The sequence below is a fragment of the Rhodopirellula islandica genome, from assembly GCF_001027925.1.
Lineage (GTDB): Bacteria > Planctomycetota > Planctomycetia > Pirellulales > Pirellulaceae > Rhodopirellula > Rhodopirellula islandica.
Window position 1 is genome coordinate 57672 of sequence record NZ_LECT01000050.1, and the last position, 57671, is coordinate 115342.

Genomic DNA, 57671 nt, shown 5'->3' on the forward strand with positions numbered 1-57671 from the left:
CCGATCGCCCCATGACGAATCTTGTCGAGCCCACCCCCATCGAAATTGAACGCCCGATCCACTCGCCCCACCTTGGACACTTCCAGGTGACGAGCGCCTTCCAACCCAACTTCTTCCTGGATCAGGAACAGAATCACGGCCGGAGCCAACCGCAGATCCGGCTGCTTGGCCTGGCGAGCCAAGCGTTCGAAGATGGCACTGAGAATCACCGCGCAACCGCTCCGGTCATCAGCCCCCAGACCCGTCGGACCATCCGAGACCACGATCCGGCCCAGTTCTTCGTCATCGCGAACCACGGGATTGGATCCGACGCAGATCGGAACGGTGTCCATGTGAGCGGACAGTAAAGTCCGGGGCAACGATTCATCGCCCGGCAACGACACGATGAGATTCCCCGTGTTGCCACTCAAACGCGTCTTGGTGCCGGCATCGTCGGATTGAATCCAGGCCGGATCCACTCCCGCCTCCACCAACATTGCCTGGATCGAACTGGAAACCGCAGCTTCATCACCGCTCTTGCCACGGATTCGCGTCAGCTGAAGATAGCGATCCAGGGCAGCCGATTCGTCCAGGGCCGCCCACTGAGAGGCATCGGTTCGGTTCATATTCATTGCGAGAGCCCGCGTTCCTTGCGTGAGATTGGTTCATTGCCAGAGCGTTGGGCGACCTCGCCCCCCGCGAGACAAGCAGATCATCGCGTGCGACGGACGCGGCGAGCCGCTTCATCGTCCACGCGAATTGGCTGGGCAGCGGCGTTCGATTGCGACTGATTCAGTCGGCTGACGGCAAACCACCCGACCGCCAACAGCAGACCACTGGCAGCGAAGGAAGCCAACATCGGAACGACATGCGCCGGTTCGGTGGCGTAGTGAGCCACACCTTCCGTGCTGCCATGACCGGGATGCGCCGAAACGGGAACGGCAAAAACCAAGGCGGCAATCGAGCCAAACAGTGAACGCGACAAAATGAACTCACAAGATGCAAGAGAAAAGAGAAGAGCCAATCCACAGGCGGCAACCGCCATCGAACCAGCCCCATCCATCGACCGACCAGCAAAACAAACCACGCCTGGGGCGCGAAGCCGAATCAACCGGCTGATTATACGCCCTGGTCGAGCTGTTGTTGTCGCATCCGCCGACGTTTTCGCTGGTCTTCGGTCACCTCCGCCGCACAACGAGAACAAGCGACCCCACGCTCATAGTCGGGATGCTGCTGCATTTCGGCGGTCAAGGGCCAACCACAGCCATGACACAATTCGTACGCCCCGGCCCGCAATTGGTGATCGACCGCCACGCGATTGTCGAACACAAAACATTCGCCCTGCCAACGAGATTCTTCCTCGGGCATCTTCTCTAAATAATTCAAAATCCCGCCACGCAGGTGATAAACCTCTTCAAACCCGCGTTCCTTCAAATAAGCGGTCGACTTTTCGCACCGGATCCCCCCCGTGCAAAACATCGCCACCTTGGGGTGCTTTTCCGGATCCAAGTTCTCCTCCACAAACTGAGGAAACTCTCGAAAGGAATCCGTGCCAGGATTGACGGCTCCTTGAAATGTCCCAATTTCGATCTCGTAGTCGTTTCGTGTGTCGATCAACGTGACCTCGGGATCGTCCACCAACGCATTCCAGTCCTGCGGCTCAACGTAGGTGCCGACCGATCGCAGTGGATTGATGTCCTCCACCCCCATCGTCACGATTTCGCGTTTCAACCGGACCTTGGTTTTTCGAAATGGAACCTGCTCGCAGTACGACCATTTGACGTCCATCCCACGCAATGGCGTCGCCTGATCGTCCAGTTCCATCGACCGAAGCCAATCGATGAACTGTTCCATTAACTCTCGCGGGCCTGCAATCGTTCCATTGATGCCTTCACCGGCCAACAACAACGAACCACGGATGCCATCACCAGACATTCGTTGGCGCAGCGGTTCTCGCAGCGATTCAAACTGCGGCAATGGCGTGAAGCAGTACAAAGCCGCAACGGCCACCGGCAAATCGGCCGCAGCAGCTTGGTCAGCACAATCAGAGAGAGCAGAGGAAACGTTTGATTCGGTCATGGCCGAAAACTTACCCATTCATTGAACCCATTGCAGCCAAGCGTCCACGTAAGCAATCGGTGTCGTGTTCATGCCCGTCTGAAACGCTTGCGAAAACGGCTGGCCCGATTGCAGATTTCGCAACACGGCATCCAACCCTCTCCGATTTTGCCGCGACAACAAGGACTCGGCAATCGCAACTGCCATTCGGTCCGCTCGCTCAGGCGGCAACTTGCCGTTCAAAAAGTCTTTCCCCGACTTCAAACTGCCCACCGCGGTGACCAACTCCGCCTGCCTCCGCAGATTCTCATTCCGATCCCGTTTGGTCTCGCCGCCGGAAATCGCGGTCCCCAAACCTTCGGCAAACCATCGCGGCACCGCCTCCCCGCGACTGACCACCGCGAGACTGGCGACCGTTGCCTTCACGCGTTGGGCGATTTCCTCTTCGGTCGCACGCTCCGATGCCACGACCGCGACGTAGGCGCGGATTCCATCGTATTTCCAGTGTGACTGCCAATCGGCGGGGACGCTTCGGCCCTCGACCATCTTGGCGAACTCGCTGTAGTCGTATCGCTTGGTCAGCACATAAACCGAAGCCTTGCCGTGGAAAAAGTCCTCGGGCGTCCCATCGGCTGGGGGCAAAAACTTCTGAGCTTGCACGAGCGCGGCCTCAGCCGACTCCGCCACCGCCTCCAGCGTTGCTGGCGAAACATCGCCCCAAACGGCAAAGTGGTCGGTGACCTGCTTTTGCAACCTGCTCATGTCAGCACCCGCCAACCGGAAATCGGACTCCGCGATCTCGGCCCGCCGCTCACTGACCTCGGGAGACGCCGCCGCGGACAACCAAGCCTGAGCCGTGACCACCTTCATCGGCGTTTGCACCAAAGCCTCATCCACCTTGGCGCCTTCGCTGATCCAAGTCGAAATCAACTCGATGTCGCTGTCCGAAAGTGGCGGGCGACCGCCGGCGGGCATGCGATCACCAGCGCTGCCGCGGAGCTTCTGAACCAACAAACTGGCCTCCCCGTCGCCGGGCTGCATCACCGAACCACTGTCGCCACCGCGAAGCATCTGAGCCAACGTGTCCATTCGCAAACCACCACGGGTCTGCATCGCATCCAAGTGGCATCCGTTGCAATTCTCAACCAACAGTGGCGCCACATCCTTTGAAAACGAGACCGTTTCGTTTCCGGTTGGCTTGCCAACCATCGTTGGCTGATCGGGTTCCGGCGCGGCAGGCGTGTCAGCAGCTGCCCCCCCCCCCTTCAAACTGGTGAGCATCGCGGCCGGATCGGGACCATCAAACCTGGCACCCTGAATCACCCATTGCTTCAGCGTGTCCAACTGTTCCTTGCTGACTTTCCCGCCACCACGAGGCATGTCGCCTGTTTCAATCGTTTCGATCAAGCGACTGCCGATCACATCGCCGGGGAAAACCACGACCCCTTCGGAGGGACCTTCCATCAACTTGGCAAAGCTCTGCAAAGTGAACCCGCCCTTGTTGCCACGGATGTGACACCCGCCGCACTTGTCGACCAAGATCGGGGCGACTTCCGACACGAAACTGACGCCATCCGTTGCTGGCTCACTCGAGGCATCCGCTTCAGACATCGGATCCGCCGTCGCCTCCGGACGAGCAGGAAGCCGAAACGGTGGCAGCGTCACGCCTTCCAGTTCCAGCATCGCGCGAGCGTTGATGATTCGACGCATCGTCGGTAGCAACGCATCGTGCAGCCCGGGCGACGCCGCGTTTCCAGCCACATCAATTTGCCCGATCGCCTTTCGCAGAGCCTCCCCCGAGGTCTCGTAGTCGCCTTTGGAATACGCGGCCCCGGCACGCTTCACCTGCAACTCGACCGACTGAACAATGGTTCGTGATCTTGCATCGAGCGGTTTGGCGGCCCCTCGCGAATTGGTTTCTTGAGCGTCCGCCGTCGAAACCTGCCACGAACACGTCGCCAGCAGCGTCCCGGCGACCAACGTCACCGCGGCGAAAACGCGAAGCGCCGTCCGGCCAACGTTCCCATTCGAAACGATCTGAATCTCTTTCGAAACGACCTGAATCATCGTCACCAACATCATTGTTCGAGTATTTGCCAATCACTCCATCATAGACCACAAACGCAGTTCTTCCCGAAAAAGACTCACTCATCCCATGGCGTCTCATTCGCCTTCCCAGTCGGTCCGCCGGCACACAGTTCTCCCCTGGTGGGCCTCACCCGCCCTGCCCTGCCCCAATCTTCGTGTTCGAACACGCCGCCTGCCTCGCTTGGCCCTTCCCCGTTTCCCCCTTGCTCTTTTACACTGCCGCATTGGCCTTTCCCGCAATTTCCGGCAAGAACACGATGACCTCTTCTGCGAACACCACCTCGCCCGCCATCGCTGAAACGACTTGGCTCACCGAGCAACGCATCCTGGTACTCGATTTTGGATCGCAATACGCGCAACTGATCGCCCGCCGCGTTCGCGAACAAAACGTCTATTGCCAGATTGTTCGCCACGACATCTCCGCCGAACGAATCGCGGAACTGGCTCCCAAAGGCATCATCCTCTCGGGCGGCCCGAACAGTGTTTACGAAGAGGGCGCCCCGAAGTGCGACGAAGGGCTGTTCGACCTGGGCATCCCCGTCCTCGGCATTTGCTACGGAATGCAACTCGCCTGCCAAGCCCTCGGCGGCAAAGTCGACAACACACCCAGCCGCGAATACGGCCGAGCGATGTGCGACTTCGTCGATCGCGATTCGATCTTCCGGGGCATGCAAGAATCCGAACAAGTCTGGATGAGCCACGGTGACCAGGTGTCACAGATCGCCGATCAGTTCACCGCGATGGCCAAGACATCGACCTGCCCCTACGCCGCGATTCGCCACAACGAGCGTCCGGTGTTCGGAATGCAGTTCCACCCCGAAGTCACACACACGCCACACGGCGGCCAAATCCTTCGTAACTTTGTCATCGATGTCTGCGGCTGCGATGGCAGCTGGAAACTGGGTGACTTCGCCGACGCCGCGATTGAATCGATTCGCAAACAGGTGGGCGACAAACGCGTCATCTGCGGGCTGTCCGGTGGAGTGGATTCCTCTGTTGTCGCCGCGTTGCTCTACAAAGCCATCGGGCCTCAGCTCTCCTGCATCCTGGTCGACAACGGACTGCTTCGGAAGAACGAACAACAGATCGTGCTGGAAGAGTTCAGCAACCACTTCAAGACCGACCTGCACATCGTCGAAGCCGAAGACCGATTCCTGACCGATTTGGCTGGCATTGACGAACCACAAGAGAAACGCCGCCGCATCGGGCACGCCTTCATCGAGTGCTTCAAAGACGAAGCCGCTAAAATCGACGGCGCCCACTTCTTGGCACAAGGCACGCTGTACCCCGATGTGATTGAAAGCGGAGCCGACAAGGACGGCCCTGCCGCCACCATCAAGCTGCACCACAATGTCGGCGGACTTCCTGAAGAATTGGGGTTTGAATTGATCGAACCTCTGCGAGACTTGTTCAAAGACGAAGTGCGTCGACTCGGTTTGGAACTGGGCCTGCCCGAACAACTCGTCTGGCGTCACCCCTTCCCCGGCCCCGGATTGGCCGTGCGTTGCTTGGGTGAGATCACCCGAGACAAACTGGTCGTGCTGCGAGAAGCCGACGCGATCGTGGTCGAAGAAATCGAAAACGCAGGACTGTACCGAGAAACCAGCCAAGCGTTCGCCGTTTTGCTGCCAGTCCAAAGCGTCGGTGTGATGGGCGATGCCCGCACCTACGACAACGCCGTCGCAGTTCGCTGCGTCAACACAGACGACTTCATGACCGCGGACTGGAGTCACCTGCCGTACGAACTGCTGGCTCGCATCAGCACCCGAATCATCAACGAAGTCAAAGGCGTCAACCGAGTGTGTTACGACATCAGCAGCAAACCGCCCGCGACGATCGAATGGGAGTGATGCCCGCCACGGCATCCCACCACTAATTCTGTCACTTTGCAATTGAAACAACTGCAACCGTATTCTCCGCCTCCACCTTCAGCCCTCCAAGCGAAAACATGGCCGGTCAATTCATTTACCAAATCACCGACCTGACCAAAAAACACGGTCAACGGAAGATCCTCGAAAACGTCAACCTCGCCTTTTATCCGGGCGCCAAAATCGGTGTGCTCGGCCCCAACGGTGCCGGTAAATCCACCCTGCTGAAAATCATGGCAGGCATGGACACCGAATTCGAAGGCACCGCACGGTTGGGCAAAGGGTTCACGGTCGGTTACCTCGAACAAGAGCCACCCCTGGACCCAACCAAGACCGTTTTTGAAAACGTCCAGGAAGCCGTCGCTGAACGTCAGGCCATCGTCGATCGCTACAACGAGATCAGCGGTCTGCTCGGCGAAGTCACCGACGACGACGAGATGCAAAAACTCTGCGACGAAATGGCGACGTTGCAAGACATCATCGACGCCAACAATCTGTGGGAACTCGATCGCTTCGTCGAAATGTCGATGGCGGTGATGAACCTGCCACCCAAAGACGCCGAGATCACCAACCTGTCCGGTGGCGAAAAACGCCGCGTCGCACTCTGCCAGTTGCTCATTCGCCAACCCGACTTGCTGCTGCTCGACGAACCGACCAACCACTTGGACGCCGAATCCGTTTCCTGGTTGGAACAACACCTGGCCAACTACCAAGGCACCGTGGTGGCCGTCACCCACGATCGCTACTTCCTGGACAACGTTGCTCAGTGGATCCTCGAAGTGGACCGCGGTCGAGGCATGCCGTTCGAAGGCAACTACAGCGCATGGCTGGAAAATCGTGCCAAACGAATGGCCCTGGAAGAGCGTCAACAAAAGGCTCGCGAAAAGAACTTGGCGCGTGAACTGGAATGGATCCGCATGAGCCCCAAGGCTCGCCAAGCCAAGTCCAAAGCGCGGATCAAATCCTACGAGCAAATGTCCGCCGAACAGTTCGAAGATCGTCCCGACGATCTGGAAATCCAAATCCCTTCGGGCAAACACCTCGGATCACTGGTCATCGAAGCTCATCACGTCAACAAAGCGTTTGGCGAAAAGACCTTGATGACGGACATGAACTTTCGCTTGCCACCCGGCGGGATCGTCGGCATCATCGGCCCCAACGGGGTGGGCAAGACGACGCTGTTCAAGATGCTGACCGGAAGCGAACCCGTCGACGGCGGCGAAATCAAAATCGGTGAAACCGTCGACCTCGGCTACGTCGATCAATCTCGCGACAAACTGGATCCCAACAAAACGATCTTCCAAGAGATCAGTGGTGGGCACGATTCGTTTGAAATGGGTGGCCGCGTCATGCACGCTCGCACCTACGTTTCGCGATTCAACTTCAAAGGCCCCGACCAAGAAAAGAAAGTCGGTGTGCTCTCCGGTGGAGAACGCAACCGAGTTCACTTGGCATCGCTGCTTCGCAAAGGCTGCAACGTCTTGCTGCTGGACGAACCAACTAACGACCTCGACGTGGACACATTGCGTGCCCTCGAAGAAGCGATCGCGAACTTTGCGGGCTGCGTTGTCGTGACGTCGCACGACCGCTGGTTCCTCGATCGCCTTGCAACCCATATCCTTGCGTTTGAAGGCGACGGAAAAGTGGTTTGGTGCGAAGGCAACTTCGACACCTACGAACGCAATCGTCGTGAACGCATGGGCGAAGACGCCGACGATGACTCGCCCAAATCCCGATACAAAAGCATTCACGCGGGCTGATCCAGCTTCGCGATCGCAGCCTCCGCGACACTCGCGGAGGCACTCTCTTCATTCACCCATCTGTTTCCTTTCCACCTTTTCAAATTCATGACGATTCTGCGCACAGGCACCAACGAAAAGTACGCCGACGGCTATGCAGCCGCTTTCGGTGGCGGATCCTCCGCCTCGAAAAAAACCGCGAAGAAAGCGACCAAGAAGGCAACGAAAAAAGCCAAGACTCAGCCTGCTCTGTCGAAGAAAAAGGCCGCCAAAAAGTCCGTGAAGAAAGCGGCGAAAAAGAGCGTCAAAAAGGCAGTCAAAGCCAAAGCCGCCACCAAAAAGTCGGTCAAAAAATCAGTCAAGAAGTCTGTCAAAAAGGCAGCGAAGAAATCGGTCAAGAAGCCCGCTAAAAAGTCCGTCAAAAAATCGGCAAAGAAAGCGGTCAAGAAGACCAAGAAGAAGAGCTGAATGCACCCTGAAGAGCGGCCGGGAAAGCCAAGCGTTTTCCCGTGCCCCTCGACACAACAGGCACGTCCTCCACAATGATGTTGCCCCCGCCAAGCATCCCGCCTTCCAACTTCCTTCGGTTCCCTTGATGCCTGCCTCACCGTCCCGCGAACCCAATGGCAACCTGCCCGACCATCAATTGGCCGCCGCAGCCTGGTCGCCGCCCTCGCAGGATGTTCAAAAAGCACTCCAGGCTCTCGTCGGGTACCTGAACTTCTCGTCCGGCCCCGCTCCCACCGCGGCCTTCTTGGCTTGGAACCAAGTTCATGACGAAGCCTCCGGTGGGGACGTTCTGAACGGACCACCGCCCTTCTTGATCATCCGAGATTGGCTGGAAGAAACCGCTCTGTCGTTGAAAGCCAGCTCGCCCGCGTTCTCCAACGTCGATCGCGCTCTCGGCCTGACCAATTTGCTCTGGTCCGGACTGCTGCCCGCCTACCTGGACTTTCACCGTGACCTGCTGTTTCACCAACCGCCTGAACTGATCTTCAACGGTTTCTTCCTGGGACGCTGCGCCGAAGTCATGGTGCAGCAGATCCGCGAAGACGAAACCATCGGCAGCGTCCAAGACGAATCCGAGCGGCTGGGACAAATCATCAGCACGCTCAATGATTACGTCGGCTACCGCCCGGTCGCCGTGCTGGAAAACCGTGCCTGCCAACCCTACGCCCACGAGTTCGTTCGCCCGATCCCGCAAATGATCCAGGGCGCTGGCATCACCGCCGGCCCTTACCGCGAATTGATCGAACGAGCCGTGCTCGCGATCAACGAAGCCCCCGAGGACATCCTGCGTGCCGCCGCAATGGATCCCCAGCAACTGCGAGAGCTCTGCCTGGACCCGCGGGCTTATGATTTCGATCACCCCGTCAATCGTCGGCCCAATTATCACTTCGGCGGATGGGACGAACATGCGATCGATTCCGATGGACGCTACGATCGATTCATCCTTCGAAGCGTGACCCTCGATTCGCTCCTCGCACGGGTCAACGAAACGCCTGACTTGCCTCGCGAGGAACTGCTCGAAGAAGCCGCCTCGGTGCTGGCCGGAACGATGCTGATGGCATCCGGCATCTCCGGTTGGGGACCGGGTTGTTACAGCAGCGATGTGACCCTGCGATCACTGATGGTGCCGATCGCCAATTTCCGCGACGAATTCTACAACTGGCGAATCTCGAGGATTGGTGGCTCGCACGGTCAACGCTTGCTCGACGAAGTCAAAACCCGCCACCAAGCGTTCGGTGCCGCTCGCCAAAACTTGAACGCGGCTCTGGCACGCCGTCGCGCCATCCAGCTGCAACACGTCCAACTGGCTCGCATCTACGCCCGCTTGGGATACCCCGACTCCGCGACCAAACAAGCCGACGTGGTCCCCGCCACCTCCGCTCGTTTGATGTGCCGCATCGATTGCGGGATGACACTGGGACTGCGAGCCCTGCGAACCGATCACTTTCCCGATGCGGTGGAAGTCCCCGAACAAACCTTCGATCTCATCCGCCGCGCGATTGAATGCGGCGCCCTGATGGACCCCTGGGACATCCTGGGATTCACCGGCAACTTCAGTTTGTACCCCGGGATTGAAAACTCGATCCACGACAGCCGACTCGACGAGTTGCTGTACATCATCGAAAACCTGTTTGGTTACATCGCTCGTGTTTGGAGCGAAGCGGCCGCGCGGGACGACGAAGTCGCCTACGAGCGAATGGACCGTCAGTACCGCGAAGTCGCCCAGTGGTGGCGAACCTTCGCCGCACACACGGTCGAGTCCGTCGAAGCAACCGATCCCTGGGAATCGTACGAATCGGCTCGCCTGGTCGCACAAGCCCTGCGTTTGTGGCACCGCGGCGGCGCCCAACGAGGCGACATCGCATTCTGGGCCCCGCACGCCGACCTGTTCGATTCACCACGTGCCTACATGCTGGTGATCTCGGCTTTGCTGGAACGCAAGGACTTCATTCCCGCTCAAGCTCTGTTGATTCACTGGCTTTGCCAAGCCGACCGGGTTGGACTTCGCAGCGGCGCCAACTCGCTGCCTCGATTGGCCGAACGCTGGCTGCTGCAACTCCGCGACCACATGCGAGAGACCCCGCAAGAGCTATGGCCGCGAGTCAACAAATTCTTCGACTACCTCGAAGCCAACGCCGAATCCTTTTGGTCAGCACCATGCTTTGAAGTCGGTGACGAAGAACCTCGCGATCGACGCCGCGACAACTGGGAACAAGAATTGGCGAATGCCAATGACGACCCCACTGATTTGCCGGAAGACGACGAAGAATCGGGTCTGTTCGATGCGGCGTACGAAAACGTCAGCTATCGCGACACAACCGATGATGGCAACGAAGGCTCCATCTTTGATACCAGCAGCGACAGCAGCAGTGTCGATGAACTGGAAGCCGAAGTGAAACGCCTGGCCAGCCGACTCGATTTCTTGCAGTCGCTCGCTCGCATGTGGGCTGTCGGTGCGGACGTCGCTCTGACCGAGATCCACTCCGCGACCGAAGCGGGCACCCAAGTCGAACCAGCGGACTCCTCGGATCCCGTTCGTCGTCAACAACAGATCGAAGCGTTGTCTGCATGGGCACGCCGCGCGGTTGCCAACCGCATCGGCCTGCTCGAACTGCTGAGCGATGTTCGTGCTTACAAGATCAAACCTGCCGGCACCGACAAAGATTCAATGCGAATCTATGATCGCCGCCGCGTTCTCCGCGACAGCCTCATGGAACGGGTCATCACCACCGCGGTGGAAATGGCCGATGCCAGACGCTTGATCGCCAGTGCTTTAGGTGCCCTCCAAGGCAAACTTCCCGAGGACGTCGGGGAAGAGTTTGCCGAGGATGACGCCGGTGCCATTGAGCTGTTCTCGGCACTGATCGCGGGCGATTCGGAACGAGCGCGTGAGCGGTTCCCTGTCTTCATCGAAGCGATCCTCCACCGCAGTCTGCTGTACATCCCGCTGTCCCGCGGCGGCGACCCAGTCAAAATCTATGTGACCCGGCTGAGAGAACGCGTGCTCCGGCACTTGCTGCACTGGCTCCCGCGACGCGGCCTGTTTGCAGAAACCTGTCGCCTGATCGAAACCGCTCGCCAAATGGAACAACGGCATCCAATCGGTGCCGGGGCCGTGACGGAATTTGATGGCTTGTATCGTGCCGGGTACCGATCACTGGTCTGCTCCATCGCCGAAGCCGTGCTGCACGCCACCGCTGGCGAACCGCCCTCCCCTGCCCCCACCGAATCACCATCCGCCTCGCGCGAACTCAGCGTCACCGACCAAGACGCGATCGCCGATCGCTTGATTCCCCTGCTGGAACGGTTGACCGAAACGATGCTGGGCAGCTGGCTGGCCCACAGCCAAACGCTTCGCCTGTCACCACTCGAAGCCGTCAGCGACCCGGCGAAATGGGAACGCTTGATCGAGTTCATTCAGCGTTACGGCGACCCAATCTTCACACAAGGTTTTCTACAACTCAGCAACGTCCGTGCGGTGCTGCACCAAGATGTCTCATCCTGGTTGGAACGAGCCGTGACCGATGGAGACGACTTGCTGGAAGACACGCAGCTCTTCCGAGATCTCGAGCTCGGCAAGATCAAGATCAACGAAGCCTCTCGCTGGATCACGCTGGTGTTCGAATCGTTGCTCGATCACCACGCTGAATACCAAGACTACAACAGCACAACGACCCAAAGCGATCGTGGCGAACTGATCTACACATTCCTCGACTTCTTGCGACTTCGCACGCGTTACGAACGCGTTGCCTGGAACTTGAAACCGATCATGTGGACCCACGAAGTCCTCGTCCGGATGGGACTCGACCAAGCGTCGCTGGGTTGGCGAGAAAGCCTGAACGAACGCATCGCCGCCGAAGCCGAACTGTACGTTCAAAAACTGCGAGAATTGCAACGGCGGCATTCCATGCGCATGCCCACCATCGCCGACCGCATCGAAGAACGCTTCGTTCAACCCATGACCATCGACCGCATGCGATCGTTGGTCGAACCCGCCATGAATGATGCCGAAGCGGACCGCCACAGCGCCGCATTCGAACAACTCGAAGCGGAAGCCAACGAACTTTCACGGACTCCCGTCGGCGTCGGCCTGGATCTTCCGCCGTGGCTGAGCGCTCTGGAAGACGAAGTGGAAAAAATTGGCAAGCGAAACCTGATCAGCGAAATCGACCCGCAAGAACTGATGACGATCCCGGTCAGCCCGCTTTCGCTGGACGAATTGCAAACGCAACTCTCGACCGCCCAAACGCAAGGCCGACGATTGCCTCACATCCGTCGCCGAAAGTCATGATCCGGCCGCCGGCTCAGGCAATTTCGCCCAGCCGATCGAACTAGCCCAGCCGATCGAATCAGCCCAGCCCATCGAATCAGCTCAGCCGATCAGCTGCTTCCGCGTGCGAGCCACCCCGTGCACAGGCCACACCAGTGCACAGGCCATTCAGTGCACAGGCCATTCAGTGCGCCACTTCCCAATGCGACCGCGGAAAGCTTCCGCTGGTCCGCTTCCAGTTGAAATCACGAAGGTTTTCGAAACCGCTTGAAAGTGACGGGCAACTCAAAGGAATCTCAAAAAGTCGAAATTTTTTTGATTCACGGTTCACGCAAAATGAAGCCCCTAAGCCTCCCAGTCAGCGGCCGACACCAAAGACATTGAGAGAAAACAGGGGAGTGATCCGCCCCTCTACCTCGACCAAAACCTCCCATCTTTCCTTTTTCGCCTATCCGCAACAGGTCAGAGGGGGCACTCAAGTGAAGCGGACGGGGTGCCGATCAAGATTGGCTCTCCTTTATCGCACCGATATACTCCCGGCTTCTAGTCTCATCCTTGAAACGTTGAAAATCGATGTCCAATACGCTTTCCGCTCCGCCGAATGCTTCTCCGACCGACACCTCGTTTCCACATCTTGAGCTTTCATCGGAACTAGCGCGTCACTTGACGATCACGCTGGGACACGATTTCACTGGCGACTCAACTGACAAACAAAACAGCGAGTACCTGTACCAGGCATTGGCGATCACCGTCCGAGATCGCCTGGTACCGATCTGGCTGGAAACATGGAAGAAAACTTGCCTGAGTGAGGACCGCAAGGTTTATTACCTGTCGCTGGAATTCTTGATCGGCCGCTCCCTCACCAACGCAGTTGAAAACCTCGACCTGGACGAAGACGTTCGCAAAGCCCTGCGAGCCTACAGTGTCGGAATGGAAGAAGTCGCCGACAAAGAACTCGACGCCGGTTTGGGCAACGGTGGCCTCGGCCGTCTGGCCGCTTGCTTCCTGGACAGCTGCGCCAACCTGCAACTGCCCGTGGTGGGTTACGGCATCCGCTACGAATACGGCATGTTCCATCAACACATCGAAGATGGACGCCAAGTCGAAGACCCCGATCGTTGGCTGCGAGACGGCAACCCTTGGGAAATCAAACGCCCCGAAGACACCCGTCGCGTTCGTTTCTACGGTCGCACCGAAAACTACTACGACGAACACGGGACCCTGCGTCCTCGTTTGGTCGATTCTCACGATGTCTTGGCCGTCCCCTTCGACATGCCTGTCCCAGGCTATCGCAACGACACCGTCAACACCCTGCGATTGTGGAAAGCGTCGACGACCGACGTCTTCAACCTCAGCGAATTCAACGCGGGCTCGTACCCCGAAGCCGTCGCAGCAAAGAACGATGCTGAACAAATCTCGATGGTGTTGTATCCCAATGACGCCAGCGAAAACGGCAAGGAACTGCGTCTGAAGCAGCAGTACTTCCTCGTCTCAGCTTCACTGCAAGACGTGATCGCCCGTTGGGTCGAACAGCACGGCGAAGACTTCAGCGATTTTGGACGCAAAAACTGCTTCCAGCTCAATGACACTCACCCCGCCTGTGCCGTCCCTGAGCTAATGCGGTTGCTGATGGACGAACACGGCTTGGAATGGGACGACGCCTGGGACGTGGTCGCACGTTGCATGGCGTACACCAACCACACACTGCTTCCTGAAGCCTTGGAACGCTGGTCGGTGGCACTGTTCAGTCGCCTGCTGCCACGCCTGCTCGACATCATCTACGAGATCAACGCTCGGTTCCTGAAATTGGTCGACCAGCAATGGCCGGGCGATGTTGCCATGCGTCGCGAAATGTCGTTGATCGAAGAGGGTGACAACCCGCACATCCGCATGGCTTACCTCGCCATCGTCGGCAGTTTCTCTGTCAACGGAGTTGCCGGACTGCACACGCAGTTGTTGGAATCAGGACTGTTCAAACACTTCAACACACTGTGGCCTCGCAAGTTCAACAACAAAACCAACGGCGTGACCCAGCGTCGATGGTTGTCGCACTGCAACCCAGGCCTGCGGGATCTTCTCAACGAAACCATTGGGGAAGGTTGGCAAAAAGACCTGACCAAGATCAAAGAGTTGGCTCCGTTTGCGACCGACGCCGAGTTCCGCAAAAAATGGATCGACGTCAAGCAACAAAACAAAGCTCGCTTGTCCGATTTGGTGGTTGCCGAAACCGGGGTTCGCTTTGACACGTCCTTCATGTTCGACGTTCAAGTCAAACGGATTCACGAATACAAACGTCAACTGCTCAACGTCCTGCACATCGTGCACCTGTACGATCGTATCCTGCGAGGCGAAACAGCCGGCATGGTGCCGCGTTGCGTGTTGATCGGTGGCAAAGCGGCACCCGGCTATCACGTTGCCAAGCTGATTGTGAAGCTGATCAACGATGTTGCGAAAAAAGTCAACAACCACCCCGCTGCCAACGACTTGTTGAAAGTGGTCTTCTTCCCGAACTACCGGGTCTCTTCGATGGAAGTGATCTGCCCGGCAACGGAGTTGTCCGAGCAAATTTCAACCGCGGGCAAAGAAGCCTCCGGCACGGGCAACATGAAATTCATGATGAACGGCGCGCTGACGATCGGAACGCTGGACGGTGCCAACATCGAAATTCGCGAGAACGCGGGTGCGGAAAACTTCTTCCTGTTCGGATTGGATGCTTCCGAAGTGACCGAACTGAAGAAGGACTATCGTCCCAACGACATCATCTCCTCCGATGATGACATCGCCCGGGTGATGAATCTGCTGGAAAGCGGGCACTTCAACCCTGACAACCCAGGTTTGTTCGATCTGTTGACCAGTGGCTTGCGAAGCCCGCAAGACCCTTGGGTGACGATCGCTGACCTGCGGGCTTACTTCGACTCCCAAGCCGAAGTTGGCAAGGCGTACCAGAACGTCGATCACTGGAACGAAATGAGTATCCTGAACACGGCCGGCAGCGGGTGGTTCAGCAGTGACCGAACGATCCAGCAGTACGCTGACGACATCTGGGACGTGCGTCCGCTAAGCTAACCCTGGACTGCGAAATGTTTGAGATTGCAGGTCGCGAACACGGTGCGACTTTTGTCACCTCTCCCTCAGCTTTGCTGGGGGAGAGGTCGAACAGGCCGATGGAGGCCCTGTTCGGGTGAGGGGGCGATTCACAGCAAACCGGCTTTTGGGCCTCGTTTCACATCGCGTGCCCCCTCACCCGGATCTCGCTGAACGCTCGCTCCGACCTCTCCCCCAACTTCGTCGGGGGAGAGGTAACAGCCAAGAAACTGTCCACGAAAACGCTGTGTCAACACCCACTTTTGAACAGCCCAGGCTAGTCCCAATCGCGAACACGGTGGCCTTCTCAGGCTGTTGAGAATGATTTCAGCGGCCGCTTCGCAACGTTTGAACAAGACAAACAAGCGGCCCACGAGAGGCCAGGCCTCCCGGGTTGCGAACGTTACGCCGCGCCGAGCCCCATCGCTCGTCGCCACGCGCTGAATTGGCCCATGTGCATCATCATGTGGCCGCCCAGATAAAAGGCGTGCATTGCACCGATCGTCCCGAACTTGGCTCTCATTCTTTCGTTCGGATTTTCAGGGGCAAACGCGGAATCATCCGCTGTCAGCAGCGTTTCAATCGCGGCTGCGTGCCCCGCGGCAAACTTGGAAAGAATCTCGTCCATCGCCGGGTACAGCTTCCCGTCGGGATCGTCCAAGCATGTCGCCTGAGGCGAAAACAATGCCTCGTACTTCTCCGTTGGAGCAATCGCGGTGGCATCGCACCCCAATTCGCTGACAACCCGCGAAGGGTACAAACTCAAGTGCCCCAGGATAAATGCTGGGTGATTCGATTCGATTGTCTGCCCGCCCACAGTGGCAAAGCGAGCGAATTGTTCGGGGGAAACCCCTGCCATCATCCGATCCGCATAGCCGACGCAAAGCTGAGCGGAATCGGCAATCATTTGACCAATCATGTCTGTTTCTCTAGAAGGAACGAGTCGTTGCTGCTGTTGTAGCCGCCCGCCGATCCCATCGAAAGCCAAGGCTTGTGTTCAGATCGAAGGAGCGGGAGGACAGACCCAAAATGCTCGTCCGATCAAGCAGCCCGACGGCTAATTTCCCGCGATGACCGTTCGGCGAGACTCGCTTCCGAAATCCAATCGTCACATCCCATCGCGGATCCATCCAGCGTCCCTGGATGGAACCAAGGCTCCGGAAAATAGACCCGCCGAGAAGCGTGAGATTGTCCGAGATACGCTCCCCACCAACTGAAGGTGCTGTTGGCGATCACCACATGCCGGCACTGAGCGATCAAATGCAGATCCTCGTGAGCCGTTTGCCCGTCGGTGTGCTGCACCGGCGTGAACGGGATGCCAACGTCCAAGTTGGATTCACACCACGGAACGTCATTTGAAAACAAGTAGAGTTTCAAATCGGTTTCTCGCGCCGCCAAATCCAGCAAGCAACTGCGGTAATAGTCCGCGTCCAACGTCCGGTAGATCTGCTTCGCTTTGGTCGAGGTCACATAGTCACCGCGACGAACATGAATCGCGACGCTGTTTTCGGTGTTCATCTGCTCTGACAACCGCTGGGTCGTCTCGGACGGCGTTTCTCGCAGCCGCAATTCCTCTCGCAGGCTCTCTCTCAATCCGGGAAAGAACTTCTCGCTCTGCCAGTACCCATCCAAGTAGAGATCGCGTTCTGGCGTGATCAGTGACTCCCGAAACCCGAATGGTTTTTCGCGACGAACCGGAAGTGCTCCGACATAACCAGGGACCATCCGTCGTCCGAATTGGTCCCAGGCCCGTCCCACCGGAGTCCGACGAAACTTCCCCGGCACCCGAGAGCGATCGACATCCGACAAACGTGACGCTGAGATGCTGAAATGGTTGATCGCCAGTGGATGCAAGCGATACTCCTCAAACGCGGAGTCATCGATCAGCAACGTTTGATAGGTGCGTCGAGCCAAGGAATGCCCAAACGCATACTGAAACAATTGATTGCCAAGTCCGCCGATCAAACGTGTCACGATCATCGATTAAGCCACCTTGCGAATCTGAGTCGGCCGCACAACCGCAGCGTGCGCTTCATCGAGCGTGCGGATCAGACGTTCGAGTTTGAGGTCATCCATCATCGGACTGAGCCCCAGATAGAAGCCTTGTTCATGGATCCATTCGGCACCGGGATAGTCCTTGGGATTGACATCGCCGAGCAAACGGGCCGCTGGTTGACGAGCAAAGTTCCCCGTCACAACCGGCCGAGTCTCCACGCCTGCTTGTTCCAAGTGCGCCAACAATTCGGTTCGCGAACCAACCGCCTCACCCTTCAACAACATTGGCAACGCAAACGGGCTGGCTTGGCCCGCGGTGGGCGTTTCAAAGCATTCAAACCAAGACTGACTGTCAGCGTACGTTGCAAAACGTCCCGCCAATTCTCGACGGCGATCGTTCATGCCGTCCAGTTTCTTGAGTTGCTCCAAACCAAACGCGGCTTGCAATTCAGTGGGTCGGAGGTTGAATCCCCAGTTGATGAATCGATAGCGATCATCCACCACCGTGGGATTCGACACCGCTTTGGTGGAACCAGATGGAGTTCCGCCTGCGGGCGACTTCAATCCACGTGACCAACCGTGGGCTCGTAAAACACGAAGCGCGTCTGCATCCTCTTCGTTGTGGCAAGTCACCATGCCACCTTCCATCGTGGTCATGTGATGGGAAAAGAAGAAACTGAAGCTTCCGCCCAATCCAAAGTTCCCGACATGTTGATCGTCGTACTTGGCGCCGAGTGACTCGCAACAGTCCTCGATCAAAATCAGTTCGTGCTCTTCGCAGAATTGCTTCATCCTCGTCATGTCGATGGGGTTGCCCATCAAATGCACAGCGAAAACGCACTTGGATTTCGAAGTCAGACGTCGACGCATGTCGTCGAAGTCCACGTTCAGCGTTTGAGGGTCAACGTCAACCAAGGTGACCTTCAATCCAGCCATCAACGGCGACCAGATCTGAGTCGGCCAAGTCACGGCCGGAACCAAGACTTCGTCGCCCGCGGACAACCGAGGGTTGGATGGATTGACCAGGTTGTAAGCCAATAACAAATCAGCGGATGACCCGCTGTTGACCATCACGGCGTCGTGACAACCGATGTACTGAGCGAACTGAGTTTCAAATTCGCGAGTCAGTTCGCCCATCGACGTTCGGTAATTGACCAAACAGTTCATGGCCGCGGCAATTTCATCTCGCCCGAACGTGGGCACCGTCAACGGGTACCAGTATCGGCCGAATTCGCTGGAGGCGGGTTCGAGATGGTCATCCATCCACAACTCAAAGGCTTGCAGAGATTCCGGGGTCATGCCGCGTTCGCTGAATAAGGGTTGTTGCTGAGTGTTTGCCGGTATTCCTGAATCGTTCTGGCGATCCCGTCATTCAGCGAAACGCGGGGCTCAAACCCCAATTGCTTGAGTCTGGTGTTGTCAGTGCACTTGCGAGGCATCCCATCAGGGCGAGTCGTGTCCCAACAGATCTGACCTTGGAACCCTGTCTGTTCCGCGATCATGCCCGCCAACTCGGCGATGCTGACGTCGGTGCCAGGACCAAGGTTGATGATCTGCCCATCGGTTTCCGCATCGAAGAGATGCAACATGCCGCGAACCACGTCCTCGACATGAATGAACTCACGCTTGGCAGATCCGGTGCCCCAAAGCGTGACCGACTCCGCGTTCTGGTCCACCGCATCAGAAAATCGTTTGACCAACGCACTGAGCACATGACAGCGTGCCAGGTCAAAGTGGTCACCGGTGCCGTAAATGTTGCACGGCATCGGCAGGACACACTTCATCCCCATCTGTTTCTGATAGCTCTGTGCCAATCGCAGGCCAGCGATTTTCGCGAGGGCATAGCCTTCGTTGGTTGGCTCCAGTGGACCCGTCAAAAGCGAATCCTCGACCATCGGCTGCGCACATTCGCGGGGATAGATGCAAGTGCTGCCAAGCAACAACACTTTCTCCACGCCAGCTTTGGCACAAGCACTGAGTTGGTTGACAACCAAGCGAAGGTTCTCGTCCAAAAAACCAACCGGGTCGTTGATATTCGCGACAATCCCGCCCACTTTTGCAGCCAGCAAAAACGCGTGCTTGGGTCGATGCTGCGAAACATAATCCTGGACCGCGTCAGCCGAGCAAAGGTCCAGCTCGCTTCGCGCAGGTGTCAACAGGTTGGTGTAACCCGCCGTTTGCAGGTGCTTCGTTAAAGCGGCACCGACCATGCCCGCGGCACCGGTGATCCATATCGGTTCGTCTTGCCGCACTGAAAATCCTTTTTCTTCGGGCACGATTTCGTCTTGAGTTCCGAGGTCGTCAAACCCTCCATGTTTCCAACGACTGAAGGTTCTTGTAGGAAACGACTTGCAACAGATTCAATGTCAATTTCTGGTTCAAGCAGCGTCCTTGCGGGAACGCGTGGCGATTTGAAAACGGTAAATCGGACGCAAGACCTCCCGTTTCACTCGGTCGGTCACCGCCATTCTTTTGCGACCGCCACCGATCGTGCTGCCACCCAAATTCGCGGATACCTCCTGCACGCACGAGGGCTGCATCACCACCACGCGAACCCCCGTGACCCATCGCATTTGAATGAAGGCGTCAACTGGACGATCAATCTGCTCGGAAGCGGCCAATAACTTTTCCGCTGCTTCTCGTGTCACCAGCTGGGCCGATGTCCGCAGCGGAATCACATCGGGACACAGCAGCGACCACTTGGACTGCCGTGCCATGACTCGATGCGGAGCAGCAAACGGACGCACTTGAAATTGCACGTAGTCCCCCGGTTTGGCATGGTCACTGGCGAAGGCCAGCGACTCGTCAAAGCCCGGTTCAAATTCGATGTCGTCCTCGACGATCAACGTTTGCTCCCAGCCCTCATCAACGATGCGTTGCCAGATGCCTCGATGACTGAGAAAGCACCCGACTTCACCGACGTTCAGCGAAAACGGATAGGAAGGTGAATGCAATCGCGGCTCGACCCAACGCTGCAATTCTTCGGCAGGCAACAGTTTGCCGTCAACGGCTTCATGAACCGCGCAGGGCACCGGGCACGTTTGAAGAATCCGCTGGACCTGAGGTTGCCGTGCGGTCGCTCGCCGCAACGTGACAACGAGTGCTTGAGACACGTTCATGTTTTCGACCTCGTGGGAAATCCATTCGAGTGCGTGGTCGTGACTGTAAAATATCGTTGTCGAAAGAATTGGGCGTTCACCGTTTTGAGACGGCGTTCTAGGCTGCCATCATTGCGGGAACACATGCTTCCAACTCCGTTTCCTCTTCGGTCCAACTCGAATCGTACTGCAACCAGTAGTCCCGGACCCAATCCACGGGACCATGCCCGAATTTGCGTTGTGTGCCCCAGCGGTAGTTGCCCTGTGGAACCACATCAATTGGCCGAGGGTCCCCATGAAACACAATCACCTTGGCTTTCGCAGGACGCTTGACTTTGGGGAAAATCTGGTTGATCGGGTAGTACTTCAGACAGTGCCACTTGAAGCTGGAGGTCCAGGCAAACGGCCAGTAATTCACCTCCTCAGCATTCTTGGTCAAGAAATCTTGGTCGAGGTCAAAGCGATCGAAACACTCTTGCTGGTGTTCGTTGAATTGTCGAAACAATTCAGCTTGCTCACCGGGATAAAATCCCAGGATCGATCCCTGAACGCCACGGTCGGGACGCATCGCAAGCGGAGCCAAACTCCATAGCGTTGGATTCCATTCTCGCAACGCGTGGAAACCTCGCTTGGCCTCCAAACGATCGAAGAACCCATCCAGGTTCTGATTGATCAGCACGTCGAGATCCAAATACAGTGTTGGCTCGTCGGCAGGCAAAACCCCCGGTGCCAGAATCGACAGCTTGGGCCAACACCCCTTTTCCTGATGCTCCAAGGGGATGCCTAAGTCGGGCATCTGAATTCCTTCGACCCCATCAGTCAATCCAGGCACATTGTCGGTGACGCAAACAAAACGATGTGGACGGTTCAAATTGGCCGCCACAGCATTTCGCAAAACAGTGACATACGATGCGGGAAATGCGTCTAACCAGCGAGTGCAGACAACCGTCGCCATGGTCTCGCCTTCCTTGGTGAGAAATGGACATAGAAAATCCCGTCCAACGACGAGAAACATGTGTTTCCCGCGGAGATTAGCGAAGTCGGTTGTTGGTGACCAGTCCGATTGAGTGTGATCGCTCAAACCAGCGTTTTCGACCTCAAGCCGCCTTTTGATGCGATGTTTCGACTTCCGTGGACGCGGCCAAGTTCTCCCGTCGGGGGCTGAATCTTCGGACCACCTTGATCGCCCAATCAACGCCATTGACGAACGCATGCTCCGTTCTGGAATCAGGCCCGCCATAAATCGGCAAGTGACGGCCAACCCGACCGGCCGCTTCGCGAAGCAAGAATTCAGAAACGGCAGGGTGACTATTGAACATCTGAATGACGAATGCCAGGGATCCCAAGGTAGGGATCACACCAATCACCAAGGCTTGCATGTGAGGCGTTGCGTCATGCCGTGACGCCCAAGCACTCTGCAATGTGACCAACGTTCGCAATCCCGGAAGGATTAGAAACGGAGCGGCCGCGTACCACCAACTGCCTCCCGACAAGGAAGCTGCCATGCCAGTCAATTTCAACATGGAGACCACAGGAGAAAGCGTCTTGATCGCAAGGTGCTTTGCCATTCCACGCGCGTAGACACCGACACCTGGTTCGTCAAAGTCGTTGCGCAATCGCCTGCCGGTGGAGACATCCAGCCATCGTCGCGACTCCCAGCGTCGAACCGACCTGTGAAACAATCGGCGTGCCGTTCGAGCTTGATGATGCCGACTCGTCAGGATGGCCCACGCCCGCTGCCGCCGCAGGGCTCGCAACCGAGCGTCCGCCACCAATCGATGCCATTTCGGCGAGAGGCAGATTGCCAAAACGCTGTTGAGATGAAACCGCAAGAGCGACTGGCGGCGATGCCGGGAAACCCTTCCCTGTTCCTGCCAACACCGCGTTTCCCGGTGCCGATGACACCGCATCGCTGATCGTCGGAAGCGTGAATCAAGCACCAATCGACCCGCCTGACGGCGCACCCGCTCGCTGCCGACCACTTTTTGAAACAATCGGCCGAAAATGGGCAACAAACCAATGATCCAAAACCCCAGCCAACACCATTTGTCGTTCACCAGCCGGTGCTCGGTCGTATCATCAATCGTTCGCTCCAACGACCAACGACCGATCATCTCTTCGCGATACAACGCCCGTCGGTCTGCCGAGGCCCATCGCCAAGGTTTACGAAACGGCGCGATTTCGGTGTCTTTCCAAGCCGTGGTGTGCACGACGAGACGGTCCACATCTTGTCGCCATTCTCCCTCGACGCCCTGAACGCAACGCAAAAGCAGCTTAGAATCCAAGTCATCAAACGGGAAAACGCTGCCTTGTTTCCAAGCCAAAACGAGATAGCGAAGCACCAACACCGCTGGGATTCCGGACTCTAAATCGATGATGGTGAGATCGGCTCGCTGGCGTCCCGGCAAATCCCCTTCTGACTCGTCTTGCCCATTCGATCCGTCAAACAATCGCAGTCCAGGACGGTCGCTGATCAACAAGTTCGCCGTGGAAACGAGAGCTCGCGGAGAAACCTGCCAGCCTGAACCATGCATCCCCCAGCCCACCAAACGATCTTCCAGCTGTCGCATGGTGCCAACCAACGGACTCATTTCGTCAGAATCATCCCGTTTGACAATTGGGCCGCGTCCTTCGATCCACTCTGCCGCGAGCACCCAGGCCTGGCGAGGGCGATCAAACCGGACATACAACGGCTTCGCTACGCGGACGCCGCTGCCCTCACGCTCCAGCAATCCCGCCACCACCCGCCGCCGGTAAAAACTGGCATGGATGGCATGACGATTGGAACGGTAGGCAAACGGGGCTGCGAAGGCGATGCGATAGATCACCCGGGTCAACATGCCAGGGGCAAACACCTTCTCGACACAACGCGTGGTGGTTCCGTCCGCCCACTGAGCATCCACCAGTTCCGCCGATGCCGCACGCCCGTTGCCTAGGACGCCCACACGCTGCACACGGATGGGAACCGGAATCGAATTTTCAGTCGAGAGTCCCAATGCTCAGGCCGCCCGGGTGAATCGTTCAGGATCAAGCCGAATCGTTGCGTTGGCGTCTTCCCCATCTGACAACTCTGACGCGGAATGCCCAACCGAATTCGACTTGGAGAAAAACAGGACAACCGTCATCAGCAAAAAACAGCAGGGAATCAAGAGCTCACACAGCTCTTCGACATGCCCCGCGGCGACCTTCCATTGGACCGGCAAAACCACTCCGTTCCGTCCCAACGTCCCCAGTCCCATGTCGATTGATTTCGAAAACACGACCAAAAGACAGGCCGCGATTGGCAGCACTCCCAGCCAACTTCCCGCCACGAAACGATTGCGAACAAGTTTGGCGTAGCGTCCGCACAAAGAAACGACAGTCGCCGTTGCCACAACAATCACCAATGCCGCGATTGCTTTCGACATCAGCGATACATCATCCCGCAGATAGAACGACGTTTTTAGGAAACTGCCTCCCGTGAACCGGGAATGAAAATCCATTTCCCGTGCGAAAAAGAGACACAAAACCGCTGTGAGCAAAAACGGATGACGTGGGCAGCGGACCGATGGTTTCCAAAGTTTCATGGCACCGGCCATCAGCAAACTGGCGGCAACTACCAAATAAAGATACGCCGAAAGAGACTCGACCCAGCCACCTTCACTGATGATCGCATCTCGCAGGGGCAATCCCACCCACAGCAACGCGTAACAAGCGACCAGCACGAACCCGATCCCTGCTCCCAACGCGAGAGACAACCTCCCTCCCCCGGCTCGCCACCTTGCAGTGTCACGCCAATCGATCCGGTGAATCGGGTCATCAAAGGACATCGGTACTCTTTAAATTATTGGAACGATTCGGGGGAGCGACGAACAGTTTTGGAAAGCTAGCAAAGCCTCACCCCGATCGGCTGTTCAAAGCGGGATCGTCCGCCCCGTCCGCTTCATCAAAACTTCATTTCGCGACCGTTGCGTATAAAGCACCGCGTCCCCTCAACTCAAGAGGAAACGGACTCCATCTCGCTCGAATCCGATTGCCAGACAATCTTTTCCAAACGCCCCTTGCCAGAACAATTGCTATCAACAGATTGATCGGCACAATCGGGCAACACCTTGAGCGGGCATCAACCGCGTTTTGGCCGCGGGATCTTGGTGCCTTTGCTGGCCCCCGTTTTCTTGGCCCCGCGACGACCGCGTCCGCGGCCGCCTGACTTGCCAGCCGATTTCTCGTCGACGATTTCTACGTCGGAGAGTGGTTTGCCAATGTGCTCTTTGAGTTGCAGCACCCGGTCTCGCAATCTTGCCGCACGCTCGAATTCCAGGTCCTCCGCCGCAGACAACATCTCCTGCTCGAGTTTGTCGACGTACTCGATCGTGATGTAGGTGGGTTCGCCGCTGTCCTGCGCCTTGCGGGTCGAATCCTTGTGGTTGGCCGCGTCGGTGTTGATGCCTTTGCGAATCGCCTTGAGAACGGTCTTCGGCACAATCCCATGCTTGGTGTTGTATTCCATCTGGATCACACGGCGACGCTCGGTTTCGTCGATCGCCATCTGCATCGAATTGGTGACCTTGTCGGCATACAGAATCACGCGGGAATTTGCATTTCGAGCTGCACGACCAATCGTTTGAATCAAACTCGTTTCGCTCCGCAAGAAGCCTTCTTTGTCCGCATCCAAGATCGCGACCAACGAAACCTCAGGAAGGTCGAGGCCCTCTCGAAGGAGGTTCACACCGACCAAGCAATCGAACGAACCAGCCCGCAGTTCCTGCAACAAATCCACTCGCTCGAATGCGTTCAATTCACTGTGCAACCATCGGCAGCGAACACCTTGTTCTTGGAAATAGTTCGCCAAGTCCTCCGCCAAACGTTTGGTCAGCGCCGTGACCAGAACGCGTTCATTGCGTTCCGCACGAATGCGAACTTGTTCCAGCAGATGCGTCACTTGCCCGCGAGCCGAAACGATCTCGACCTCGGGATCGAGCAAGCCTGTGGGGCGAATGATCTGCTCCACCACTTCGCCGCCGGTGCGTTCGAGTTCATAGTCGCTGGGCGTTGCGCTGACGAAGCAAATCTGCCCGGTGCGTTCTTCCCATTCATTGAACTTCAGCGGCCGGTTGTCGAGCGCACAGGGAAGCCGGAACCCGTGTTCGACCAACGTGATTTTTCGACTTCGGTCACCGGCGTACATCGCCCGAACCTGAGGCACGGTCACATGCGATTCGTCGACGAACGTGATGAAGTCCTTGGGAAAGAAGTCATACAAGGTGTCCGGGGTCGCACCGGGTTCTTTGCCGGACAGCGGACGCGAGTAATTTTCGATGCCGGGACAATGCCCAACCTCGGCCAGCATCTCCAGATCGAATTTGGTTCGCGCCGACAATCGCTGAGCCTCCAGCAATTTCCCTTGCGACTGAAAGACCTCGAGCTGCTGCGCCAGCTCTTCTCGCAGACTTCGGATCGCCCGTTGGATGCGGTCTTCCGGCATCACAAAGTGCTTGCACGGATAAATGTAAAGGTGCTCGACCGTTTTGATGGTCTCGCCCGACGTCGGATTGATCAGCGAGATTTTCTCGATCTCATCGCCCCACATCTCGATCCGATAAGCAAACTCTTCGTAACTGGGCCACAGCTCGATCGAATCCCCACGCACACGAAATTTCCCGCGTTCAAATTGGATGTCGTTGCGTTGGTATTGCAGATCGACAAACTTCAACAGCAAGTGATCTCGGCGGGTCTGTTCACCTTGATGCAGATCGACGACCAATTGCCGGTAATCATCCGGCGATCCCAAACCGTAGATGCTGCTGACCGAGGCCACGATCACCACATCGCGGCGACTGACCAAAGAACTGGTGGTGGCCAATCGCAACCGGTCGATTTCCTCGTTGATCGAGGAATCCTTTTCGATGTAGACGTCCCGCTGCGGAATGTAGGCTTCGGGTTGGTAGTAGTCGTAGTAGCTGACGAAATAATGAACGGCATTGTTGGGGAAAAACTCTTTGAATTCCCCGTACAACTGAGCCGCCAACGTTTTGTTGTGGCTGAGGATCAACGCAGGTCGCTGGACTGACGCGATCACGTTGGCCATCGTGTACGTTTTCCCGGTCCCGGTGGCTCCCAGCAGTGTCTGCGCGGTCTTGCCGCTTTGGATGCCTTCGATCAACTTGGCAATCGCGGCTGGCTGGTCCCCCGAAGGCGGGAACGGCTGGTGCAAATCAAAAGCGGCCGGTTCGAGTTTGGTGGTGCTCATGTCAGCACTTTAGCAAACTGTCGAATCATCCGGCACAGACCCACCGCCTCCGATTCTCGCCCCTGATTTCCAACACGCTGCCATGGCGAAGCTGTATTTCTACTATTCCACGATGAACGCCGGGAAATCCACGGTTTTGTTGCAGTCCAGCTACAACTATCGCGAACGGGGGATGAACACCCTGATTCTTTCTCCCGAGATCGACACTCGGTTTGGCAGTGGCAAAGTCGCCTCGCGAATTGGCATCGAATCGGAATCCGTTTCGTTCACCACCTCCGACAACCTGTTGGAGATCGCCCGGGCAGAGACACGATCCCAACCTCTTCACTGCGTGCTCGTCGACGAGGCCCAGTTTTTGACCCGAACCCAGGTGCGCCAGCTCAGCGACGTTTGCGACGACCTGGACATCCCCGTCTTGGCCTACGGGCTGCGAACCGATTTCCAAGGCAATCTGTTCGAGGGCAGCGAACACCTGCTGGCCTGGGCCGACACGCTGACGGAACTCAAAACGATCTGTCACTGCGGTCGCAAGGCCACGATGGTGCTGCGAGTGAGTGAATCCGGCCAAGTCATCCGCGACGGTGAGCAGGTCCAGATCGGGGGCAACGAGCGGTACCAAACGGTTTGTCGCCGTCACTTCAAAGAAGCGATCTTCCAACGCTCCGAAGACGAACTTCCCCTGCTGGATTCGAACGAACCCCGCCAATCGGAACGTTAAACCATCCAGTGGAAGCGTTGCCGCCGATGGGCAACACGTCCTACCCCGGACAAGCCTCGGTCGACTATTCTGGGGCCATGCAAGTCTCACAAGAATTGATCGATCGCGTTCTGCGACTCGTTCACGCGGCGGAATACCGTCCCAGCAAACCCAAACAAATCGCTGCCCTGTTGGAACTCGACGCGGATGGCTACCGCGAAGTCCGTCGGGTGGTCAAACAATTGGTCCTCGAAGGCCGGCTGATCTACGGCGGCAACCACCTGGTCGTCGCTGCCGCGGCCGTCGGTGGCCCCACAGACCAAATTCGCGGAACATTTCGCCGTGCCATGGGCGGCGGTTTCGGTTTCGTTCGCCCCTCCAGTGGCGGTGGCGGTGTCGACGCGGATGTTCCCGAGGACGTTTTCGTTCCCCCTGCCATGACCGCAGGTGCCCTGGAAGGCGACCTGGTCGCTGTGACAATCGCACCCAGCCGCCGGGGCGGGATCGAAGGCAAAGTGGTCGAGGTGCTGCAGCGCGCACGCCGTCAATTCACCGGCACGTTTTTCTCCTCCCCGCAACCTGACCAACCCGGTTCCGACACGATCGAAGGTCCCGTCGTTTACCTGGACGGCGTTCACTACGAAGCGCCCGTCAGCGTCGGCGACGTGCGAGGTCTGCCCCTGCAAGACGGCGACAAGATCTTTGTCGAAATCGTCGACTTCCCCGATGAAGAAACGGGCGGTGGCGAAGCCGTCATCCTCGAGCGTCTGGGAAGCAGCAAAAACCCGGCGATCGACACCCTGACGATCATGCGGCAATACGCGCTGCCCGATGAGTTCTCCGAAGAGGTCCTCGACGAAGCTCGCGATCAAGCCGATGCGTTCGACGACGACGTCGTGCCGGCAGACCGCAAGGACCTGACGGACATGCTGACGATCACAATCGACCCGTTCGATGCACGTGACTTCGACGACGCGATCTCATTGCAACGTGAAGAGGGTCGCTGGCGGTTGTGGGTGCACATCGCCGACGTCAGTCACTTTGTTCCGCCCGCTGGCAAACTGGATGTCGAAGCGCGTCGTCGCGGGACCAGCGTCTACCTGCCGGACCGCGTGATTCCGATGATCCCCGAGATCATCAGCAATCACCTCGCCTCCCTTCAGCCCGAACGCATGCGTTTGGTGAAGACGGTCGAAATTGAAATGCTGGATGATCTGACCATCACCCACAGCGAAGTTCACAACGCCGCGATCCGCAGCGACAAGCGATTCAACTACGAGCAAATCGATCAGTTCCTCGCGTCCCCCGAGGCATTCCAGAAAGACTGGGGAGACTCGATCTGTGAACTGCTGACGCACATGCACCAGCTCGCGATGCAAATCCGCAAGCGTCGCTTCAAAGATGGTGCGCTGTCGATGGACATGCCGGACATCAAGCTCGAACTGGATCGAATGGGCAAGGTCAAAGGCGCCTACCAAACCGAGAACACCGAGAGCCACCAGATCATCGAGGAGTTCATGCTGCTCGGCAACGAAGCGGTTGCGACTTGGTTGGACGACCAAGAACTCAATTTCCTGCACCGCATTCACGCACCGCCGGAACGCCGGAAACTTCGGCAACTGACCAGCTTCGTCAAAGACCTCGGCTTGGGAATTGACAATGTCGAAAGCCGCTTCGAAATCCAAGCCGTCCTGGACAAAGTCGCTGGCACCACGCTCGAAAACGCCGTCAACTTTGCGGTGCTCAAAAGCATGAGCAAAGCGGTCTATGGGCCGCACCGCGAAGGCCACTACGCACTCGACAAAGAACACTACTGTCACTTCACCAGCCCCATCCGCCGGTACCCTGACCTCAGCGTTCACCGCTTGGTGCAGCGACTGATCGAGAAGAAACCCACTCCCGATGAATCTTTCGCGGAGTTGGTCAAACTCGGGCATGAATGCAGCGACGCCGAACGCAATGCCGCCCAGGCCGAACGCGAATTGATCCAGTTGAAACTGCTTCACTTCCTGAAAAAGAAACAGGGAGAAACACTCGAAGCCGTGATCAGCCGGGTCTTCGCCGATGGCATTCACGCGCGCTGCTTGAAACTTCCCGTCGATGGCTTCATTCCCGTCACCGAGTTGCCCAGTGATCAATATCGCTTTGAACGCCGCGGGCAGGTTCTGACGGGATTCAAAGAAGGCAACCGCTTTCGACTGGGTGACCACCTGACGGTCCGAATTGGCAAAGTCGACCTGCAAGACCGGCAGTTGTACCTCGACGTCGTGAAGAACCACTCGGCGGGCAAGAGCGATCCCAAAGGCCCCTCCGGCAGCAAGTCGAAGAAGTCGCCTCTCCGGCACCAGAAAAAGTCCGACCGACGCGAAAAGAAAAAGCGACGGCGTCGGTAGGTCAGAGGCTCTCAATCGCGACACGACCGAATGCTTGCATTCACGGTGGGGACCACCGTGCCACAGGGTTTGATTCTTTTCCAACGTAGCCATGAACGTTCTCATCCTCACCGGTGCCGGGATCTCTGCGGAATCCGGAATCCCAACCTTCCGTGACGCCAACGGATTGTGGGAAGGTCACGCCGTCGAAGAAGTCGCCACGCCACAGGGATTCGCTCGCAACCCTGAGTTGGTGCAAGAGTTCTACAACCAACGTCGCCGAGCGTTGTTGAACCCTGAGATTCTCCCCAACGCAGCGCACGTCGCACTGGCGGAATTCGAACGCGACCATCTTGAACATGGACGCGGCGATTTCCTGTTGGTGACTCAGAACATCGACAACCTGCACCAACGCGCCGGCAGCCAGAATGTGCTGGCCATGCACGGGCAATTGCTGCAAGCCCGATGCACCTACACCGAAGAGGTCTTTGACTGGACCGAAGACCTGAGCGTTGACACGCCGCACCCGGAAGATCCTGACAACGATGACTTGCGAGGCTGCTTGCGACCCAATGTTGTCTGGTTCGGCGAGATGCCGATTGGCCTGGCAAGCATCGAGAAAGCCGCCACACAAGCTGATTTGTTCCTCGCGATTGGAACATCGGGCGTCGTGTATCCCGCCGCTGGCATCGTGGCGCAAACACCCCCGCACTGCCGCCGCATCGAAGTCAACCTGGGCGACACACCTGCGTCGAGTGCCTTCGATGAAACCATTCGTGGTTCCGCCAGCATCGAAATCCCAAAGCTACTGAATCACTTCAAAGCAATGTAAACATCCGTGATCAAATCTTTGGTTTCGGTGGTTTCCGGGTCATTGCGATAGACCTCACATCCCATCGCTTTGGCCATCTTCATTTTTTTGTAGCGGATGTACTGAATCCCACCCGACCAAGCGTTCCCAAGATGGGCGTAGTCACCGATGTGCCGGACCAAAAGAAACTTGCCGGCGGGCACGGTGTCCGCCACACAGTCCGCCGGAACGCGCGTGCCTGCATCGGCCAAGTAACCAGCCGTGTAATCGAACCATCGTTTGCGAAGGTCCGACGTCGTGTGATACAGGCTGGCCCATTCATGAATGCGTTCATCATCTTCGCGATAGTGTGGTTTGACACGCTCCAGCGTCGCTGACATGTGGCAACCGATGTCATCCATCGTGCAGCCTCCCCGATGCCCGATGATCATGCGGTCGGGTTCGTTGACCACACCTTTGATTTCCAGCTTCGAAAGCACTTCGCCAGTTTCGACAAACTGCTTGAACATCAACAACCCTCGCTCGTAGTCCATCCCCACGAACATTTCCATCATCGATCGCATCCAGAACAAAAACCAAGGCAACTTGCCTCGCATGTGCCAGGTGATCTTGGATCCCGGTCGACCATCCGTCATCACGGGATGAATTTCGAACTCCACTTTGGACTGCGACTTAAACGGCTTGATGAACGCCAGATCGGCTTGGACCGACGAGTTTGCCGATCGGCTCTGCGGAGCCTGAAGTTCGCGGTGGGTCATCGAACCCTCACCAACCAGCTCCCCCTTCCAGTGATACGTCGCTCCCAATTCATTTGACGGATTGCTAACGGTCACTTCCGCATCAGGATCCACCTGCAACCAAGGCGACCAGCGGGTCCAAGTCGAATAGTCCCTGACCGCGTCATAAACATCGCGTGTATCAGCGTCGATCGTTTGGGAACGTTGAATATGAAACGCGGGCATGGTGAATTCGTCCCTTCGGAATGACAAGCGGAACAGCGTCGCACATCCTAGCAAAAAGACAACGCAGCCAGGCTGCGATGTCACTGCCGACCCAAGCCCCAGACCTCTCCGCCAATCGCCTGCGACGCCCCACCGCTCAGTTTTCGCCCAGCCACTCCAATTCCACCAGCACTGGACGATGGTCTGAAGCGAGGGGTTCGTCCAGGACCATTGCTTTGACAATTCGCCACGAATTTGCTGGACGCACGACAACATAGTCCAGTTGTCGAGTGGGCGATTCTGCAGGAAAGGTAGGCATCGGTTCCGACGTCGCCATTCGCCATTCCTGCTGCAGCATTTGAATCGCCTGGGAATCCGGCGAGGCGTTGAAGTCGCCTGCAAGAATCATCGGCAGGGTGCCTTGAGCAAAAAGCCGGTCGAGTTCCCGCGTCTGTCCTTCACGCAAGTCGACGCGAGCATGATGCAAATGCGTCGTCCCGAAAAGAAAAGTGTTTCCGTGAATCTGAAATTCAGCCACTCCAACAATCCGCCGTTCGCGATCTGGTTCACCTGGCAACCAATGCACCTTGAAGGCTTGGATCGGGTGCTTCGATAGAATCGCCTGCCCATACTCTCCGCCGCCATAGTCCAGTTGCTTCGCAAACTGCCCAAACAGACCCGTTTGTGCGGCCAGAACCTCGATTTGGTTGACCACTCCGGTCCGCCGAGTGTTTTGGTCAACTTCCTGCAACGCGACCAAATCGGGGTCGACTTTTTGGATGATCTTCGCCAAGCGGTTGAGGTCGAGCTTGCTGTCTGTCCCTTCACCATGGTGAATGTTGTAGCTCAGGACCTTCAGCTGAATCGGTAAAAGGGAGTCATCCCCTCGCACCAACGAAGTGCCCAGGAAAGGCACAAACACCATTGCCATGAGCAGCGTTTTTTGAACGACCACACCGAAGTCCAATTCATTTGCGTTGACACGAGACGAAACCCGTTCCGAGTTGATCAAACCAGCAACTGGAAGGGTCGAACAAACCGAAATCGTTCCAAGGAAGGTACCTTCGCTCAATTCCGGGATCGACTCCCCACCAGATGGGAACCAATCAATCGCCAGTCCGACCATCCAAAGTTCGGCCTGGGACCCACCCCCCCCCATTCAGTCGAAAGCAACCACACCCTTGGAATCCGCCTCCAGCTCTCCAACTGGAAAAGATCCGATCGATCCATCTCGCCTGCGCCCCAAAATCGGAAGCGGACTCGGCCATTCAGCAAGCCTCACTTGAACAAGACAACTCGAGCAGGCTTCGATTGCTTGCTCCGCCCAGCTACACTGGTTCGCTCGCACGAGAGTCAGACGGCACATCCCAACCTTCTCCTGGTGAATCAGGAGGGGGGAGAGCCAGGAGGAAAAAGCCAGTCGCTCACATGCGAGACGATGCCCCGTAATCGCATAGCGAATAACGATTCGCCTCGGAAGGAGCGACTGGCTGTCGGAAAAATAGTGGGCGGCAGAATTCCCGGTGCGCAAGAGAGGCGCAAAGGGGCTCCATTTCAACAAGAAACACAGGTTTTTGAATGGCTCACGCCAACGCTCAGCTCAAGCAAGTCCGCCAAAGTTTAGGGTTGTCGCAGCTGCAGCTCGCGATGCGGGCGGGCGTTTCCTCGCGGACCGTCCAGTTTGCGGAATCCGGTCAAAATGTTTCTCTCGGTACCATGCGCCGAATCGCCAGTGCACTGGGCATGGAATCGGACCAATTGATTCGCATCGACCCCGGCACGGGCCAAGACGCGTTCGCGGATTTGCCCTGGTCCATCGCCGACCGATTCCGAACCAACCGCCGCTTCGATCAGGGCAGCCTGTGCCGCAACGAATCCGAGGTCGTCGACATCGTTCGACAATTGCGAGAGAACTTCAGCGTTCAAATCCAAAAATGGGGTTCGACGCAAAGTCAGCAGCACGCCCTGTTGCGAGACAAAGCGATTGACGAGGTGTACTTTCGCTACGAACAAAGGTACGTCGAATTGTGGCGAAGGAATCCAGCCTGCATTCGCTTGGATTGCTACGACGAGACCGTCGGTGGAGTCAGCATCACGCTGCCGTTGACGGTAGAGTCCTTTCGCGCGTTCCGGGCCGGAGAATTAGCCTGGCTGGATATCTCGGCGGACGATTTGGTGGATCAATCTCAATACCTGTTGCTCGATTCCGTGACGGAGTTCACCAACCAGTGTCGTCGCCCCTGGTATCAGGTCACGGAGTCACTCAGTCTCGTCGCGTTCACTCAAGTCGCTGCTCTGGCAAAGCACCCCAATCGGTCGGATTTCGAAATGGTTTCGTTTTCAGCAAGCCCGTTGAATGAGCGAAGGCTGAGCACAATTGGCTTCGTCGCCGAACCAACCGTTGAACCCGAGTTCGACTATCCCCTCTTTTGGTTCGGGGAAGATTCGCGGATTTTGACCCAAGAGGAATATTCCAACTGGTCCACGTTCAAGCACTTCACGACCTTGATCAAATCCGTTGACAAAGCCTCCCTTCGCCGACGGATGTTTCAAAACCTTTTGGCGATGGTCAAGCGGCTGCAGCGGCCCGCAAAACGTTCGTTTGCTCGCCGGGCTGCGTGAACGCGGCCGAGTTCCACTTTGGCTTTTCCATCCATGACATGCCGTTTCGTGACATGAACTCATAGTGGTCCACTGACTGACACGGAACTCCAGTTGGCAAAGAAGTCATCGCCGGCCAACTCACACTGTTCAACGTCGATCCACTGGATGATCGTCCAGCGCGTTGCTGAAGCTCGATGACGCGGCCACGTTCAGTCCAGTATCCGGTGTGTTTCAGCCAGTCTTCCGGTTGCCACTGCTCCAGCCATTGCAGTGCCCCCTCGCAATAAAGCGACGGGTTGCCGTGAATGCAGTATCCCCCGACGACCGATTCGATGCGATCGTGGTTGGGTAGTTCTTCTCCGCCAAAACGAAGGTGGTCGCTCAACTCCGAATCGCCCCGTCCCCCGGTCTGCTCCGCATCCAATTCCAATCTCGGGTCGACCAATTGGTAAATCGGCCGTGACTCCTGATCGCGATGCATCGACGCCAACAGCGTGTGATCCAGTTCCGCCACCCCGTAAGCCTGCAGCACCGACAGACGACAACCTCGCTCGGCCAACCATCCATCGACGCTCCGCTGTAACGAAGCCGGCAAGTGGTACCCGCCCGTCGCCCACAGCAGTTCGCTGGGCCAATCCATTTGGGTTCCCAGCGCTTGAATCAACAAATCCGCCCCGGCCAAGGGCTGAGCAACAAACACCACCCGTCGATTCTCCGCTGTCGCCAGTCGCAAGGCCCGAATGCAGGTGGGCGGATGAAGGTAGGTGATGACACGAGTCATCGATTCCATCCCGCCCAAGGATGCCGGGTAGGCGTCCACCACCAACGACTGCGATGGGTCAACGAAAAATGGTTGGAGCGCCGGAAAGGTGCTCACCAGTCGCTGCATCTTTTCAGCGGGCTGCCCACTGTCGATGACGCGAAACTTGTACGGGTCCAACGACGTGGACCCCGCCGAATAAGACAGGATTTTTCCGTTCATGCCACCGCCGCCAATCTCAACGAGCCAACCTTGGCAACCGCACCGGTCTGAGCAAACGATCCACAGCACATCTCCACGAGCGGCTGTTGATCCACTTGGTTTGGGATGCCATCGAACAGGTCCTGGCAATACGAACGCTGACTCGCATCGACCGCCATCAACAACACGTTGCTTGGCGTTTGCAAATCGGGATGAACGAAGTCAAACCCGGGCAGATACGTGAACCCGATGCGGCGATAAAACGCTTGCATGCGCACGTCCGCATTGACGATCGAGATTCGTTTCCCCCTGCTCAATTGATCTTCCCAAGCACGACGCACCAGCGTTCGAAGAGCTTGAATCGGTGTGCTCGGTCCACGTCGAATCCGCAACTTGCAAGTCGCGATCAGTTCGTCGCAATGCTGTTCCAACAAGACCGCTGGATAGTGATCCTCACAATCCAGCCGCCCATTCGCAGCCGCCTGAACCGTCAGCGCCCCGAGTGGCTGCCCCTGCCAATTCAACAGGTAGTGGTGGCTGTATTCGTCGTAGCCATAAACGGTTTGCTCGGCCCCGTCCCGTCGAATCTCCTGAATCACGTCAAACAACGGATCGGTTGTTCCAAAACAATGCAACACATCCATGTGTCGATTCCAACATTTCAAAGTGAGAGGCGGCCCTTCCCTCACGGGCGAAGAAAGTCATCCGACGTGTGTCACTAACAACCCTTGGACACATCCAGCAACGTGAAAATTTGTCACCACTCATTTGCGCATCCGGATGGAGTCCACCCAACCTTCTCGCCAAGTGTCTTCGCAAGCAACCAGAGGTCCCAGCAGGGGCCCCACCGCCCCCCCCCTCCCTGAACACATCCCGCACACCCAAAGGCAGGTCCAGACAAAGCCGCACAACCTCTTCGCGGCCAAGGTTCACCAACATCACCCCAGATCAGGCGAGCGTTGGGGTGCGATGCGGTCCCACGCTCAAACGTTTTGAACGTTTCCTTTTCAAATCACGCATTCTGCCCAGGCAACCCGACGCGTAGCGAGGAATGAGTCCAGTGCATTCATTCCTCGTTCACACGTCGGGTTTGCATTGGGTGCTGGGGCCCATCGACGAGGGAAAGGCGGCTCACGCCTTCCCCCCTCGTGTTAGTCGCACGAAGACCAAATTCGATCACATCAAATTGACGGGATCGATGTCGACCAAGAACTCAATTTCCTCCTTGGGATCCACCTTGAAATCCGCCAAGCCACGCCGGATGACTTCGCCGACAACCGCCGCTTCCGTGGCTTGCAACAACAAGTGAAAACGATACTTGCCGCTGATTTTGACGATCGGCGGTGGGGCGGGACCGAGAATGCGGACCTCCGCTTTGAGCAGGTCACGGGCCTTTTCCAAGCGGTCGACAATCGCGTCGGCCACGGATTCGGTTTTGTCTTCCAGTGGACCGCGAATGATGATCCGCGCCACACTGCCCAGCGGCGGGTAGTTGAACTTTTTGCGGTTCACCATTTCGTCTTCGACGAACTTCAAATAGTCGTGCCTCGCCGCGGCCTGAATGGCTGGATGTTCAGGCGTGAACGTCTGCACGATCACGCGGCCGCCACGATCGCCACGCCCGGTTCGACCAGCGACCTGAGTGACCAACTGGAACGTCCGTTCGGCGGCGCGGAAGTCAGGGAAGTGCAACGCCGAGTCCGCGTTGATCACACCGACCAGCAACACGTTGGGAAAGTCCAACCCTTTCGCGATCATCTGCGTGCCCAGCAACACATCAATCTCTCCAGCACGAAACTCCGACAGCACGCGTTGGTGACTGCCAGCACGCTTCATGGTGTCACTGTCCATCCGAGCGATGCGAGCATCGGGGAACCGGGCCTTCGCTTCCATTTCCAATCGCTGCGTGCCCAGGCCGCCATAACGAATTCCATCGAACCGGCACGCCGGACACCAGGGCGGCGTCGGGATCGTGTAATCGCAGTAGTGGCACATCGCCTTGCCACCATCACGGTGATGCGTCAGCGGCATGTCACAATCGGGACACGCACACACGGTGCCGCAAGCCGGACACTGGATCGTCGTCGCGTAACCACGTCGGTTGAGCAGCAGAATCGCTTGTCCTTTTTCTTTCAGCGTTTCGAGCACCGCCGCGTGCAAGGGACGGCTGATCGCGCCTCCTTTGCCGCGTTCCTCTTTGACTCGCAAGTCCACCAGTTGAACATCGGGCATCGGACGATTGCCGACCCGCTCCGACATCGTGACCAGTTCCGCGTGCCCGGTTTGCGTCGCGTGCCAAGCTTCCATCGACGGCGTTGCGGAACCCAACACCAGCGGGATGCCAAGTGCCATCGCTCGGGCATGGGCCACCTTGCGAGCGTGATAGCGAGGCTGCTTGTCTTGTTTGAAGGAGGTGTCGTGTTCCTCGTCGATCACGATCAACCCCAGATTTGGCAGCGGCGCAAAGACGGCACTGCGAGGCCCGATGACGACCTGGACTTCCCCTCGACGAATCCGCTGCCAATGAAAGTGACGCTCCGACGCGGACATCTGACTGTGCAACACCGCGACGTTGTCGAAACGATCTTCGAACCGCCCACGGGTCTGAGGCGTGAGGCTGATCTCGGGCACCAACACGATCGCCGATCCCGCTTGCTTGACAACATGCTCGATCGCCTGAATGTAGACCTCGGTCTTGCCGCTGCCGGTCACACCGTGCAGCAACAACGTCCGGCCGCGTCCGCTGTCGACGGCGGAGTTGATCCGAGACAACGCGTTCTCTTGTTGTGGCGTCAGGTCATGCGATTGCTTGGTTTCACCGTCGTTGGACTGAGCCCGAATGCGGATGTTTTGGCTGAGTTCCCGGCGCACCTCCGTCACCAACAACTCCTTCTTTCGCAACCGCCGAATCGGGTCTTCGGTGCACTCGGCCATGATCGCGAGTTCTGCGGCGGTCATCGGTCGATCTTGAGCGATCAAGAACCGCATCGCCGATTGCTGCTTGGACGGCAACTTGGCAATTTGCTCTTCGGTCAGCCCCGGTGCAGGCCGGAAGTAAGTTGTCTTCCGCGTGCCCGCGTTGTCGCGAACGCTGGCGGGAATCAGCGTGTCAAAGACTTGGCCAGCGGGGACCTGGTAGTAATGAGCGATGAACATCACCAAGCGAACCAGAGCCGCATCGCACAGCGGTTCATCATCAATGACCTCGGCCACATCCCGAAGTTTTTGTTGCGCCGCATTGCCCGTCTTGATCGACACGCACCAACCGGGAGTGGGCTTTTTGCGATGCCCCAGCGGCACGCCCACACGCATCCCCGGGCGAAGGACATCCAGCAAGTTGTCCGGGATTCGGTAATCGTAGGGCCCGTGCGGCGATCGAGCGAACACGATCGACGCAAGCTGAACGTCTTCGCCGACCGTCAACTCCCAAGGGGGAGGATCGGTTTCGAACAATTCGTTCTGGGTCGGTTCAGACGAGGACGAGTCAGCGGGCACGGAAGCGGCGACAAAAGGAGGAAAGTTCAGAGTCGGATCGCCCAGATTGGACAACGATGATTCAGACAACATAACGTGTGAGCTCCTTTTCTTCCCGGCGGGCGCAAGATAACCCATCCATCATCGCCCCCCCCGTGACACGTCTGGTCACACGCCTTGCCTGCCCTGCCCTTGTATGGTTGCAGACGCTTCATCTACCGGTCAAATAAATAGTGCCAGTGTTCTGGCCTCGGAGCGTAGCGAAGAGGCCAAAACACTCGCGGTCGGCGACAGATCGATAGCCCTCTGTTCCGCGGCAAGCGAGAACGCGGGGGAGCGGGATCGTCGTCGGCCTTAGATACAAGCCCGAACAGCCGCCAGAGCCGTCGGCCCCCGAAGGCGACGAGCTCGCATATGCAAGGAAGGGATACTTCCAAAATGAACTTTGATCACTTCATCGGAATCGAAGTTGCCAAAGCCAAGCTCGACATTTCCAAAGCAATCGATGGCCCGGTCCTCAAAGTTGCCAACGAGCCTTCCGCTATCAAAGCGATGATCAAAGAGCTGCCGAGGCCAAAGTCAGCGCTCGTCGTCGTTGAGGCCACCGGAGGCCACGAAAAAACGCTGGTCATCGAATTGGTGCAGGCGGGACACATCGTCAGCGTCGTCAACCCAAAAGTGTTCGCAATACGCTCTACATGGCGACCTTATTGGCGATGCGATTCAACCCGACGATCAGAGCCTTTTCCGAGCGTCTGAGCTCTCAGGGCAAACCGTACAAAGTAGTCGCCACCGCCTGCATTCGATAACTATTGGTAGTTCTCAACGCAATGGTCAAGGAAAATAAACCATGCAGAAATCCAGAAACCACTTGGAAACAACGCAGCCGCTCGCCCGGCAATCTCGCTCAACGCTCGCTTTCCGCCCCCTCCCGCTGCACGGGCGGGGTTCTTAAGGCATTGCAAGCACAGCGCTGAAAAGCTGCACGGCCTCTGCACGCGCCGGGGTCTGCAAGTCACTGCTGGATCGGCATGGATGAACTGCACGCCCTCCAAGCTGGGAGGGTGGAATCGATCGCCCTGCGAAATGTCTGGAAAGGGCCAGTGCGTCGATGCGGCATCAATTCTGCTGACAAGGCAAAAAAATAAGTCGTTTGCCTTTTCAGGCAAACGACTTATTCAGTGACCCCTACGGGACTCGAACCCGTGTTACCGCCGTGAAAGGGCGATGTCCTAGACCGCTAGACGAAGGGGCCGGTCGGTTTGCCAACAAAAGCTGGCGTGCCAACGAGGCGAGTATCAAACCAAGATCGCCTGAAGGCGTCAAGGGTTCCAGAGGCTCGTTTTGCCTGACGAGAACAAAAAACTTGTCAGGAGGCCGAATGTGCCTTCACGAACGTGCTGTGTGCGGGAATTCGACCTAAGAAACGTCGTTGGAATCCGCTGGGGCGTTCGCATCGAACGCTTCGTTGTTCCGTTGAATCGCATCGTAGACTTCACGCCGGTGAACTGGCACTTCGCGAGGAGCCTCCACGCCGAGGCGGACTTTGTCTCCACGGATTTCCACCACAACGATTTTGATATCGTTGTTGATGACGATGCTTTCGTTTTTCTTTCGCGAGAGTACCAACATGGCTCATTCCTTTTTGCGGCCGCCTGCCTCCTAGTAACAACTGCCTAGTCAACGACGAATAGTGGACAGGTTGTGGAAGGGAGTACGGACAGGGATCCTTGGTCCAACAACTCTAGGACAAAAAACGATCCGGTCAAGGAAATCCGGGTTGACAAACAGTGAAAAATCTTGTGCTCGTCGCCTCGTAGAGGGGTGGCGATTGCAAAAACACCGTATTTGCTTGCAAATACGAAGTGTCGCGTTCTCGATTCATCCCCTCCTCCTTTTGCGATTTTATTTGCGATGGCTGCTGTTTTTTCATTCCAAGCGTACGTGTACGGCACTGACCGGGGGGCTTTTGACGTGTCCATGGAGACCGTCGCGGACCGCTTTGACAACTTGGAAGGACTGTTTTTCGAATGGGATGGTTCGTTCACCTGGGCCAATCAGGCCCAGGGCTGGCAAATCGATGGCACGGTTTACGACAACGGTCAGGCCATTCAGTACGTTGACCTGCATGGCCGCGGTTCATCGTTGGAAGGGCGCAAAATTCTGCTGGAACGTCTCCACGCACTGTTTTTGACCTTGGGCGAACCGGAATCGATCTCACTGCTGCGTTTGCCCGAAAGGGCGTGGCAAGATTTACAAGCTTTTGAAAAAGATGTCTTCCAAACCGCCAGTGTTGATCAGTGAAACTCCACGGTGTCCCTTTCCTGAGAAATCAATCGGAAACGGGGTTGCTCGCTTTTCCCCGCGAAATGGCCCGGAATCGCTTGCTGTTGTGAGATTCGGTTGAATGAGTTGGAACGATTTTTCTGGTTTTCAGCGTTTTGGCATCCTGGTTGCATAACACTCCTGCCAGACGCCAATGCCTCGGATGAAGGCAGACGAGTCGGTGCCGGCGTCAGTGTGGTACCGAGACTAAAGAAAAGCCCCGTTTCAGGAAGAACCGCTATGTTGACCGAAACCATGCCGTCGCTCGAAAACGTCTCGATGATCTCAGCTGCGTCGCAAAATGAGACTTCGCCGTCGGACGCTGAGATCACTCGCCGCGTGATGAAGATCCGCAGCAGTTGGAGTGTCGCCGAGCGTTTGCGTCGTCGTCGTGAAGCAGATGATCGCTTCGCTGACTTGCTCGACACGTTGTCTTCTGATCACACCGCCGCCTGAAATCCTGTGACGGTGGCGAGACCTGCTCTCGCCTGACGCACGGATCCGAATGAACGGTATTCGAACTGGGCTCTTGCCCGGTAGAATGTCAGCTTTGATTCTTCAAGGATGACATTGGATGATTGGACCTCACATGGCTTTCGTGATTGCTCGCCTCCCAAAGACCGTTTGGGCCGGCGTGGTTGCGATTCTGTTGACCCCAGTTGTTGGAGGCTGCACCAGGCAACCTCCTGCTGAGTCAATCGAAAACGCCGATGCGACTGAATATGCTGATCCGGCTGACAGTGGTCAGCCGACTGGTTCCTCCCTGCCCAACGCCGGGCAACGCAACGAGGAGCAACGCGGTGAGGTCACGCCAGTTCATGAAGTCGAGCCAGGCAGACAAGCTGCCACTTCTGAAAAGACCGCCCCCATCCAGGTTCCACGAACGATCACGTCTGGGACGAGCGGGCAAGCGAAGCAGTTGGCGCATGAACTGAGCCCAGAGAAGCTGCGAACGTTCCTGTCCGAAGCGGACATTGAGATGCGGATGATCGTCAGTGGAGAGTCAGGGATTGAGGATGAAGCCACCGCCATTGGCGAATTGAAACGCATCGTCTCGCTGAAACGCGAAGCATCTCGGCGGTTGATCGAACACGCAGAATCATCGCCCAGGGATCAGGCGATTGGCCGGCGAGGCGAATTGCAGTCGCTCTCGCATCTGGCTGCCATGGGGGATCTGAAATCGGCTGAGAGTCTGCAACAGTTGGCAGAGGAGCTGCAAAACGATTCTGATCCAGACGTTCGTTCGGACAGTCAGCTTGTGCTCATCGGTTTTGCGATCGAAAACCTGCGGAACGGAAAATCGGAGGCGGCAACCAAGGTCGTTTCTCAGATCGACCGGCTGTTGCAATCCAGTTCTGCTCCCGACGCGGCAACGTTGATGGTGATGGGCCAGGCCAGAGACACGTTGATGCAGTTCGATCATGTCGAGGAAGCGTCTCGCGTGCGTTCCATGATCTTAGAAGAGTTCGTGGAGCCGATCGAAAATGGTGCTGGCGAAGCGAGCGAGATGGTGGGACTCGCTGACATGGCGCGTCAGATTGCTGGTCCAAGTTTGCAAGTCAGCGAAGCGACCCGTCGCGTTCAAGATCTGATGCAACAATTCATCACGGAAGCGAACGAGAACACGACCGCAGCAGATTCAGCGGTCTCGCCGAGCGATTGGAAGGAAGCCATTCAAACGTTGGCGGATGAACAACCCGACCTGCTGACCACTCAGTTTTTAGCCGCTGCCAGTCTGGAGGCGGAAACCGTCGGTCGCGAAGACTTGATGTCGGTGACCTACCAGGTCTTGGACGACAAGTTTGCTTCCCTGCAGGACGATCGCGGGCGTGAGGCACGGGCGGCAATTCAAGCTCGAGACAATCGTGAGAAGATTCTCGGCAAGGCATTCGATCCTGATTTGCCGAGCACGAAGGGCGATGAGCTCTCGCTGGAGAGTTATCGCGGGAAGGTGGTTTTGATGCCGTTTTGGTCCGCCGCATTCCCGGACTCGCTGATGGTTGTCGACAACCTCCAAGAGATCGCTCGCCAGTACCCGGAGAAGGTTGCGATTGTGGGGATGAATCTGGATGTTCAGTCGACAGACGTTCCAGCGTTTGAGTCTCGCAATAAAATCTCGTTCCCGAGTTTTCGCAGTGTTTCCGACCCGGAGGCGTCCGTCGCAAACTCGATTGCCTATCGGTTTGGGGCCGTTTCATTGCTGTTCGTGGCTGTGATTGACCAAGCGGGCGAGGTTCAGGCCCTCGAATTTTCTGGGCGAGATTTGACGCCGGTTGTCGAAAACCTTTTGCGATGAATTAAGCTGGGCGGTTGGACGAGTTCCATGAGGCAATGAGAAACCTCTCGTCTTTGTCGACTTGTTTGTGTCGGCTCGTCTTAGTCACTGTCTGCTAGGTTGCGATCATGCAATTCATCGAACTCACCGGCAAATCGTTGTTGGATGTCATCAACGAAGGCGAAATTGATATGGGCCAGCTGCATGAGGCTGGCGTCAACGGCGACTCCATTCTGAGGATCAACAAGTTCGGCGAAATCGAACTAAGAGACAAACAGGAATGGGTTTTGGTCGGCGGTCTGCTGGGGAATTTTGAGGACCGCCTGCGGAAGATCACGCAGTTGGATTGGCTGTAGCGTCGAGCGACCCATTGAATGAGGTGGTGAGTCAGAGGCGAGCAGCCGCGATCATTCCGTCTCTCTTCCCAGTTGCTCGCGGATTTTTTGCAAGCGTTGGCTGAGTTCTGATTCAAACCCGCGCTCAACCGGTTCGTAGTAACGTCGGTCGACGCCGAGGTAGTCCAACTCTGCCACACCGACATCCGTGTTGTGTGCCGATTGGTAGCCATCGCCGTGACCCAGTTCTTCGGCACCGGAGTAGTGACCGCACCGGAGCATTTTCGGAACAGGGATGACCTGTCGCTCTCGTACGTCGCGGCGTGCGGCGCTGATCGCCGTGGTCGCGGCGTTGCTTTTCGGGGCCAGGCTCAGGTAAGCGACTGTTTGGCTCAGCGTGAGTTGAGCTTCGGGAAGACCGATCATCTCACAGGCCTGCATGGCACTGACCGCAAGCATCAACGCTTGCGGGTCCGCGTTGCCGATGTCTTCGCTGGCCAAGATCACCAACCGTCGGCAGAGGAAGCGAATGTCTTCGCCGCCTTCCAGCATCCGAGCGAGCCAGTACAGGGACGCATCGACGTCGCTGCCGCGGATGCTTTTGATGAGCGCGCTGGCCAGGTCGTAGTGATCGTCGCCGGTGGCATCGTAGCCCGCGATGCGGCCGGTCATGGATTCAGCAACATCTTCTCGCGAGATGGTTGCCGCTGGATCTTCGTGGCTGTGCACGGCCACTTCGAGTGCCGTGAGGGCTTTGCGAGCGTCGCCGTCGGCGGCGGCAGCGAGGTACTCGATCGCATCCTCGGCAATCTTGACGTTCTGGTTTCCCAGTCCGCATTCCCGGGCGGTGATGGCGCGCTTCAGCAGCGTTCGCATGTCGTCCACCGAAACGGGTTCCAGCCCGAACAGTTGGCTGCGGCTGATCAGTGCGGCGTTGACAGCGAAGTAGGGGTTGCTGGTCGTGGCTCCGATCAGCGAGATGATGCCCGATTCCACATCGGCCAGCAGAGCGTCTTGTTGGGACTTGTTGAAACGATGGATCTCATCGATGAACAGCAACGGTCTCGGGTCGCCTGCGGAAACTCGGTCGCGTGCTTTGGCCAGCACTTCGCGAACGTCTTTGACGCCGCTGCTGATTGCGTTGAGGGTGACCAGTTCGCTGTTCTGTTCTGACGCGATCAAGTGAGCGAGCGTGGTTTTGCCGGTGCCCGGTGGACCGTGCAGCAGGATCGAGCCGATGCGACCGCTGGCGATCAATCGCCGGAGCAGTTTCCCTTCACCTAGGATGTGTTGCTGGCCGACAAACTCAGATAGCTTCTTGGGACGCATTCGCGCAGCCAAGGGTTGAGCAGCGAACAGGTGGTCAGCTTCTTGATCGGCAAACAGGTCCATGGTCGACATGACAATTCAAAGTGATCGGCGGGATGACCGCTCGCAGAAAAGAACGAGAAGAGCAATGACAGGAACGGTGATCGCTGGAGTGGTGACGTTGGCAATTGTTGCACGAGTTGTCACGCTCGTCGACGATTGGGGGCGAGATTGGACGAACAACCACGCCAAGTGGGATGATTCCGCCACGGATCCAGGAAAGCGACCGTTGCGATTGCCGAAGCCAATCGCCGAAGTGCGTCGTGATTTAGAAACCTGGGTGGAGTCGGAACCGATCTGGCAAGTGGAATCGATCGCGGACGACTCCGTTGACGCACCGGTCGCCGGTCAAACCCAGGTCATCCATTTGACGCGTCGAACCAAGTGGCTGCGGTTCGTCGACGATGTCCACGTGCAATTGACGGAGGAAGTGTCTCCCACCGGTGAGGTGGTCACTCGGGTCGACGCGGAAAGTCAATCTCGCGTCGGCAAAGGGGACCTGGGGCAGAACCCTCGCAACCTCCAACATCTCCGCGAAGCATTCTCAGCGGAGGAAGGGATTTGATCGTAGCGGAACTCGCCAAGAGTTTCGGAAATGTCGTAGCGAAACTCGTCAAGAGTTTCGGTGTTGGGTGTTGGCCGAAAGTCTTGGCGACTTCGTCAGCGAGCCACAAATGCGCGGAAGGCTGCGTTGAGTTTTTGCGTCATTGGACCGGGTTTGCCGTCGCCGATGACTCGGCCATCGAGTTTGACCGCGGGGATGACTTCGGCGGCGCTGCCGGTCAGGAAGCATTCGTCGGCGACAAAGATGTCGTGACGGGTCATCGCTTCCTCCGCCACTTCGATCCCATTTTCGCGAGCCAAGTCGATCACCGTGTTGCGGGTGATGCCTTCCAGGATGCCTGCGTCGATCGGAGGTGTGATCAAACGGCCGCCGCGGACAATGAAGATGTTGTCCCCGGTGCACTCGGCGACTTCGCCTTTGGTGTTCAACATCACGGCTTCGATGCATCCGGCCCGGATGGCTTCGATCTTGGCCATGATGTTGTTGAGGTAGTTCAGCGACTTCACGCGAGGGCTGAGTGCGGCCGGGTGATTGCGGATCGTGGAGGCTGTGATCAGTTCCAAGCCTTCGGTGTAGAACTTTTCCGGGTAAAGCGAGATCGTGTCCGCGATGATGATCACTTGGGGATCTTCGCAGGAAAACGGGTTGAGCCCCAACTGGTTGCCGCCACGCGTGACGACCAAGCGGATGTAGCCTTCCGTCAGGCCGTTCTTGGCAACGGTCTCGTTCACCGCTGTTGTCAGGGCGTCGATCTCGATGGGGATGTCCAGCATGATCGCACGAGCGCTCTCGTAGAGTCGCGTCATGTGGTCTTCGAGAGCGAACACTTTGCCCGAGTAGATCCGCATGCCTTCGAACACGCCGTCACCGTACAGCAGCCCATGATCGTAAACGCTGATCTTGGCGTCTTCGCGTGAGAAGTATTGCCCGTTGATGTAGATGGCTTGGGTCATGCCCGAAAACTCAAAGTTGGAAAGGTGCGATTGGTGTGAAGGCGAATCTGGGGATGTTTCGTTTGCGAGATGGTGCTCAGTCAACGGAGGCGTTCGTGACCGCGCCGACCACTTCCGCATCAAAGTAGTTGATCGACATGCCCGCATCGACCACGATCGATTGCGCGGTGATGCCGCTGCTGCGTGGAGACAACAAAAACGCCGCGGTGGACGCGACTTCGTTCGTCGTCACTGCTTCCCCACGAGGGATGACTTTTTCCGCGTACAGGTACGAATCAACATAGCCGGGGATGCCTGCCGAGGCGCTGGTTTTCAGCAGGCCGGCCGCGACCGCGTTGAAGCGGACTTGGCTGAACCGGCTGAACGATTTGGTCAGAAAGGCCAGCGATGATTCGAGGGCCGCTTTGATCGGGGCCATGAAGCCATAGCTTTCGCTGGCCATTCGCGTGGTGCTGATTCCAATCGTGACCACGCTGGCGTCACTGGCCAGTCGGTCTTTGATGGCGTTGCAAACCGCGACCAGAGAAAAAGCCGAGATATCGATCGCTTGCAGGAATTGACGTCGCGTTGTTTCGTGAAACGGACGGATGCCATCGCTGTAGTCGGCAAAGGCGATCGCGTGCACCATCCCGGCGAGCGTCACATTGTCTCGCTCCAGTTCGGCGGCCATCGCGTCAATGTCGGATTGTTGTTCCACGTCGCAAATGATCAGGCGGCGACCAGACAGCAATTTGGCCAAGCTCTCGCGGCGAGACTCACTGCGGACGGCGTAGATCACCTCCCCGCCGGCCTGTTCAATTTGCTTGGCAATCGCAAACGCGACGCTCTTTTTGTTGGCGACTCCCATCACCAGGAATGTCTTGTCGGTCATCCCCAGGAAGTCGAACGCGGCGGTGTTTTCGGTGCTCACGATTTTGCATCCACGTCAGGGGCTGGGCTGGGCTGCGCTGGCGTGATGCTGCACGCAAACTCCAGTCGCGTGGTGACTTTTCCATTGAGCAGCATTTTGCCGGTCATGAAAAACGCGTTGGAAAGTCGCTCCTTCAGCGTCACGTGAATGTCGACGGTGTCCCCGGGGCGGACCATGTTTTTGAACTTCACGCTGTCCATGCGAGTCACCACGGGGACAAATTCGCCCACGTCGGGCGTGTGTTCGGACAGCAGAATCGCACCCGCTTGCAGGCAGCATTCACACTGAATCACTCCGGGGACCAGTGGGTAACCCGGGAAGTGTCCTTGCACAAAGAACTCGTCGGCCGAGAACGTTTTGCGGGCGTGAAGCGTGTTTTCGGTGATTTCCAGCACCTCGTCCAGCAACAGCATGGGCGAGCGGTGGGGAATTTTGGCCTCGATTTCATCGGGGCCGAGATGCCGAGCGTCGGTGGAGTCGTTGGGAGCGTTCATCCCCGTATCAAACGCCATTTTTGGGGCGATCGTCAAGGCCGTCGAAAGAGGGTTTGTCCGCGTTCGCGGAGGAACGCCCGCACGGTGTGCGATGATCGGCAATATCGAGCCAACCGTGATTCACGCCGGCAGGGATACAAGTGCGAATTGTGCCGCGAAAGGTTCGCGTGGAATAGCAGTGATTCGTCGACATCGCCCCGGATGGGGCCGTCTTCCGTAGCTCGGGGCGGAAGCCCCGAGATTGCTTCACGTTAGATGCAATCATTGAAAAAGTTCAATTGACAAATGCAAAGTGCAAAATGCTGTTGGGATGAACGGGCCGCAAGCAATTTAAAATTGTCAATTGTCAATTTAACCTTTTCAATCGAATCGCCGCAAAGCTTTTAGGCTCAACCCAGCGGCATCAGCTTCGAGCGAACCTTCTCGGGCAGGCTGTTCAGCCAACGGTGGCGGGTGGCGTCGTCATTCCAAACCATCAACCCGATCGCGATTGCGAACAGCAATGCGACGTACGGCGAAAACAGCAGGCTGACCGGAAGCAGCGACAGCACCACCAGAGTCAGGTCCAGTTTGTAGCCGCAACCGATCATGGCCAGCCACACGCCGGTCATCACGACCCCGTGAGAACAAAGCGTCGCGATCACGGCTCCTTGCAGACCCAGCATCGGCAGCAACCACGCGTTGAGTGCCAAGTTGCTGGTCAGGCCCGCTGCCATTGCGACGGGAATCCATTTTCCTTTTTCAACCGTCCAAAGGTAGTTCTGCCCAACGGTCACCAGTGCTGCCCAAGTGCAGAAGCACAGTGCCATCGGCATCAGTGTCATCCCGTCGGTGTAGCGGCCTTGCAGCAGAACGTTGAAGATCCAAGGCCCCAGCAGAATGGCCACCGCACTGCCGCTGGTGAACACGATCGAAACCGCCAGCAACGCGTCTCGCAATCGTGTCTGCACTGCTTCAAAGCGTTTGGCTTCCCAGTCCGCCGACAGATACGGCAGCATCACACCGCCGATCATCGTTCCCAGGCTGAGCAATAGCATCGGGATGATTCGTCCCGAGTGGTACTGCCCCACCGCGGCTTGTCCTGCGATCTCCGCCGACAACGTTTCGGTCGCCGGGATGAAGTGCAGGATCATGTAGCGATCCGAAAGCTCAAACAGATTGCCGATCAAGTTCATCAGCCAGAGCGCCGTTGCGTACGGCGCGAGCCTGCGAATCATGTCCCACAAACCAAAGGGCAGGTCATCGTCAGGTGATTGCGTTTCGGGCTCTTGAGCAGAATTCGTGATTGCGTCGTTGGAGTCCGAGATCTGCTGGGCTGATTCCCAGGAACGAATCAGAGACCACAGGCCAGGGATCGATGCGATCAAGCAGGATGCGGCGAACATCCACACGACCCCCGTGAACGACCCGCCGGAGATCAACCAAGCGACGCTCAACAGCGTGAAGCCGACGCCCTGCATGAACTGCATGCATGAGACCATGCGCACTTGTCGCAACGAACCGTTGAGGTCGCTGACAAAGTTGTAGGCGATCATCCCCACCACGGCTCCGACAACGCCGTAGATCAGCCGGTTGTCTTGCGGTTGCAAGAAAACGATCCAGCCAAACCAATCGGGAAGCCACAACATGGTTGTGACGAAAATCGTGGTGCATGTCAGGGTCCCGATCGCGATCCGACGCACAAACGGTGTGAGCGACTTCTTAAGACGGAAGTGTTCGGTGAATCGTGGCAGCACGCCGGGGATTCCCAGCAGCATCACCGGGGTGATCAACGTGATGAATCCGAACGCCATTGACCAACGTCCGACATCCGTGTCGTCCATCAATCGGCAGAACGCCATCCCGCGAATGAAGCCGATGCCCCGGCCGAGCACTGTCATCGCCAGCATCACGATCATGCCGATCGCCAGCGAATCGACTCGAAAGGCCGAACGGGTTGTGGTGGGTTGAGTGGCTGAGTCGGCGGTCGACATCGGCAATTGGCTTCGGTGATCAGATGGATGGTGGCGGATGACGCGAGCGGAGCAGATTCGCGTGGACGCTGTTTGAATGCGAGGTTTTGAAAGGGTGGCTCGCTGATTGGTGGCACCCTGTTCACTTCGTTGGCCAAGGAGAAAGATCGATGGATCAGGCGGGTCTCAAGTCCGGTCGAAACGGTTGTGTCGATATTTTTGGCTGAAAATCATTGACCGAACCCCTTGGTGTGCTATCGTGGTAGCACACAGGTTCGGTGCGGCGTCTGCTGCCTCGAACTCCTTCTCAGGAGACGCCCATGTTCTTTTCCATTGATGCGGCCAGCGACGTGCCGATCTACGAGCAGATCGTTCGGCAGGTCAAGCTGGCTGTTGCCGATGGCACGCTGGTTGGTGGCCAAATGCTTCCCAGTGTGCGTCAGCTTTCTCGCGACATCGCGCTGAATCCCAACACGATCGCGCGAGCTTATCGCGAGTTGCAAACCCAAGAGATTCTCAAACCGCTGCGTGGTCGCGGGATGGTGGTTCGTCGCGATGCGATGGATGCCTGCACGGCCGCCCGCGATGACTTGGTGGGGGACGGTGTTCGCCGTGCTTTGGCCGATGCGATTGCTGGCGGGATGTCACCGGATCAATTGCGGTCGCTCTTTGAATCCGAGCTTTCGCGATTGAGTGCAGCCTCCGCGAAGTCCAACTCGGACGAATCAAGCCTTGAATCTGTTTCTTCCTCCAACAACGAGCCGAGCCATGAATGAATTGGATTCTGTCGGACGTGAGCCAACGACGCGGGAAGCTTCTGACATCGCCTCGAATCGCCCAGCGTATGATTCGCACCAGGCTCGGCCGAATGTTGAACCAGGGGGCATCATTCAAGTCGATCGAGTGAGCAAGCGGTTTCGAAACACGGTTGCTTTGGACAACGTCAGTTTGCGTGTTCCGGCGGGGACGGTGTTCGCTTTGCTAGGTGAAAACGGTGCTGGCAAGACAACCTTGATTCGAATCTTGACCGGTTTTCAAAAGCCGGATTCGGGAGCGGCATCGATCCTGGGACATGACTGCGGACAGCACTCCGAGGAGATCAGGCGAAAGATCGGATACGTGTCTGACTCGCCGGCACTTTACGAGTGGATGACTCCGCCGGAGATCGGGTGGTTCGTCAGTGCGTTTTACGACGAAGGTTTTATCCCCCGGTATCGCGAATTGATCGAAGAGTTTCAGGTGCCACCGGCGACGAAGATCAAATCGATGAGCAAAGGGCAACGAGCCAAAGTGGCTCTGGCGCTCGCGACGGCTCATGATCCGGAACTGTTGATCTTGGATGAACCGACCAGCGGTTTGGATCCAATGGTCCGTCGTCAGTTCTTGGAATCGATGGTCGACCGTGCCGCTGCGGGGCGAACGGTATTGCTGTCGAGTCATCACATCAATGAAGTCGAGCGAGTCGCAGACATGGTGGCGATGATTCATGGCGGCCAAGTCAAATTGGTTCAGTCGATGAACGACTTGAAATTGCACACTCGAATCGTGACGGCAACGATGGATGACGCTCACGTCGAGTCACCGGATTTACCGGGACGTGTGCTGAGCGAAATGAACAACGGTCGGCAGAGACGCTGGGTGATCACGGATTGGAACGACGCCGGGGAACTGCACTGGGGACCTGATGACGGTGTGCGGCAATTCCATGTCAGTGTGCCAACGCTGGAAGAAGTTTTCATTGCGGTTTGTGGTCAACCCATTCGGGATGAACCTTCGGTTTTCGATCGTCGTCAGGAGGTGAACGATGGCCACTTCGCTTGATGCTTTTGCTTACCCGGCCGTTTCACGTCCACGATCAGCGTTTCAGCATTTGGTTTGGAAAGACTTTCGGATGCTGCAGACGCTGTTGTTGGCGGGTGTCATCGGCACGGCGGCGTTGTTCTTCCTGGCGGTCCTTCGTGCCGCGATCGATCCGGTCTCGGATCCGAGCCTCGCAACGCTTTCCGTGTTGTGGGTGTTGTTGCCGAACTTGGTGGCACTCGGAATTCCGCCGATTTCTCTGGGCACGGAGAACGAAGAACGAACCCTGGATTGGTTGCGGACGTTGCCGGTGACATGGTCGCAAGTGTTGTTGTCCAAGTTATTGGTCGGGTTCGCCGCCTGGGCACTGGCGGTCTTGATCGCCACAGCCTGCTTTGTGCTTTCTTGGGTCGTGTTGCGGGGCGAGTGGGACTGGGGCGAGATCGGACGGATCTCTGGTTCGGAATCGATCTTCGAGTTGATGGTTTACGGAGTCGGCTTGCTGATCTGCGGCTGGATCGCGGCGTTGATCGTTCGCAATCCGGTTGGTTCGGTGATGTTGGTGATCCCGTTGATCGTGGGCCTGACCTTATTGTGGAACTACTCGATCGCCGGGTTGGTGAGCACACATTTCCATCATGGAGTCACGTTTTTGGAGGCGACCGCTGGTCAGCGTGTTGCCATTTTGTGTTTTGCTGTGGTTTGTCTCGTTGCACTGGGGGCCGTGATCGCCGGTTTGGCTCGCCATCGCCTGGCCGGTGCGAGTGATCACCGTTGGCAGGCTCCAGCGGTGGCCTCGACTTCGGCTTGGCAACCAAGCGTGGTGCAAGTGGCTTGGCATGCCAAACCGCGTCCGTTCCGCGCGTTGCTTTGGCAACAGGTTCGGCAGACTCGTTTGGTCATTGGCGTCGCTTGCTCTCTCTCGATGTTCGCAGTGGTTTGGGGCCTGGTGGGAGGAGATTCTGATATCCAGAGAGCGTTGATTGTCTTGGGATGGCCGGCGGCACAGCTGATGCTGGGAGTCGCCACGTTCCATGGAGATCGACGGGGAATGCGGCAAGGGTTCTTCGCCGACCGTGGTTGGTCGCCGAACCTGATTTGGGTGACTCGATTGATCCCAACCGCCTTGGCATCGTCGTTCTTGATGGTTTTGTTTCCATTCAGTGCTGGCCTCGATTTGTACATCGGGATGCCATACGGAACCGTGAACTTGTGGCAAGCCTTTGCGTTCAGCGTGGTTGTGCAAACCCTTCTTTTCTTGATCGGTGTTTTGACGGGGCAATGGGGCCGCCGTCCATCGCTGGCGTTCTTTGGCGCACCTGTGGTGGCTCTGCTCTGGATGCTACCCGCGTTTGGCCTGCTCGCGTTCTACGGAGGCTACACCGGGTTGCTGTGGCTGGCGGCCGGGGTGTTGCTGTTCGCAACTCGGCGTTTGACGCCCTTGGTCATGGAAGGTGTTTCTTCGGCTGCTGTTTGGGGACGAGGGTTGGCGTATTGCTTGCTGGCTTTGGGGGTGATGTGTCTGTGTCTGTTCACTCATCGCTGGTGGACAACGCCGCCGGAAATGCCGCAGTGGCGCAAAGAGATGCTGGCAATCGTTCAGGAGCCGGTTACGCCTGAAGTCATCGAGTCCACGATTGGTGTGTTGCCAGGGACTCGGAATCTCGAATTGAATGCGGATGTTTATCCGCTCGATCGGTTTGACGAGGGCATGAAGAAGATCATGCTGCAAACGGAATTTCCAAATGTGGGCACCGCAGACGCAGGCAAGATGCAATTCACTATCCGTTTGGATCCGAGCATCAATTGGTCCGGTTCGGCGAGGGTCGAAGCCATATACGGCAACCAACCGGAACGATTTCGCGACCGGGCGCTCGCACTGGAGAAGGAGTTGGGGCCTGTGAAGATGATGGGCGAGTCGGTCTCGCAATCAGAGTTGTACAGTTTGTGCGTGAGCACACCTATTTCAATGAAGTCGGGCACCCGTACATTTCGTAGTGATGGAAGTTATTTCTATGCAGGTCAGTACCATCCTTTCGATTGGCGACCGCTTCGCCGCAAAGCTCTTGAGGTTGCTGCGAAGTGGTCAACACTATCTCGGGAGCAAGCACCGAAGTTTGGTGCGTTGGGGGAATTGCTTGAGAACGCTGAAACCAATGAGTGGATCGTGATCGCTGGCTTGAGGCAGATTGCCTACGATCAAAACTTGTTCAGTGATCGGCCTCTCCCGCAGGGCGAAGAGGATCGAATGGATCGTGAGGTGTTTGTGCGAGTGGTCGATCAACTGGCCAGCGAGGACCTGCGTCGTGAGAGTCGCCAACGATGTCTGATCGCCGAATGGCAACGTTTTCAGACGGGAGACTGGAGCGGCTGGTTCGACGATGAGCTGGGAAACGAGAAGCCGTTCTTGGAGGCTCCGCTCTCGGACCCGCTGTATCGTTTGGGGATCGAGCAGAAGCGTTTCGAGCGGAAACTCGACGTGGCAGTTCGCACTACGCTGGAGCAACTCGAGGACGGCTTGCCCGAGTGGGATGACCCCGAACTGGCCGAGCAACGGCTGCTTTGGGGTGAGTTGTTGAAGGACCGTCGCAACGCGCAGAACTCGCTCGGTCACCAGGAACTCGCATCACCGCCTCGAGCTCCCGTGTTCTATCGAGAGCAAGACCTGATGATCGACGAGTTGCGTCAGATGGCAGATCGCTTGCGTGAACCGTAGGAGATGATCGAAGCAACGTAGGGCAGCTACGTAGGCCAGGTTTCACCTGGCACTCGAGCCGATGCTTTGGCACAAAGCGAGGCGAGTCACAATTTGGTTCTCGAGTTCGAACGAGTACCGTCCAATCACCCCGCCAGGTGGAACCTGGCCTACGGGGGAGAGGAGTCTGCCGAGACTGGCGGCGACGCTCTAGCTACGTAGGCCAGGTTTCACCTGGCGCACGAGCCGGTGCTTTGGCACAAGGCGAGGCGAGTCGCAATGTTGGTCTCGAGTTCGACGAGTACCGTCCAATCACCCCGCCAGGTAGGACCTGGCCTACGGGGGAGAGGAGTCCTCCGAGAATGGCGGCGACGCTCTAGCTACGTAGGCCAGGTTTCACCTGGCGCACGAGCCGATGCTTTGGCACAAAGCGAGGCGAGTCACAATTTGGTTCTCGAGTTCAAACGAGTACCGTCCAATCACCCCGCCAGGTGGAACCTGGCCTACATAGGAAGGAAATCTCAGGAGCGAATCGTGACGCGATCAGCGTTGGCTGCTCTTTTTGGTGGCAACCGACGTGGGGCTGTCTTCGGGCAGCAGTTCCTCGGACATCTTGGCTCGGTATTCCATCATGCTGCCCGGGCCTTGGAAGCCGACGACGGATTCGTCCCAGTTCAGTTCTTTGCTGAGCAAGTAGCCGTTGTCGACGTCGAAACGCAGCGTTCCGTTGCTGAGTTGCTGGATGACTTGTGCCCGCAAGGATTCTTCTTCGATCGGAGTCAACGTTTCGCTTTTCACGCTCAGGGTTGCCACGCCAGCTTTGACCTTCTTCAGCGTGTACAGCTGGCGGATTTTGATTTGCTTGACGAATCCGTCTTCGGTCCGTGCTTGAATCTCGGAGGGAACGGCCCATGACTCGCCAATTTTGATGGGCTTGTCAGGCAGTGCCAGCGCCAGTGTTCCCATTCCCAGTGAGGACTTGGAACCCGCATGATCTTCGCGGCGGACTTCTTGGCCCTGCTGATTGATCGTCACGGTGGCCAGCGGGGTCCCGATTTGCGAGGCGACCACGCTGAAGATTTTGGGTGGTTCTTCCCCGCTGGTGCTGTCCCATTGAACTTCTTCGGCGTCGCCGTTTTGCTGGGTCATGGCGACGGATTCGATCGAATGATCGAACGTCATTTCGGAATCGCTGGCTTCCGCGACGGTCCAGGCTCGGTTGCTGGTCGTGTGGACATTGGCGATTTCTTCGGACCCGTTGATCCGAGTCTTCGTTTTCGCAATGTGCGTGACTTCGTAACGCAGCGTTTGCCCAGGCTGAAGCGAGTGTGTCAGTGTGAAGGTTTCGCCGGACGTGTCTTCGGATTGCTCGAGAACCGATGATTCCTTTGCATTTCCGACCGAGTGGGGGACCAGAACGCTCTGTGTTCCCAGGCAGGCCAGTCCAATCAAAGCGAGACGACGGGACGTGGGAGGGATTCGCAGCAACATTGTGGTGGGCTCCAGTCAGAGAGTAATCGGTGGGAAGGGACCAGCAGTGATCGCCGATACCAAATGCCGGGGGGCACCGCCAGAGGAAAGTTTTGACCATCCAGTCAAGGAGCCCACGTTGCTCACGTCGATCGGTTGCTTTCAGCGTCCTTGTGAATCGGAGGCTCGGTCCAGTCCATGATGACCAACGAGTCGTTCTCAACCGTTTTTTAAGTGGATCTCGCCACGGCGGATTTTTTGAGCTCGCTCGCGGATATCAGACCACTCGGAGGAGTCCTTTCGTTCGATGTTCTTCAGTTGCAGCGTCATGCGATGGTTGCTTTGAAATTGTTGTTTGTGACGGTCGAGAAAGTCCCAGTACAGCGTCGTGAACGGGCAGGCGTCGTCCCCGGTCGATTTGGCGGGATCGTAGCGGCAATTCTTGCAGTGGTTGCTCATTCGGTTGATGTACTTGCCGGTGGCGCAGTAGGGCTTGGTCGCCATCAGGCCGCCGTCGCCGTACTGGCTCATGCCAAGTGCATTGGGCAGGCTGACCCAATCGATTGCATCCGCGTACATCGCCATGTGCCAATGATGGAATCGCAACGGGTGTGTGCCAAAAAGTTGAGCAAACAATCCAAGCACCATCAATCGTTGGATATGGTGCGCGTAGGCCGTGTCGACCAGCAATCGCATCGCATCGGCCACGCAGGCCATGTCGGTGTTTCCGTCCCAGAAGAACGGCGGAACATCTTGTTCTGAGTCGCAGTGAAGAGCGTTGCGTTCTTCGTAGTCTGGCATCCGGTTCCAATAGACTCCGCGGACGTACTCTCGCCACCCAAGGATTTGTCGTACAAAACCCTCCACGCAGTTCAGCGGCGTGTCACCATCTTGATAAGCCTTGACTGCTGCATCGACGACCTCTTTCGGCGACAGCAGGTGCAAGTTGATTGAATGAGACAATCGCGAATGATAGAGAAAGGTTTCGCCTTCCCACATCGCATCTTGGTAGGTGCCGAACCAAGGCAAACGGTGTGCAATGAAATCATCGAGCGATTCCAACGCCTCGTCGCGGCAAACGGGCAGATCAAACCGGTCGACTTTGCCGGGATGGTCTTCGAATCGATCTCGCACCATCGCGATCACCTCGCGTGTGATCGAATCAGGTTCGAATGAGGGCGTCGGTGGCACATCTTTCGGTCCGCCTTTGCCGAAAGTCTTTCGATTGTCTTGGTCGAAGTTCCATTGACCGCCTTCCGGGGCACCTTCTTCGTCGAGCAGGATGCTGTGCTCCTTTCGCATCGTTCGATAGAACTGTTCCATCACCATCGATTTGCGACCCGATGCCCATTCGTCAAATTGGTCGGGTGAACAGTAGAAATGATTGTCGGCGAGAAACTCGAGCGGCACGTCTTCCTGTTCGGCGGTGGATTGGAGTTGTTCGCGAACTCGGTAGTCACCCGGAGCAACGACCAAGATTTTTTCGACCGAGTGTGCCGAGAGCGTTTTCCGCAAAACGCTGGCAAATGAACTTTCGCGAGCCTTTCGCCGATCCCCGGTCAGTTCGTGGTACAGGACCTTGAGACCATGGTCGATCAATTCGTCTCGAAAGTGCCGCATGGGACTGAAAAATCCGACCAGGCGAGTTTGATGGCACCAAACATGGGTGGCTTCTTCGTCGTTTTCCGCCATCCAAACGCGATCGGTTTCGGGATCAAAATCGTCGAAGGCCTCGGAGTCGTGGTTGAGTT

42 protein-coding genes, 1 tRNA gene and 5 pseudogenes (2 of these 48 cut by a window edge) are annotated in these 57671 nt (G+C 57.2%); 21 read left to right on the plus strand and 27 right to left on the minus strand.

Annotation, left to right across the window (positions count from 1 at the left end; translation table 11 throughout):
- From RISK_RS25185 to RISK_RS25200, 4 genes are all read right to left on the minus strand, one after another.
- A protein-coding gene (locus tag RISK_RS25185) for a M20/M25/M40 family metallo-hydrolase (RefSeq protein ID WP_047817093.1) crosses the window boundary here: on the minus strand, window positions 1–605 show its 5' end (the start). Its footprint begins 619 nt before the window's first position; the window shows 605 of its 1224 coding nt (coding positions 1–605); the start codon lies at window positions 603–605; the stop codon falls past the left edge of the window.
- A gap of 86 nt (window positions 606–691) precedes the next feature.
- On the minus strand, window positions 692–1024 hold the full coding sequence (locus RISK_RS25190) for a hypothetical protein (protein WP_236696686.1): 333 nt from the start codon (window positions 1022–1024) through the stop codon (window positions 692–694).
- A gap of 74 nt (window positions 1025–1098) precedes the next feature.
- Window positions 1099–2058, minus strand: a complete 960-nt coding sequence (trhO, locus tag RISK_RS25195; RefSeq protein WP_047817148.1) for an oxygen-dependent tRNA uridine(34) hydroxylase TrhO — start codon at window positions 2056–2058, stop codon at window positions 1099–1101.
- A gap of 18 nt (window positions 2059–2076) precedes the next feature.
- A complete protein-coding gene (locus tag RISK_RS25200; RefSeq protein ID WP_047817149.1) occupies window positions 2077–4116 on the minus strand; it encodes a c-type cytochrome domain-containing protein in 2040 nt (679 codons plus the stop codon).
- A 266-nt stretch (window positions 4117–4382) separates the two neighbouring features.
- On the opposite strand from RISK_RS25200, the gene guaA reads away from it, so the two are divergent.
- The 5 genes from guaA (at window position 4383) to RISK_RS25225 (ending at window position 15578) form a co-directional block, all read left to right on the plus strand.
- Window positions 4383–5975, plus strand: a complete 1593-nt coding sequence (gene guaA / locus RISK_RS25205) for a glutamine-hydrolyzing GMP synthase (protein ID WP_047817150.1) — start codon at window positions 4383–4385, stop codon at window positions 5973–5975.
- A 98-nt stretch (window positions 5976–6073) separates the two neighbouring features.
- Window positions 6074–7753 (plus strand): energy-dependent translational throttle protein EttA, encoded by a 1680-nt coding sequence (gene ettA, locus RISK_RS25210; RefSeq protein WP_047817095.1) that lies wholly within the window; start codon window positions 6074–6076, stop codon window positions 7751–7753.
- 87 nt (window positions 7754–7840) lie between these two features.
- Complete coding sequence (locus tag RISK_RS25215; RefSeq protein ID WP_047817096.1) at window positions 7841–8200, plus strand: hypothetical protein; 360 nt, start codon at window positions 7841–7843, stop codon at window positions 8198–8200.
- 127 nt (window positions 8201–8327) lie between these two features.
- Window positions 8328–12533: a hypothetical protein gene (locus RISK_RS25220; RefSeq protein WP_047817097.1), complete on the plus strand. Its 4206-nt coding sequence runs from the start codon at window positions 8328–8330 to the stop codon at window positions 12531–12533.
- 552 nt (window positions 12534–13085) lie between these two features.
- On the plus strand, window positions 13086–15578 hold the full coding sequence (locus RISK_RS25225) for a glycogen/starch/alpha-glucan phosphorylase (protein ID WP_047817098.1): 2493 nt from the start codon (window positions 13086–13088) through the stop codon (window positions 15576–15578).
- Between the two features lie 421 nt (window positions 15579–15999).
- On the opposite strand, the gene RISK_RS25235 is transcribed toward RISK_RS25225, so the two are convergent.
- The 9 genes from RISK_RS25235 to uvrB form a co-directional block, all read right to left on the minus strand.
- Window positions 16000–16503, minus strand: coding sequence for a DinB family protein (locus RISK_RS25235; protein WP_236696688.1), 504 nt, complete (start codon window positions 16501–16503; stop codon window positions 16000–16002).
- 134 nt (window positions 16504–16637) lie between these two features.
- Window positions 16638–17576: an alpha-1,2-fucosyltransferase gene (locus tag RISK_RS25240; RefSeq protein ID WP_047817101.1), complete on the minus strand. Its 939-nt coding sequence runs from the start codon at window positions 17574–17576 to the stop codon at window positions 16638–16640.
- Window positions 17577–17579: 3 nt separating this feature from the next.
- Window positions 17580–18890 carry a DegT/DnrJ/EryC1/StrS family aminotransferase gene (locus RISK_RS25245; RefSeq protein WP_047817102.1) on the minus strand — a complete coding sequence of 437 codons (1311 nt, stop codon included), beginning with the start codon at window positions 18888–18890 and terminating at the stop codon, window positions 17580–17582.
- Entirely contained in the window at window positions 18887–19867 is a 981-nt protein-coding gene (locus RISK_RS25250) for a GDP-L-fucose synthase family protein (RefSeq protein ID WP_236696689.1), read from the minus strand. Before RISK_RS25250 ends, RISK_RS25245 begins: the two co-directional genes overlap by 4 nt.
- A 102-nt stretch (window positions 19868–19969) precedes the next feature.
- Window positions 19970–20710, minus strand: coding sequence for a glycosyltransferase family 25 protein (locus tag RISK_RS25255; protein WP_047817103.1), 741 nt, complete (start codon window positions 20708–20710; stop codon window positions 19970–19972).
- Window positions 20711–20807: 97 nt separating this feature from the next.
- Window positions 20808–21485 (minus strand): glycosyltransferase, encoded by a 678-nt coding sequence (locus RISK_RS25260; protein WP_236696690.1) that lies wholly within the window; start codon window positions 21483–21485, stop codon window positions 20808–20810.
- Between the two features lie 301 nt (window positions 21486–21786).
- On the minus strand, window positions 21787–23685 hold the full coding sequence (locus RISK_RS25265) for a hypothetical protein (protein WP_053061305.1): 1899 nt from the start codon (window positions 23683–23685) through the stop codon (window positions 21787–21789).
- Window positions 23686–23688: 3 nt separating this feature from the next.
- Entirely contained in the window at window positions 23689–24498 is an 810-nt protein-coding gene (locus tag RISK_RS25270) for a hypothetical protein (protein ID WP_047817105.1), read from the minus strand.
- Window positions 24499–24791: 293 nt separating this feature from the next.
- The gene (gene uvrB, locus RISK_RS25275) at window positions 24792–26918 is read right to left on the minus strand and encodes an excinuclease ABC subunit UvrB (protein WP_047817106.1); all 2127 of its coding nucleotides are present in this window, start codon (window positions 26916–26918) and stop codon (window positions 24792–24794) included.
- 82 nt (window positions 26919–27000) lie between these two features.
- Here uvrB and RISK_RS25280 point away from each other — a divergent pair, with 82 nt between their 5' ends.
- The 3 genes from RISK_RS25280 (at window position 27001) to RISK_RS25290 (ending at window position 30819) form a co-directional block, all read left to right on the plus strand.
- On the plus strand, window positions 27001–27636 hold the full coding sequence (locus tag RISK_RS25280) for a thymidine kinase (protein ID WP_047817107.1): 636 nt from the start codon (window positions 27001–27003) through the stop codon (window positions 27634–27636).
- A 77-nt stretch (window positions 27637–27713) separates the two neighbouring features.
- Entirely contained in the window at window positions 27714–30008 is a 2295-nt protein-coding gene (locus tag RISK_RS25285; protein ID WP_047817153.1) for a ribonuclease R family protein, read from the plus strand.
- A 91-nt stretch (window positions 30009–30099) separates the two neighbouring features.
- Window positions 30100–30819, plus strand: a complete 720-nt coding sequence (locus RISK_RS25290) for an SIR2 family NAD-dependent protein deacylase (RefSeq protein WP_047817108.1) — start codon at window positions 30100–30102, stop codon at window positions 30817–30819.
- On the opposite strand, the gene RISK_RS25295 is transcribed toward RISK_RS25290, so the two are convergent.
- Both RISK_RS25295 and RISK_RS25300 read right to left on the minus strand, forming a co-directional pair.
- Window positions 30801–31760, minus strand: coding sequence for an SRPBCC family protein (locus RISK_RS25295; RefSeq protein ID WP_047817109.1), 960 nt, complete (start codon window positions 31758–31760; stop codon window positions 30801–30803). The two genes, RISK_RS25290 and RISK_RS25295, sit on opposite strands and share 19 nt — an antisense overlap.
- Window positions 31761–31896: 136 nt before the next feature.
- Window positions 31897–32811: an endonuclease/exonuclease/phosphatase family protein gene (locus RISK_RS25300; RefSeq protein WP_236696692.1), complete on the minus strand. Its 915-nt coding sequence runs from the start codon at window positions 32809–32811 to the stop codon at window positions 31897–31899.
- 506 nt (window positions 32812–33317) lie between these two features.
- On the opposite strand from RISK_RS25300, the gene RISK_RS25310 reads away from it, so the two are divergent.
- The gene (locus RISK_RS25310; protein WP_047817111.1) at window positions 33318–34361 is read left to right on the plus strand and encodes a helix-turn-helix domain-containing protein; all 1044 of its coding nucleotides are present in this window, start codon (window positions 33318–33320) and stop codon (window positions 34359–34361) included.
- Here RISK_RS25310 and RISK_RS25315 read toward each other — a convergent pair.
- From RISK_RS25315 to priA, 3 genes are all read right to left on the minus strand, one after another.
- A complete protein-coding gene (locus RISK_RS25315; protein WP_047817112.1) occupies window positions 34309–35325 on the minus strand; it encodes a hypothetical protein in 1017 nt (338 codons plus the stop codon). The two genes, RISK_RS25310 and RISK_RS25315, sit on opposite strands and share 53 nt — an antisense overlap.
- Window positions 35322–35948 carry a hypothetical protein gene (locus tag RISK_RS25320; protein WP_047817113.1) on the minus strand — a complete coding sequence of 209 codons (627 nt, stop codon included), beginning with the start codon at window positions 35946–35948 and terminating at the stop codon, window positions 35322–35324. The genes RISK_RS25315 and RISK_RS25320 overlap by 4 nt, the downstream gene beginning before the upstream one ends.
- 532 nt (window positions 35949–36480) lie before the next feature.
- Window positions 36481–38871: a replication restart helicase PriA gene (priA, locus tag RISK_RS25325; RefSeq protein ID WP_047817114.1), complete on the minus strand. Its 2391-nt coding sequence runs from the start codon at window positions 38869–38871 to the stop codon at window positions 36481–36483.
- A gap of 584 nt (window positions 38872–39455) precedes the next feature.
- Here priA and RISK_RS33270 point away from each other — a divergent pair.
- Window positions 39456–39584: pseudogene (locus RISK_RS33270) on the plus strand (IS110 family transposase); the annotation flags it as partial.
- Between the two features lie 376 nt (window positions 39585–39960).
- On the opposite strand, the gene RISK_RS25335 reads toward RISK_RS33270, so the two are convergent.
- Together RISK_RS25335 and csrA are read right to left on the minus strand one after the other, a co-directional pair.
- A tRNA-Glu gene (locus RISK_RS25335) sits at window positions 39961–40033 on the minus strand.
- Window positions 40034–40197: 164 nt separating this feature from the next.
- Window positions 40198–40410 carry a carbon storage regulator CsrA gene (csrA, locus tag RISK_RS25340; RefSeq protein WP_007327053.1) on the minus strand — a complete coding sequence of 71 codons (213 nt, stop codon included), beginning with the start codon at window positions 40408–40410 and terminating at the stop codon, window positions 40198–40200.
- Window positions 40411–40692: 282 nt separating this feature from the next.
- Here csrA and RISK_RS25345 point away from each other — a divergent pair, with 282 nt between their 5' ends.
- From RISK_RS25345 to RISK_RS25360, 4 genes are all read left to right on the plus strand, one after another.
- On the plus strand, window positions 40693–41082 hold the full coding sequence (locus RISK_RS25345) for a hypothetical protein (protein WP_236696693.1): 390 nt from the start codon (window positions 40693–40695) through the stop codon (window positions 41080–41082).
- Window positions 41083–41343: 261 nt separating this feature from the next.
- Window positions 41344–41559: a hypothetical protein gene (locus RISK_RS25350; RefSeq protein ID WP_047817116.1), complete on the plus strand. Its 216-nt coding sequence runs from the start codon at window positions 41344–41346 to the stop codon at window positions 41557–41559.
- Between the two features lie 118 nt (window positions 41560–41677).
- A complete protein-coding gene (locus RISK_RS25355; RefSeq protein ID WP_047817117.1) occupies window positions 41678–43399 on the plus strand; it encodes a TlpA family protein disulfide reductase in 1722 nt (573 codons plus the stop codon).
- Between the two features lie 107 nt (window positions 43400–43506).
- Window positions 43507–43734 carry a hypothetical protein gene (locus RISK_RS25360; protein ID WP_047817118.1) on the plus strand — a complete coding sequence of 76 codons (228 nt, stop codon included), beginning with the start codon at window positions 43507–43509 and terminating at the stop codon, window positions 43732–43734.
- Window positions 43735–43785: 51 nt separating this feature from the next.
- Here the strand turns inward: RISK_RS25360 and RISK_RS25365 are convergent, their stop codons facing one another.
- Window positions 43786–45105, minus strand: coding sequence for a replication-associated recombination protein A (locus RISK_RS25365; protein WP_047817156.1), 1320 nt, complete (start codon window positions 45103–45105; stop codon window positions 43786–43788).
- 64 nt (window positions 45106–45169) lie between these two features.
- On the opposite strand from RISK_RS25365, the gene RISK_RS25370 reads away from it, so the two are divergent.
- Window positions 45170–45646 carry a DUF1499 domain-containing protein gene (locus RISK_RS25370; RefSeq protein WP_047817119.1) on the plus strand — a complete coding sequence of 159 codons (477 nt, stop codon included), beginning with the start codon at window positions 45170–45172 and terminating at the stop codon, window positions 45644–45646.
- Window positions 45647–45741: 95 nt separating this feature from the next.
- On the opposite strand, the gene ilvE is transcribed toward RISK_RS25370, so the two are convergent.
- The 4 genes from ilvE to RISK_RS25395 all read right to left on the minus strand — a co-directional run bounded on the left by ilvE (window position 45742) and on the right by RISK_RS25395 (window position 49976).
- Complete coding sequence (gene ilvE / locus RISK_RS25375; RefSeq protein ID WP_047817120.1) at window positions 45742–46599, minus strand: branched-chain-amino-acid transaminase; 858 nt, start codon at window positions 46597–46599, stop codon at window positions 45742–45744.
- Between the two features lie 76 nt (window positions 46600–46675).
- Window positions 46676–47509 carry an SDR family oxidoreductase gene (locus tag RISK_RS25380; protein WP_047817121.1) on the minus strand — a complete coding sequence of 278 codons (834 nt, stop codon included), beginning with the start codon at window positions 47507–47509 and terminating at the stop codon, window positions 46676–46678.
- The gene (locus RISK_RS25385) at window positions 47506–48021 is read right to left on the minus strand and encodes a 3-hydroxyacyl-ACP dehydratase FabZ family protein (RefSeq protein ID WP_047817122.1); all 516 of its coding nucleotides are present in this window, start codon (window positions 48019–48021) and stop codon (window positions 47506–47508) included. Before RISK_RS25385 ends, RISK_RS25380 begins: the two co-directional genes overlap by 4 nt.
- A 371-nt stretch (window positions 48022–48392) precedes the next feature.
- Window positions 48393–49976: a lipopolysaccharide biosynthesis protein gene (locus RISK_RS25395; protein ID WP_047817124.1), complete on the minus strand. Its 1584-nt coding sequence runs from the start codon at window positions 49974–49976 to the stop codon at window positions 48393–48395.
- A 299-nt stretch (window positions 49977–50275) separates the two neighbouring features.
- Here RISK_RS25395 and RISK_RS25400 point away from each other — a divergent pair, with 299 nt between their 5' ends.
- The 6 genes and pseudogenes from RISK_RS25400 to RISK_RS33710 all read left to right on the plus strand — a co-directional run.
- Window positions 50276–50731: a GntR family transcriptional regulator gene (locus RISK_RS25400; protein ID WP_047817125.1), complete on the plus strand. Its 456-nt coding sequence runs from the start codon at window positions 50276–50278 to the stop codon at window positions 50729–50731.
- Between the two features lie 127 nt (window positions 50732–50858).
- On the plus strand, window positions 50859–51776 hold the full coding sequence (locus RISK_RS25405; protein WP_047817157.1) for an ABC transporter ATP-binding protein: 918 nt from the start codon (window positions 50859–50861) through the stop codon (window positions 51774–51776).
- On the plus strand, window positions 51760–54471 hold the full coding sequence (locus RISK_RS25410) for an ABC transporter permease (protein WP_047817126.1): 2712 nt from the start codon (window positions 51760–51762) through the stop codon (window positions 54469–54471). Before RISK_RS25405 ends, RISK_RS25410 begins: the two co-directional genes overlap by 17 nt.
- Before the next feature lie 39 nt (window positions 54472–54510).
- Window positions 54511–54672: pseudogene (locus RISK_RS33275) on the plus strand (hypothetical protein); the annotation flags it as partial.
- A 27-nt stretch (window positions 54673–54699) separates the two neighbouring features.
- Window positions 54700–54951: pseudogene (locus RISK_RS33705) on the plus strand (DUF1589 domain-containing protein); the annotation flags it as partial.
- Window positions 54894–55139, plus strand: a pseudogene (locus RISK_RS33710) (hypothetical protein); the annotation flags it as partial. The pseudogenes RISK_RS33705 and RISK_RS33710, both read left to right, overlap by 58 nt.
- A 25-nt stretch (window positions 55140–55164) precedes the next feature.
- Here RISK_RS33710 and RISK_RS25415 read toward each other — a convergent pair.
- A pseudogene (locus tag RISK_RS25415) lies at window positions 55165–55941 on the minus strand (DUF6263 family protein); the annotation flags it as partial.
- 198 nt (window positions 55942–56139) lie between these two features.
- A protein-coding gene (locus tag RISK_RS25420; RefSeq protein WP_047817128.1) for a cryptochrome/photolyase family protein crosses the window boundary here: on the minus strand, window positions 56140–57671 show its 3' portion. The gene runs 40 nt beyond the window's last position; only the last 1532 of its 1572 coding nucleotides appear in the window; its start codon lies off the right edge, out of view; its stop codon occupies window positions 56140–56142.

Excerpts from the sequence above, each read along its gene's own strand:
- csrA (WP_007327053.1), bottom strand. The coding sequence starts at position 40,410 with ATGTTGGTACTCTCGCGAAAGAAAAACGAAAGCATCGTCATCAACAAC.
- RISK_RS25260 (WP_236696690.1), bottom strand. The coding sequence starts at position 21,485 with ATGCCCGACTTAGGCATCCCCTTGGAGCATCAGGAAAAGGGGTGTTGG.
- RISK_RS25245 (WP_047817102.1), bottom strand. The coding sequence starts at position 18,890 with ATGACCCCGGAATCTCTGCAAGCCTTTGAGTTGTGGATGGATGACCAT.
- RISK_RS25365 (WP_047817156.1), bottom strand. The coding sequence starts at position 45,105 with ATGGACCTGTTTGCCGATCAAGAAGCTGACCACCTGTTCGCTGCTCAA.
- RISK_RS25410 (WP_047817126.1), top strand. The coding sequence starts at position 51,760 with ATGGCCACTTCGCTTGATGCTTTTGCTTACCCGGCCGTTTCACGTCCA.
- RISK_RS25220 (WP_047817097.1), top strand. The coding sequence starts at position 8,328 with ATGCCTGCCTCACCGTCCCGCGAACCCAATGGCAACCTGCCCGACCAT.
- RISK_RS25315 (WP_047817112.1), bottom strand. The coding sequence starts at position 35,325 with ATGAACGGAAAAATCCTGTCTTATTCGGCGGGGTCCACGTCGTTGGAC.
- priA (WP_047817114.1), bottom strand. The coding sequence starts at position 38,871 with ATGTTGTCTGAATCATCGTTGTCCAATCTGGGCGATCCGACTCTGAAC.
- RISK_RS25235 (WP_236696688.1), bottom strand. The coding sequence starts at position 16,503 with ATGATTGCCGATTCCGCTCAGCTTTGCGTCGGCTATGCGGATCGGATG.
- guaA (WP_047817150.1), top strand. The coding sequence starts at position 4,383 with ATGACCTCTTCTGCGAACACCACCTCGCCCGCCATCGCTGAAACGACT.
- uvrB (WP_047817106.1), bottom strand. The coding sequence starts at position 26,918 with ATGAGCACCACCAAACTCGAACCGGCCGCTTTTGATTTGCACCAGCCG.
- RISK_RS25285 (WP_047817153.1), top strand. The coding sequence starts at position 27,714 with ATGCAAGTCTCACAAGAATTGATCGATCGCGTTCTGCGACTCGTTCAC.
- RISK_RS25395 (WP_047817124.1), bottom strand. The coding sequence starts at position 49,976 with ATGTCGACCGCCGACTCAGCCACTCAACCCACCACAACCCGTTCGGCC.
- RISK_RS25385 (WP_047817122.1), bottom strand. The coding sequence starts at position 48,021 with ATGGCGTTTGATACGGGGATGAACGCTCCCAACGACTCCACCGACGCT.
- RISK_RS25290 (WP_047817108.1), top strand. The coding sequence starts at position 30,100 with ATGAACGTTCTCATCCTCACCGGTGCCGGGATCTCTGCGGAATCCGGA.
- RISK_RS25345 (WP_236696693.1), top strand. The coding sequence starts at position 40,693 with ATGGCTGCTGTTTTTTCATTCCAAGCGTACGTGTACGGCACTGACCGG.
- RISK_RS25270 (WP_047817105.1), bottom strand. The coding sequence starts at position 24,498 with ATGTCCTTTGATGACCCGATTCACCGGATCGATTGGCGTGACACTGCA.
- ilvE (WP_047817120.1), bottom strand. The coding sequence starts at position 46,599 with ATGACCCAAGCCATCTACATCAACGGGCAATACTTCTCACGCGAAGAC.
- RISK_RS25370 (WP_047817119.1), top strand. The coding sequence starts at position 45,170 with ATGACAGGAACGGTGATCGCTGGAGTGGTGACGTTGGCAATTGTTGCA.
- ettA (WP_047817095.1), top strand. The coding sequence starts at position 6,074 with ATGGCCGGTCAATTCATTTACCAAATCACCGACCTGACCAAAAAACAC.
- RISK_RS25255 (WP_047817103.1), bottom strand. The coding sequence starts at position 20,710 with ATGAACGTGTCTCAAGCACTCGTTGTCACGTTGCGGCGAGCGACCGCA.
- trhO (WP_047817148.1), bottom strand. The coding sequence starts at position 2,058 with ATGACCGAATCAAACGTTTCCTCTGCTCTCTCTGATTGTGCTGACCAA.
- RISK_RS25355 (WP_047817117.1), top strand. The coding sequence starts at position 41,678 with ATGATTGGACCTCACATGGCTTTCGTGATTGCTCGCCTCCCAAAGACC.
- RISK_RS25225 (WP_047817098.1), top strand. The coding sequence starts at position 13,086 with ATGTCCAATACGCTTTCCGCTCCGCCGAATGCTTCTCCGACCGACACC.
- RISK_RS25215 (WP_047817096.1), top strand. The coding sequence starts at position 7,841 with ATGACGATTCTGCGCACAGGCACCAACGAAAAGTACGCCGACGGCTAT.
- RISK_RS25295 (WP_047817109.1), bottom strand. The coding sequence starts at position 31,760 with ATGCCCGCGTTTCATATTCAACGTTCCCAAACGATCGACGCTGATACA.
- RISK_RS25320 (WP_047817113.1), bottom strand. The coding sequence starts at position 35,948 with ATGGATGTGTTGCATTGTTTTGGAACAACCGATCCGTTGTTTGACGTG.
- RISK_RS25200 (WP_047817149.1), bottom strand. The coding sequence starts at position 4,116 with ATGTTGGTGACGATGATTCAGGTCGTTTCGAAAGAGATTCAGATCGTT.
- RISK_RS25190 (WP_236696686.1), bottom strand. The coding sequence starts at position 1,024 with ATGGCGGTTGCCGCCTGTGGATTGGCTCTTCTCTTTTCTCTTGCATCT.
- RISK_RS25400 (WP_047817125.1), top strand. The coding sequence starts at position 50,276 with ATGTTCTTTTCCATTGATGCGGCCAGCGACGTGCCGATCTACGAGCAG.
- RISK_RS25350 (WP_047817116.1), top strand. The coding sequence starts at position 41,344 with ATGTTGACCGAAACCATGCCGTCGCTCGAAAACGTCTCGATGATCTCA.
- RISK_RS25360 (WP_047817118.1), top strand. The coding sequence starts at position 43,507 with ATGCAATTCATCGAACTCACCGGCAAATCGTTGTTGGATGTCATCAAC.
- RISK_RS25280 (WP_047817107.1), top strand. The coding sequence starts at position 27,001 with ATGGCGAAGCTGTATTTCTACTATTCCACGATGAACGCCGGGAAATCC.
- RISK_RS25240 (WP_047817101.1), bottom strand. The coding sequence starts at position 17,576 with ATGATCGTGACACGTTTGATCGGCGGACTTGGCAATCAATTGTTTCAG.
- RISK_RS25310 (WP_047817111.1), top strand. The coding sequence starts at position 33,318 with ATGGCTCACGCCAACGCTCAGCTCAAGCAAGTCCGCCAAAGTTTAGGG.